General features: G+C 38.2%; 42 protein-coding genes, 1 tRNA gene and 1 pseudogene. 15 read left to right on the top strand and 29 right to left on the bottom strand.

What is annotated here, in order from left to right; genetic code table 11:
- Nucleotides 1-529 (top strand): IS3 family transposase (locus EYS08_RS22775; protein ID WP_165456541.1); only part of this gene is annotated, 529 nt, incomplete at its 5' end.
- Between the two features lie 71 nt (nt 530-600).
- Here EYS08_RS22775 and tsf read toward each other — a convergent pair.
- The 4 genes from tsf to rplM all read right to left on the bottom strand — a co-directional run bounded on the left by tsf (nt 601) and on the right by rplM (nt 3,287).
- Nucleotides 601-1,446 carry a translation elongation factor Ts gene (gene tsf, locus EYS08_RS22770; RefSeq protein WP_131032242.1) on the bottom strand — a complete coding sequence of 282 codons (846 nt, stop codon included), beginning with the start codon at nt 1,444-1,446 and terminating at the stop codon, nt 601-603.
- Between the two features lie 128 nt (nt 1,447-1,574).
- On the bottom strand, nt 1,575-2,435 hold the full coding sequence (rpsB, locus tag EYS08_RS22765) for a 30S ribosomal protein S2 (protein ID WP_029279074.1): 861 nt from the start codon (nt 2,433-2,435) through the stop codon (nt 1,575-1,577).
- Between the two features lie 18 nt (nt 2,436-2,453).
- The gene (rpsI, locus tag EYS08_RS22760; protein WP_029279076.1) at nt 2,454-2,840 is read right to left on the bottom strand and encodes a 30S ribosomal protein S9; all 387 of its coding nucleotides are present in this window, start codon (nt 2,838-2,840) and stop codon (nt 2,454-2,456) included.
- A 3-nt stretch (nt 2,841-2,843) separates the two neighbouring features.
- Nucleotides 2,844-3,287: a 50S ribosomal protein L13 gene (gene rplM / locus EYS08_RS22755; protein WP_010602007.1), complete on the bottom strand. Its 444-nt coding sequence runs from the start codon at nt 3,285-3,287 to the stop codon at nt 2,844-2,846.
- Nucleotides 3,288-3,671: 384 nt separating this feature from the next.
- Here rplM and EYS08_RS22750 point away from each other — a divergent pair, with 384 nt between their 5' ends.
- On the top strand, nt 3,672-4,151 hold the full coding sequence (locus EYS08_RS22750) for a hypothetical protein (protein ID WP_131032241.1): 480 nt from the start codon (nt 3,672-3,674) through the stop codon (nt 4,149-4,151).
- 27 nt (nt 4,152-4,178) lie between these two features.
- Here the strand turns inward: EYS08_RS22750 and EYS08_RS22745 are convergent, their stop codons facing one another.
- Both EYS08_RS22745 and pnuC read right to left on the bottom strand, forming a co-directional pair.
- Nucleotides 4,179-5,144: an AAA family ATPase gene (locus EYS08_RS22745; protein WP_131032240.1), complete on the bottom strand. Its 966-nt coding sequence runs from the start codon at nt 5,142-5,144 to the stop codon at nt 4,179-4,181.
- Nucleotides 5,141-5,803, bottom strand: a complete 663-nt coding sequence (pnuC, locus tag EYS08_RS22740) for a nicotinamide riboside transporter PnuC (protein ID WP_131032239.1) — start codon at nt 5,801-5,803, stop codon at nt 5,141-5,143. The genes EYS08_RS22745 and pnuC overlap by 4 nt, the downstream gene beginning before the upstream one ends.
- A 148-nt stretch (nt 5,804-5,951) precedes the next feature.
- Between pnuC and EYS08_RS22735 the strand changes: the two genes are divergently transcribed.
- On the top strand, nt 5,952-7,019 hold the full coding sequence (locus tag EYS08_RS22735; RefSeq protein WP_131032238.1) for a mechanosensitive ion channel family protein: 1,068 nt from the start codon (nt 5,952-5,954) through the stop codon (nt 7,017-7,019).
- Nucleotides 7,020-7,094: 75 nt separating this feature from the next.
- Here EYS08_RS22735 and EYS08_RS22730 read toward each other — a convergent pair whose 3' ends face one another.
- The 12 genes from EYS08_RS22730 to EYS08_RS22675 form a co-directional block, all read right to left on the bottom strand.
- Nucleotides 7,095-9,386 carry a Tex family protein gene (locus tag EYS08_RS22730; protein ID WP_131032237.1) on the bottom strand — a complete coding sequence of 764 codons (2,292 nt, stop codon included), beginning with the start codon at nt 9,384-9,386 and terminating at the stop codon, nt 7,095-7,097.
- A gap of 122 nt (nt 9,387-9,508) precedes the next feature.
- The gene (locus EYS08_RS22725) at nt 9,509-10,849 is read right to left on the bottom strand and encodes a DUF4419 domain-containing protein (protein WP_131032236.1); all 1,341 of its coding nucleotides are present in this window, start codon (nt 10,847-10,849) and stop codon (nt 9,509-9,511) included.
- A 100-nt stretch (nt 10,850-10,949) separates the two neighbouring features.
- Entirely contained in the window at nt 10,950-11,324 is a 375-nt protein-coding gene (locus EYS08_RS22720) for an iron chaperone (protein ID WP_131032235.1), read from the bottom strand.
- A gap of 44 nt (nt 11,325-11,368) precedes the next feature.
- Nucleotides 11,369-11,941 carry a pentapeptide repeat-containing protein gene (locus EYS08_RS22715; RefSeq protein WP_131032234.1) on the bottom strand — a complete coding sequence of 191 codons (573 nt, stop codon included), beginning with the start codon at nt 11,939-11,941 and terminating at the stop codon, nt 11,369-11,371.
- Nucleotides 11,942-12,319: 378 nt separating this feature from the next.
- A complete protein-coding gene (locus EYS08_RS22710; protein ID WP_131032233.1) occupies nt 12,320-13,306 on the bottom strand; it encodes a pyruvate dehydrogenase complex E1 component subunit beta in 987 nt (328 codons plus the stop codon).
- A gap of 334 nt (nt 13,307-13,640) precedes the next feature.
- Nucleotides 13,641-14,198, bottom strand: coding sequence for a GNAT family N-acetyltransferase (locus tag EYS08_RS22705; RefSeq protein ID WP_131032232.1), 558 nt, complete (start codon nt 14,196-14,198; stop codon nt 13,641-13,643).
- A gap of 220 nt (nt 14,199-14,418) precedes the next feature.
- On the bottom strand, nt 14,419-17,274 hold the full coding sequence (locus EYS08_RS22700; RefSeq protein ID WP_131032231.1) for a PD-(D/E)XK nuclease family protein: 2,856 nt from the start codon (nt 17,272-17,274) through the stop codon (nt 14,419-14,421).
- Between the two features lie 10 nt (nt 17,275-17,284).
- Nucleotides 17,285-18,355: a PDDEXK nuclease domain-containing protein gene (locus EYS08_RS22695; RefSeq protein ID WP_131032230.1), complete on the bottom strand. Its 1,071-nt coding sequence runs from the start codon at nt 18,353-18,355 to the stop codon at nt 17,285-17,287.
- A 1-nt stretch (nt 18,356) separates the two neighbouring features.
- Nucleotides 18,357-21,575: a UvrD-helicase domain-containing protein gene (locus EYS08_RS22690; RefSeq protein ID WP_131032229.1), complete on the bottom strand. Its 3,219-nt coding sequence runs from the start codon at nt 21,573-21,575 to the stop codon at nt 18,357-18,359.
- A gap of 79 nt (nt 21,576-21,654) precedes the next feature.
- A complete protein-coding gene (locus tag EYS08_RS22685) occupies nt 21,655-22,449 on the bottom strand; it encodes a tRNA threonylcarbamoyladenosine dehydratase (RefSeq protein ID WP_131032228.1) in 795 nt (264 codons plus the stop codon).
- An 11-nt stretch (nt 22,450-22,460) separates the two neighbouring features.
- Nucleotides 22,461-23,459: a PDDEXK nuclease domain-containing protein gene (locus EYS08_RS22680; RefSeq protein ID WP_131032227.1), complete on the bottom strand. Its 999-nt coding sequence runs from the start codon at nt 23,457-23,459 to the stop codon at nt 22,461-22,463.
- Nucleotides 23,460-23,598: 139 nt separating this feature from the next.
- Nucleotides 23,599-24,318 carry a TatD family hydrolase gene (locus EYS08_RS22675; protein ID WP_244216026.1) on the bottom strand — a complete coding sequence of 240 codons (720 nt, stop codon included), beginning with the start codon at nt 24,316-24,318 and terminating at the stop codon, nt 23,599-23,601.
- Between the two features lie 135 nt (nt 24,319-24,453).
- On the opposite strand from EYS08_RS22675, the gene EYS08_RS22670 reads away from it, so the two are divergent.
- Entirely contained in the window at nt 24,454-24,981 is a 528-nt protein-coding gene (locus tag EYS08_RS22670; protein WP_131032226.1) for a thioredoxin family protein, read from the top strand.
- Nucleotides 24,982-25,060: 79 nt separating this feature from the next.
- On the opposite strand, the gene EYS08_RS22665 is transcribed toward EYS08_RS22670, so the two are convergent.
- From EYS08_RS22665 to EYS08_RS22635, 7 genes are all read right to left on the bottom strand, one after another.
- Nucleotides 25,061-25,264 carry a hypothetical protein gene (locus EYS08_RS22665; protein WP_131032225.1) on the bottom strand — a complete coding sequence of 68 codons (204 nt, stop codon included), beginning with the start codon at nt 25,262-25,264 and terminating at the stop codon, nt 25,061-25,063.
- 247 nt (nt 25,265-25,511) lie between these two features.
- Nucleotides 25,512-27,212, bottom strand: coding sequence for a glycoside hydrolase family 3 protein (locus EYS08_RS22660; RefSeq protein ID WP_131032224.1), 1,701 nt, complete (start codon nt 27,210-27,212; stop codon nt 25,512-25,514).
- A gap of 144 nt (nt 27,213-27,356) precedes the next feature.
- Nucleotides 27,357-27,929 carry a nicotinate (nicotinamide) nucleotide adenylyltransferase gene (nadD, locus tag EYS08_RS22655; protein ID WP_131032223.1) on the bottom strand — a complete coding sequence of 191 codons (573 nt, stop codon included), beginning with the start codon at nt 27,927-27,929 and terminating at the stop codon, nt 27,357-27,359.
- A gap of 53 nt (nt 27,930-27,982) precedes the next feature.
- Nucleotides 27,983-28,351, bottom strand: coding sequence for a four helix bundle protein (locus EYS08_RS22650; RefSeq protein ID WP_131032222.1), 369 nt, complete (start codon nt 28,349-28,351; stop codon nt 27,983-27,985).
- An 80-nt stretch (nt 28,352-28,431) separates the two neighbouring features.
- Nucleotides 28,432-28,998 carry a guanylate kinase gene (gmk, locus tag EYS08_RS22645; RefSeq protein ID WP_131032221.1) on the bottom strand — a complete coding sequence of 189 codons (567 nt, stop codon included), beginning with the start codon at nt 28,996-28,998 and terminating at the stop codon, nt 28,432-28,434.
- Nucleotides 28,999-29,056: 58 nt separating this feature from the next.
- Nucleotides 29,057-29,920, bottom strand: coding sequence for a YicC/YloC family endoribonuclease (locus EYS08_RS22640; protein WP_131032246.1), 864 nt, complete (start codon nt 29,918-29,920; stop codon nt 29,057-29,059).
- Nucleotides 29,921-30,164: 244 nt separating this feature from the next.
- On the bottom strand, nt 30,165-30,899 hold the full coding sequence (locus tag EYS08_RS22635; RefSeq protein ID WP_131032220.1) for a lysophospholipid acyltransferase family protein: 735 nt from the start codon (nt 30,897-30,899) through the stop codon (nt 30,165-30,167).
- Between the two features lie 70 nt (nt 30,900-30,969).
- Here EYS08_RS22635 and EYS08_RS22630 point away from each other — a divergent pair, with 70 nt between their 5' ends.
- Genes EYS08_RS22630 through EYS08_RS22620 form a run of 3 tightly spaced genes read left to right on the top strand, consistent with a single transcriptional unit; the run spans nt 30,970 to nt 33,109 of the window.
- Nucleotides 30,970-31,680, top strand: a complete 711-nt coding sequence (locus EYS08_RS22630) for a hypothetical protein (protein ID WP_131032219.1) — start codon at nt 30,970-30,972, stop codon at nt 31,678-31,680.
- Entirely contained in the window at nt 31,677-32,402 is a 726-nt protein-coding gene (locus EYS08_RS22625) for a hypothetical protein (RefSeq protein WP_131032218.1), read from the top strand. The genes EYS08_RS22630 and EYS08_RS22625 overlap by 4 nt, the downstream gene beginning before the upstream one ends.
- Nucleotides 32,399-33,109 carry a hypothetical protein gene (locus EYS08_RS22620; RefSeq protein ID WP_131032217.1) on the top strand — a complete coding sequence of 237 codons (711 nt, stop codon included), beginning with the start codon at nt 32,399-32,401 and terminating at the stop codon, nt 33,107-33,109. The genes EYS08_RS22625 and EYS08_RS22620 overlap by 4 nt, the downstream gene beginning before the upstream one ends.
- A gap of 226 nt (nt 33,110-33,335) precedes the next feature.
- On the opposite strand, the gene rnc is transcribed toward EYS08_RS22620, so the two are convergent.
- The 3 genes from rnc to EYS08_RS22605 form a co-directional block, all read right to left on the bottom strand.
- Complete coding sequence (gene rnc, locus EYS08_RS22615) at nt 33,336-34,064, bottom strand: ribonuclease III (protein ID WP_131032216.1); 729 nt, start codon at nt 34,062-34,064, stop codon at nt 33,336-33,338.
- Between the two features lie 95 nt (nt 34,065-34,159).
- Nucleotides 34,160-35,413: a beta-ketoacyl-ACP synthase II gene (fabF, locus tag EYS08_RS22610; protein ID WP_029274997.1), complete on the bottom strand. Its 1,254-nt coding sequence runs from the start codon at nt 35,411-35,413 to the stop codon at nt 34,160-34,162.
- Nucleotides 35,414-35,434: 21 nt separating this feature from the next.
- Nucleotides 35,435-35,671, bottom strand: coding sequence for an acyl carrier protein (locus EYS08_RS22605; protein ID WP_008508386.1), 237 nt, complete (start codon nt 35,669-35,671; stop codon nt 35,435-35,437).
- Nucleotides 35,672-35,829: 158 nt separating this feature from the next.
- On the opposite strand from EYS08_RS22605, the gene EYS08_RS22600 reads away from it, so the two are divergent.
- The 4 genes from EYS08_RS22600 to EYS08_RS22585 all read left to right on the top strand — a co-directional run bounded on the left by EYS08_RS22600 (nt 35,830) and on the right by EYS08_RS22585 (nt 38,343).
- On the top strand, nt 35,830-36,249 hold the full coding sequence (locus tag EYS08_RS22600; protein ID WP_029274996.1) for an IPExxxVDY family protein: 420 nt from the start codon (nt 35,830-35,832) through the stop codon (nt 36,247-36,249).
- A gap of 147 nt (nt 36,250-36,396) precedes the next feature.
- On the top strand, nt 36,397-37,827 hold the full coding sequence (gene pyk, locus EYS08_RS22595) for a pyruvate kinase (protein WP_057931851.1): 1,431 nt from the start codon (nt 36,397-36,399) through the stop codon (nt 37,825-37,827).
- A gap of 186 nt (nt 37,828-38,013) precedes the next feature.
- Nucleotides 38,014-38,256, top strand: a complete 243-nt coding sequence (locus EYS08_RS22590) for a GIY-YIG nuclease family protein (RefSeq protein WP_131032215.1) — start codon at nt 38,014-38,016, stop codon at nt 38,254-38,256.
- A 2-nt stretch (nt 38,257-38,258) separates the two neighbouring features.
- Nucleotides 38,259-38,343: transfer RNA gene (locus tag EYS08_RS22585), tRNA-Ser, on the top strand.
- A 19-nt stretch (nt 38,344-38,362) separates the two neighbouring features.
- On the opposite strand, the pseudogene EYS08_RS22580 reads toward EYS08_RS22585, so the two are convergent.
- Nucleotides 38,363-38,629: pseudogene (locus tag EYS08_RS22580) on the bottom strand (helix-turn-helix domain-containing protein); the annotation flags it as partial.
- A gap of 231 nt (nt 38,630-38,860) precedes the next feature.
- Between EYS08_RS22580 and ppsA the strand changes: the two are divergent.
- The 4 genes from ppsA to EYS08_RS22560 all read left to right on the top strand — a co-directional run bounded on the left by ppsA (nt 38,861) and on the right by EYS08_RS22560 (nt 49,549).
- The gene (ppsA, locus tag EYS08_RS22575) at nt 38,861-41,476 is read left to right on the top strand and encodes a phosphoenolpyruvate synthase (RefSeq protein WP_131032214.1); all 2,616 of its coding nucleotides are present in this window, start codon (nt 38,861-38,863) and stop codon (nt 41,474-41,476) included.
- Nucleotides 41,477-41,804: 328 nt separating this feature from the next.
- Nucleotides 41,805-43,940 carry a S9 family peptidase gene (locus EYS08_RS22570; protein WP_244216025.1) on the top strand — a complete coding sequence of 712 codons (2,136 nt, stop codon included), beginning with the start codon at nt 41,805-41,807 and terminating at the stop codon, nt 43,938-43,940.
- Nucleotides 43,941-44,998: 1,058 nt separating this feature from the next.
- A complete protein-coding gene (locus EYS08_RS22565; RefSeq protein ID WP_244216024.1) occupies nt 44,999-48,025 on the top strand; it encodes a SusC/RagA family TonB-linked outer membrane protein in 3,027 nt (1,008 codons plus the stop codon).
- Between the two features lie 18 nt (nt 48,026-48,043).
- Nucleotides 48,044-49,549 (top strand): RagB/SusD family nutrient uptake outer membrane protein, encoded by a 1,506-nt coding sequence (locus EYS08_RS22560; RefSeq protein WP_131032213.1) that lies wholly within the window; start codon nt 48,044-48,046, stop codon nt 49,547-49,549.
- Nucleotides 49,550-49,845 lie beyond the last annotated feature (296 nt).

Raw genomic sequence — 49,845 nt, 5'->3', positions numbered from 1 at the left:
AATTGCCCCTAATGAACTTGAAAGGGATTTTGAGGCAAGTTTGCCTAATCAGAAATGGGCTACGGATGTCACCCAGATGAACATTAAAGGCGAGAAGATTTACCTGTCTCCTATAATTGACATGTTCAATGGGGAAATCATTTCTTATAGTATTTCAAAAAGTCCAAATATGCAGATGATAGAAGAAATGTTATACGAGGCTTTTGATAAAGTGAAAGATACAAAGGGAMTTGTTTTTCATTCTGACCAAGGCTGGCAATATCAACATTACGGATATAGAAAGGCTCTGGAAAAAAATGRAATTATCCAAAGCATGTCCAGAAAAGGAAATTGCTTAGATAACGCCTTGGCCGAAAGCTTTTTTGGTATTATGAAGACAGAATTGCTGTACAGAGAGAGCTTTGAAACTGCAGAAGAATTTATCACTTCGTTAAAAGAATATATTCATTACTACAACAATAAAAGAATAAAAAACAGGTTAAATGGAAAGAGCCCGGTGGAATACCGAGCTCTCGTACAAAAAACTTAATTTTGAATCTGTCCAACTTTTTGGGGTCACACCATCCTCTGAACAGGAGCTTTTTACTATTTTATTAGTGCTTATGCACCTAATTGTACACGTTTGAAAGCAGATACTGTTAAACCTTTAGAAGTGTTATCTAAATATTTACGCACATCGATAGAACTATCTTTAACAAACTCCTGGTTTAATAAAGTACTGTCTTTGTAGAATTTATTCAATTTACCAGCAGCAATTTTCTCAACCATTTCTTCTGGTTTACCTTCTTGACGGATTACATCTTTAGCAATTTCGATTTCACGTTCGATAGTAGCAGGGTCAACACCGTCTTTATCAACAGCAACTGGGTTCATTGCAGCAATTTGCATAGCAACATCTTTACCAGCTTCAGAAATATCTACGCCATTAGCACCTTCAAATACCACTAATACACCCATTTTACCATTAGAATGGATATAAGAAACGATTTTTTCGCCAGATATATTTGCGTACTCTTGAATAACGATTTTCTCTCCGATTTTACCGGTTAGTTCAGTTATGGTTTCGGCAACTGTACGTCCATCTTCCAAAGTAATCGCTGATAATTCTTCAGTAGTAGCAGGATTGTTGGCAACTGCTGCAGCTAAAACAGCCTGAGCTAAATTACGGAAATCTTCAACTTTAGAAACTGGCTCAGTTTCACAAGCTAAAGCAACTAATTTACCATTTGTGCCATCAGCTGAAACATCGATAGATACCAGACCTTCAGAAGTAGCATTACCAGAACGAGCGGCAGATACTTTTTGACCTTTTTTACGCAATAAATCAACAGCAGCTTCGAAATCGCCATTAGCTTCTAATAATGCTTTTTTGCAATCCATCATACCAGCACCAGTTTGTTGGCGTAGTTTATTTACATCAGCGGCAGTAATTTGTACTGTAGACATTTTATTTCCTTTTTAAATTTTACAATCTTGTTATAACAATTACAGGTTACAAGTTACAAGCGCCAAGTTAAACTCATGTTAAGCCAACTTAAAACCTGAAACCAGTAACCTGCAATTAAAAAATATTACTATTCTTCTGTTTTAGTTTCTTCTGATGAAGGAGCTTCAACTTCTGCTTCAGCAGTTACCTTTTTAGTAGTTGGTCTTTTTTCACCAGCTGCTCTAGGCTCTTTTGATTCAGGTGCATCAGCTGCAACTTTCGCTGCTACTGCTTCTTTTTCAGCTTCATCATCTTTTTCGCGTTTACGCTCATCTAAACCTTCTTCAATAGCTTTGATAATTACATCAGTAATTAAAGAGATTGATTTTGTAGCATCATCATTCGCCGGGATAGGGAAATCGATGTTAGAAGGATCAGAGTTAGTATCAACCATCGCAAAAGTAGGGATGTTTAATTTTAACGCTTCAGTAACTGCGATGTGTTCTTTCTTAACATCAATTAAGAATAAAGCTGCAGGTAAACGGTTTAAATCAGCAATACCACCTAAAAGTGATTCTAATTTAATACGCTCACGTTGAATCATTAAACGCTCTTTTTTAGATAAGATCGAATAAGTACCGTCTTTAGTCATTTTATCGATGTTAGACATCTTTTTGATTGACTTGCGAACAGTAGCAAAGTTAGTTAACATACCACCTAACCAACGCTCGGTTACGAAAGGCATGTTTACTTTTTTAGCTTGTTCAGCTACGATTCCTTTTGCTTGTTTTTTTGTTGAAACAAATAATACTTTACGTCCTGATTTTACGATTTGTTTAATCGCAGCCGCAGCTTCTTCAGTTTTAGTTAAAGTTTTATTCAAATCTATAATGTGAATTCCATTACGCTCCATGAAAATGTAAGGAGCCATTTTTGGATTCCATTTACGGGTAAGGTGACCAAAGTGTACACCTGCATCCAATAAGTCTTGATAAGTTGTTCTTGCCATTGTCTTTGCCTCCTGTGATTAACGTTTACTGAATTGGAATTTCTTACGAGCTTTAGCACGTCCTGGTTTCTTACGCTCAACCATACGCATATCACGCGTCATTAGGCCTTTAGCACGTAATGCAGGTTTTTTCTCCGCATCTAGTTCAACAATCGCTTTAGCAATAGCTAAACGAACAGCTTCTGCTTGTCCTTTTACTCCACCACCCTGTACGTTTACAGTGATATCATAACGGCCTACAAGCTCAGAAACTTCTAAACTTTGGTTTACGATATATTGCAAAGGTAAAGTTGGGAAATATACTTTGTGATCTTTACCGTTAACGGTAATTGCGCCAGCACCATCTTTTAAGTAGATACGTGCAACAGCTGTTTTTCTTCTTCCTGAAGTGTTAGTAACTGACATTTCTTAAAGTTTAATGGTTTTTGGAGATTGAGCTGCATGAGGGTGAGTTTCACCAGCATACACAAAAAGATTGGTGTATAATTTTTTACCCAATTTAGTTTTCGGTAACATACCACGTACCGCTTTCTCGATTACACGTTGAGGGTGTTTCGCCATTAACTCCTTAGGAGAAATAAAACGTTGACCACCTGGATAACCAGTATAAGAAACATATTGCTTTTCGCTGAATTTGTTTCCTGTCAATTTAACCTTGTCTGCATTAATAACGATAACGTTATCTCCGCAATCTACGTGTGGGGTGTACTCAGGCTTGTTTTTACCACGGATGATCATAGCGATCTTCGATGACAAGCGCCCCAAAATCTCGCCTTGCGCATCAACAACAATCCACTGTTTGTTAACAGTTTTCGCATTGGCCGAGACAGTTTTGTAACTTAACGTATTCACTTGCTTGTATTTAATTTATTAAACAATTTATTATTCCCATTAAATTTGGGACTGCAAAGATAGATAGAATACTTTTATTATCAAATAGTTGAAGAGAAAAATTTTGATATAAAATTATCGTCATTGCGAAGAGCGCAGCGATGTGGCAATCTCAGTTGTGATTATTTAGAATGCAAAATCATTCGGTCTTGGTTGGTTTTAGTCGGGCCTTTTACTAAATTTTCTTTAACCAATAAAAGGATTGCATTTGTATTCTCCTTTAGGGAAATTGTGTGACAGAACTATTCTAGTCATTTATCAACAATTAAGCTTGCAATGATTTTTAAATATAATTTTACCAATTTTGGCATAATATAACATGCAGACACCTTAATTAAGCAGCCAATGTTCAATATATCGTTTTTATCTTCACTAGGCAAGAAAACTGAATTACAAAACATAAATGGGTGTGAGGTATTAAATTTTTGCAAAAGCATTGGCTGGCTGCAAGAGTGCAAAAATTATTATCATGCCTACCGAAGTGATGAACACATTGATTATGAGGATTACTGGTATTTAGACCTGTCGGATATCAGTAATGGGTTAAATTTAAACGTCTTTACAAATTATATTTATGAAGATAAATTGTATGAACAAAATTTAAGTTTCATAGTTACACTATCGTGGTATGAATTTGAAAAAACTGGCTGGTTCACAAAATTAATAACAGGAAAACATGAAAAAAAAGTTTGGGAAGCTAAACATGCCAACAATGTTAACGATAATGAATTAAAGGAAATTATTAAATGGTTTGTAGGTGGAGACTTGCTGAACCTTAATTCATTATTGACGATTAGTGGAGAATATCAGTTCGATGTAGATTAATTATCGGTTGGGCAAAAAATAGATTCTTTAAACCAAAATTGAATCTATAATCTTTTTGATCTTTTCTTCCCGCGCTCTATAATTACCACTGATTTGAATGTAGTTTATTCTACGTTTTTCTAGCTCTGCCTTAAAAAGCTTAAACATTTCCAGGCGCCTATCTCCAAAATCACGAAGGTGGTCGGCTACCCATTCTACATCAATATCTAGCAGGAAATATAAATCGTATTTGATTTCATTTTCAAGATCGTTTAGAATATCCGGAATCTCATTTAAATAATATCGCGAGTATATTTTTGTAGTAATTAAATCAGTATCGCAGAAAACAATCTTATTGGCACTATTGGTTTTTTCTTTTACCCTTTCGGTTTGTGCTGCCCCGATTTTGATAATGTCATCAACAGTAATATCGTTCGAGGTAATTAATTCGCGCGCAACTTCCGGAATGAAGGTAGTTTGATAATGCATAGCCATTTTTTCGGCCATTGTCGATTTTCCTGTGCTTTCTGGTCCGTAGAAACAAATCTTCTTTACAAAATATGGTCGGACTTCTTTTGGGATAAATTCCCAATATTGAAACGGATGGTTTCTGATCAGCGTTGCTGAAACGGGGATGGATTTTCTTGTCTGGTCAAATAAGATGTGTTCAGCTTGTAAATTGAAGGCAAATGGTTCTCCATAAAACTCGGAGCTAAAAAGAATATCAATTTTTGGATATACCTCCCGCATCCTGATTGCCCAAATATTTGTCCGATCATTTAAGGGGAGTGTTTCATCATCAAAATCATCAGCAATAATGGCCGGTTTGATGTTGGCTTGATCTTTAAAAATTTCCTTGATCCATTCAAAACGTAAAATTGGATCAATCTTGTCTGCAGGCGTAAAACTCATTGAAACAATCAATTCATCACAATGTGATGCCGCGAAATTAATCAATGCAATATGGCCGTTATGAATAGGCATAAACTTACCAATCACTAAACCTCTTTTCATGTCGTTTTAGCGTAGCTTCTGTATTCTTTTATCCAATGCCACAATGCAAGAGCAGCAATAATAGTGAAGATGAAATATTCTAATCCCATAAACTTAATGCCTTTTAAAAAGTACAGGTAAGTGGCTACAATATCGATAATCAGCCAGATAATCCAACATTCTACTCTTTTCTGGATCATCAGAAAAGTGGTGATTATACTCATTACAAAAATAAATGAATCCACAAAAGGATAAGCACTTGGCAGGTTGAAGAGTAGCGGAAGCCAATTATGGAGCTGACTGGCCAGGGTACCCATCAGCAATGTACCAACAATACCTATAGCCAGTAAGATTAAAAACTGCCTTACAGGCATAAAACTAATTTTAAGTTCTTTGTTTTTGTCTTCTTCTCCAGGTTTTGGATTTGTCCATCGCCACCAACCCAGAATGTTGGTTATAAAAAAGAAAGCCATCAAAAACATGTCGGGGTAGAGCTGGTTTTGGTAATATAAAAAGGCCGATAAGAATACATTAACTATGCCGGCGGGCCAGCTCCAGATACTGGCTTTTGCTGAAAGAATAACTGAAATAATCCCCGTAATCACCGCGAAGAATTCCAGATAACTCATTTTATATTCAAGAACCGTGAAAAATATACTTTTGGCATCGAAAAAATCCATCTTTTATTTTTTGAAGATCTGCAAAATGCTAATGTAAATAATTTATTTGCTGCTCTTGGTTTTCCTGTTGGCAAACAATCCAAAAATATAGCTGTTATAAGAATATCCATTGGCTGATCGCCGTATTTATTAACCACAAATTTCGTTTATGCAGTATCTCGACCAGATTTTCGGCTATCCAATCCCTTTGTTTTTTAAGAACCTAATCATTGGATTAGTAGCGATATCTCTTGGTATTTTAATCAAGTTTATCATTCACAAAACTTTCATCATGCTTTCGCGTTGGTGGGATTTTATCGTTATAAAATCGACAGTGAAGCATTTGAGGAGACCAGTTGCTATTTTTATTCCCCTATTGCTCCTTAATTTTTCGTTAACGTTGATGGAGATGGCGCCAACATATCGTATTCCAATAACAAAAATATTAGAAATTGCCCTGACGATTACTTTTGCGTTTATTTTGGTGAGGACAATCAATGTTTTGGAAGATTATTTCTATCTTAAATATGATTTAAACAAAGAAAATAACTTAAAAGAGCGAAAAATCAGAACCCAATTGCAGTTTGTCCGAAAATTTATTATTTCGCTCATTATTTTAATTGCTGTTGCTATCATTTTATTGAGTTTTGAAAGTATGCGTAAAATCGGAGCAGGGCTGCTTACCGGGGTTGGCATCGGCGGAATCATCATCGGTTTTGCCGCACAGAAGTCGCTCGGGAATTTATTGGCCGGTTTCCAGATCGCCTTTACCCAACCGATCAGGATTGATGATGTTTTAATTGTGGAAGGTGAATGGGGTAAGGTAGAGGAGATCACCTTAACCTATGTGGTGGTTAATATCTGGGATCAACGGCGGTTAATCTTGCCTATTACCTATTTTATCGAGAAGCCCTTCCAGAACTGGACCCGTGTTTCTGCTGATCTGCTTGGAACGGTTTTTTTGTATCTTGATTATACCATCCCGATTGAACCGATGCGGCAGGAATTAACCCGGCTATTGAATACTAATCCCCTTTGGGATAAACGCGTAAATGTGGTACAGGTTACCGATAGTACAAAAGATGGCGCCATCGAAGTCCGATTTCTGATGAGTGCTTCTAATTCTTCAAGGGCTTTTGATTTACGCTGCCATGTAAGGGAAGCTATGATTTCGTTCATTCAAACAAATTATCCTGAAAGCTTACCGAAGAAAAGGTTGGAGTTTGAGAAACAGTAATTTATACATGTCAGTCTGAGCCTGTCGAAGACTCCTTAAATACTTCGACAGGCTCAGTATGACAATCGATGGAAATTATTTAAACATCCCTTTCAGCTTTGCTAATTTTTCCTGCAGATCGCCGTCAGCGTCTTTGGGCTCATTACGTGGCTTGAAATTGGATTTACTGTTATTCTGTTTAAAATCTTGCTTCGGCTTCTGCTCCTTAGTCTCCCGACTCCGAACTTCCGCCTTCGAACTAACCTCAGTTTTCATCGATAGTGAGATTCTTTTGCGTGCTGCATCAACTTCCATTACCGTAACTTCTACCTTTTGGTGTACTTTAACCACATCATTCGGGTTAGCCACAAAACGGTTAGCCAGCTGACTGGTGTGAACCAAACCGTCCTGGTGTACGCCAATATCGACAAAGGCACCGAAATTGGTGATGTTGGTTACAATTCCAGGGAGCTTCATACCTACCCTTAAATCTGAAACTTCGTTCACACCATCGGTAAAGCTAAAAGCTTCAAATTGTTCACGTGGATCGCGGCCAGGTTTTGCCAGTTCTTTTAAAATATCTGTTAATGTTGGTAAGCCGATTTCATCGGTTACGTATTGCTGTGGTTTAATCTGTTTTTGCAGTTGCGTATCTTTCATTAGGGCAGAAACAGTAGTACCCAGATCTTTCGCCATTTTATCTACTACGGCATAACGTTCTGGGTGAACGCCGCTCGTATCCAAAACATTTTCTGCATTGCGGATACGTAAGAAACCTGCTGCCTGCTCGTAGGCTTTATCGCCCAAACGTGGTACTTTTTTCAAACTTTCACGGTTTTTAAAAGCACCATGCGCATTTCTATAGTCTACAATATTCTGTGCTAAAGTTGGACCCAAGCCAGAAACATAGGCTAAAATCTGCTTTGAGGCGGTGTTTAATTCAACACCTACAGCATTTACTGCACTGATTACGGTATCATCTAAACTTGCCTGTAATTTATTCTGATCAACATCATGTTGGTATTGACCAACGCCGATAGATTTCGGATCTATTTTTACCAATTCTGCCAATGGATCCATTAAACGGCGACCGATTGAAACCGCTCCACGCACGGTAATATCCTGCGTAGGGAATTCTTCTCTGGCTACTTCCGAGGCTGAATAAATAGAAGCACCGCTTTCGTTAACCATTACAATAGTGATGTGCGGTAAATTCAATGCACGAACAAAAGCTTCAGTTTCTCTTCCTGCAGTACCGTTACCAATGGCAATGGCTTCAACATTGTGTTTTTCACAAAGTTGTTGGATAGCAAATTCGGCATTTTTCACATTCCCTTGTCCGGTATGCGGATAAATGGCTGTATTCTCTAACAGTTGACCTTGTTTATCTAAACAAACAACTTTGCAGCCCGTACGGAAACCGGGATCGATAGCCAGTACATTTTTTTGTCCCATTGGGGCTGCCAATAACAATTGACGTGCATTTTCGGCAAAAACCCGGATGGCTTCTTCATCCGCTTTTTGTTTTGTGAAGACACGAAGCTCGGTTTCCATCGCTGGCTCCAACAAACGTTTATAGCCATCTTCTAAAGCCTGCTGAACCTGCTTTGAAGCGGCGTTATTGCCTAAAATAAACTGGTTCTCTAAAATGGCAATGGCATCTTCTGCTGGGGGAAGCGCATCTAATCTTAAAATCAGTTCCTTTTCGCCACGGCGCATAGCAAGAACACGGTGTGATGCAGCTGTTTTAACCGGCTCGCTCCATTCGAAGTAATCTTTATATTTAATACCTTCTTCTTCTTTTCCTTTGATCACTTCTGATTTAAAGACAGCCTTTTCCTGGAAATGTGTGCGCATTTTGGTCCGCGCCTCTACATTTTCAGAAATCATTTCGGCTATAATATCCCTTGCGCCAGCTAAAGCTTCTTCAAGTGAATTTACACCCTTCTCTGCATCAATAAATTTATCTGCTGATGCCTCTAAATCAAAAGCATTCTGCTCAAATATCTGCAAGGCCAAAGGCTCTAATCCTTTTTCTTTTGCTACCGATGCCCGGGTTTTACGCTTAGGTTTAAATGGCAGGTAAATGTCTTCTAAAAGTGAAATGGTTTCGGCTTCGTTGATTTTTTTTTCCAGTTCGGGGGTTAACTTGCCAAGCTCGGTCATCGATTTCAAAATCGCTTCCCGGCGCTTGTCTAAATCGCGCAACTGCAAAACCCGATCACGGATTGCGGCTACTTCAACCTCATCTAAACTGCCTGTGGCCTCTTTACGGTAACGCGAAATAAAGGGTACAGTTGCACCTTCATCTAACAGATTTATGGTTGCTGTTACTTGTTTTTCTGCAACTTTTAATTCGGCTGCAATTATTTTATGGTGGGTTAACATATCCTAAAGGTAAAAATTAAAGGAAGCAAAGCTAATCAGGATTTGCGGGATTTCAGGATTTTTAAAATGAAGTTTTCCACCGAAATTTGTGAGTAAGTTTTAAAAAATGGTAGATATATTTATCAACGATCGACTGATTTGCCATTTATGATCAGCCAACTGTTTGGAAAAAGTTTTAAAATCCGCTGTGTTTCCGCCTCAGTAATTTTCCCATCTAAATTCAAGCTTCTGATCTTGATTTTACTAAGTTCATCAGGGATAACGATGTTTTTAGTGAACTTGATCCTAAGTGAACCAATACTTTCCAACTTATACAAGGCTTTCGGAATTTCATTGATATTGCTCATTGAAAGATCATCGGCATGGGTTTTATTATCGAAAACAGAAGTTTCAGAAGGAGCACTGTTTTTATTAATGATCGCCCAGCTCATTTCTGGTTTCATAGTAAAGTCTTTATTGTTCTGAGAAAGGCCGATAAAGCCCGCCCAGATTTCCATATTGTTTGATGTATGGTGCTCATCATCTTTTAGAATAAATGGAACTTTTACAATTTCAGAAGCCAAATTGTTTACGCTCGTAATCGGCTTTAAACCTGTTTTATTTCCTTCTTTGGTATAAGGGAAAAACTTTACAATCCATCCATCGATTGTATTTACGGTTCCGTATTTCTTTTCGGTATGGTATTTTACCATGTTCATCCAGAAATCCTTATTTACTTTTCCTTTTTTAGCCGCTATGATTTCTTCGATAATCGGGATGAGCTCGTTTGTCCACCAGTCTAATTTATACTGAGAGAGATATTTTGTTTTCTCCAGTAATTTTTTCCAGTCCTGAGTGGTGCCTTCAATGGTTATTTTTGGGATGCCGCAGCCAATCATAATCACCTTAAATTCGAAATAAGATTTTACGGTTTCCATAATCGTAACCTGGCTCACAATCTTCGAAGTGGGAGTGGTGGTGCTGAAATCGGAGGTCAAAACACCCACCAGTTTTTTGCCGGTATAATCGTTAATCTGCTCATTAAATTGCGGAAAAATTGAAACCCAATCTGATTGAGGATTACCGAGCTGGATTTTATCTGAAATAATAGTCAAGGTTTTTCTATCCTCAAAGTTTACCATCTGCGACCTGAGTTCTTCTGCATTTTGAGTGATATGCCGGGCAAAACCCTGACTGATCAATAACCATAAAATATCGGGAGAGATCACAAACGGCCTGTGATCTATATATGAATTTAAAATGCCCGTTAGGAAAGGGTGCTCACCATAATAAACCAAACTGTCGGGTAGATTTTCAACATTTCTTTCTACATCTGCTTTCAATACTTTGAGTATTTCCGAAGTAGAAACAACAGGAATAAGTTTTGCTGGTTTCGAAAGTGTTTCAATCTCTACAGCTGTTGCTTTCTGGCAAAATGATTTGGTAGAGATAAAGAGGACTAAGAGTAAAAGTATTTTTTTCATCTGGTTGGCGTCGATTTAGTAAGGTTTTACTAAACTGATGCTTTTTTGAACTGTTTTCCATAATTATACCTCCATTTTCCCAGATAGGAAACCAGAACTATTATGATTTCTTCTTTTTCACTTTCTCTAAATCTCTTTCTGCTTTAAACTTGGTGATTCTAGTAATCAGACCTAAAGGTAAAGGTTTGTCTAAAGGAAACTGAACAGCTCCTTTGCTCCATTTATACTGGGTAAATTCTTCTTTAAATGCTTCAATTCCTGAACCAGTTGGATAAAAGCCAATGTGTTTAGCATAGCCGGCAAAATAAACGAGCACCGTGTTTTGTTTAAAGGCGGGCATCCCATAACTGATTACTTCTTTGGCTTCTGGTACGGCTTTGTGTATAGTTTCACGGATTTGCTGCAATAGCTTTTGCATTTCTATTGGGAAATTAGCAATGTATTGATCAATGTTTTCTGGTTTGGGTTGTTCCATGGTCGGTGGTTTTGTAAGCTGAATTTACAAAATTTCTTAAAAACCTATTCGCTGATCTGAATATCGTATTTCTGTAAAAGGCCTGCGATGCCCGATTTCGAGAATCTTGCTTTTTTAATCCTATTGTTATCCGGATCGATGGAATAGTTGTATGCGGTCCTAAAATCTGCTTTTTCGATAATGGTCCTATCAAAAGTTGCGTTTAATAAATCGCAGTTATCGAGTATTGCGCTGGTTAAGTCGCATTCGGAAAAATCTACCTCGTGCAATTGTGAATTTTTGAAGTTCGTTTTCTTAAGCTTCAGTTTGTAGAAAGAGGAATGGCCTAGTTTACAATTACCGAAAGAGAATGCCAGCCCAAAATCATTGCAGTTTTCGAACCTTAATCCGAGCATTTTACAGTCTTGAAAGTTTATATCAATAAATGAGGTTTTGGTAAGGTTTACCAGACTTAAGTTACAGGAGATAAATTCGCAGTCTAAAAGCTTAACGCCGCTTAAATCTGAACTGGAGAAATCACAATTGATGAATTTACAGTTTTCGTATTCTGCTTTTGGGAGTGCCCGTAAGGTAAAATCGGCTTTTTCGAAGGTTTGATCGGCTATGTATTCGGACATGGAAGGAGTTTCTTTGTGCGACGAATATAAAAATTATCACGGATTTTTTTTGCTTTGAGCAGGAAACGGAATTGTGTTTCTTATACAGGCCATGGTTCACTAAACCTGAAAGAAATGGAAATACTTTTTGGTATGTCCTACAGGAAAGATTGCTTCGTCGTTCCTCCTCGCAGTGAAGATAAATGGATTAGGTAACCGGCCAAAAAGATTGCAATGAATGGCGGGGCTGATGAAACCGAAGGATTACTGAACATAAATTTTCGAATATTTGCCAGGGAAACACAGAGGACACGGAAAAGGGGAAGTAAAAAAATCCCCCAAATTGCTTTGGAGGATTTATATCTTTTATCTTCGACTAAGCTCAGACTACATTTGTAATTACTTTTTAACGTACATTACTTCTTTTACCGCTTTAACTACACGCTCAGCATTTGGTAAGCTTGCTGCGATTAAAGTTGGGGAGTATGGAAGTGGAACGTCGGCACAGGTGATACGTAAAACCGGTGCATCTAAATAATCGAATGCATGTTTTTGTACCATGAAAGCAATCTCTCCAGAAAGAGATGCCAAAGGCCATGCCTCTTCTACAACAACCAAACGGTTTGTTTTCTTAACAGAAGCGATGATGGTATCGTAATCGATAGGACGTACAGTACGTAAATCGATCACTTCAACATTGATTCCTTCTTTAGTTAATTCTTCTACAGCTGGGTTTACAACGCGAGTTAGCATTTTGCCGAAGGTTACGATGGTTACATCAGTACCTTGTTTGGTTATGTTTGCTTTTCCTAATTCGATATAGTACTCTTCTGCAGGAACATCGCCTTTATCGCCGTACATTACTTCAGACTCCATAAAAATAACTGGATCCTGATCTATAATTGATTGTTTTAATAATCCTTTTGCATCGTAAGGAGTAGCTGGAACTACCACTTTTAATCCTGGTGTATTTGCAAACCAGTTTTCGAAGTTTTGAGAGTGTTGCGCACCTAATTGACCTGCGTTACCTGTTGGGCCGCGGAAAACCATAGGGCATGAGAACTGACCACCGCTCATTGATAAAATTTTAGCAGCTCCGTTGATAATCTGGTCAATAGCTACTAATGAGAAGTTAAAAGTCATAAATTCCACAATTGGAATAAGGCCTGCTGTTGCTGCACCAGTTGCAATACCTGCGAAACCTAGTTCGGCAATCGGGGTATCGATAATGCGTTTCGCACCAAACTCGTCAAGCATACCCTGACTTACTTTGTACGCACCGTTATATTCTGCTACTTCTTCACCTAATAAAAAAACGCGGTCATCTTTACGCATTTCTTCGCTCATGGCTTCGCGTAGTGCTTCTCTAAATTGGATTTCTCTCATTGTAAATTTTAATAACGGTGGCAAATATAATTATTAATCGCTTTGAAACCAAAGGCTAAAATGCCTATGTTTTGTAATAATTATAGGCAATCTGCCTAATTATTCAGGCTTTTTGATGCTGTATTTTTTGTTTATCTGTTAAAAGAAGAAATAATATTGGGCAATTGTGTTTTTGATTAGCTTAATGTATCAAAGCTTGTGCTTTTTCCGAAATATCGTCTTTAAAATGAAATATTGCTGCTATTGTTTAAGATAGAAAACTAGCACATAATGGATCTCTCCACTACGGAGATGATGACCATTTTTTTTAAAGCCTGTCATTTTTTGCCATGATTTAATGATTTGGGTTTAATAAGCCATAAATCTCACTATCGAGAAACTGGCCTCTAAAATAATAATCTTGTTTAAAATGTGCTTCTTTTACAAATCCGTGTTTGATCAGCATTTGTCTTGAAGCATCGTTTTCTACATTAATGTTGGCACTGATGGTGTGTAGATTAACCTCTTCAAAGCCAAATGCAATTGATCTCTTTAATGCTTCGGAAATAATTCCTTTTCTCCAATAATCGGGATGAAGCATGTAACCAATTTCAGCCCTGTGGTTAGCAAAATCTGTCCGCCAATAACCTACAGATCCGATCATTTGCTCAGGATTTTCTTTTAATGCGATTACCCAGGCCAGGTTATCGCCATTTTCGTAACCATTTCTAAAACGTGAGATAAAATCTTTGATCTCAAAAATATCTTTGGGTCTTTCCCTATCAATGTATTTCATTACCGTTTCATTGGTACGCATGGCAAAAAGAGCTTCGGCATCAGCAAGATCGTGTTCGCGGAGAATTAAACGTTCAGTTTCGAGTATGGGAAATTTTGTGAAATTTAAGGTTAGCATTTTTAAATTTAAGAGATTAACCGCAAGCACGCAAAGTTTTTCGCAAAGCACACAAAGTTTTGTTTTACCACAGCGCATACGGAGATTTTCACGGAGGACACGAAGTCGATATTTTTCAATCCTCCTCTGAGTACTCTGTGGCTTACTTTGTGTGCTCTGTGGTTATTTTACTGAGCACTTGGCGCTCTTTGCGATTTACTTTATTTCTTTGCGGTTGAAACTATTTTCCAAATAAAGTTTTATAAATAGAATATTTGTAATTATCCTCAACTGTACTGGCGACAAAATAGGGGGCTTCGAAAAGTTCGGTTAACTTTTTCCTTAATTCGGCAAGAAATTCCGGTTTAATTTCTTCTAAATAAGCTCCCGATAGATTTTGCCTGCCTGACTTAAACCAAACGCCATCTACACTCATTGTTTTTACTACATACAGGTTGGGCTCTACAAAACTTCTGCCCGAGAATTGTTCATAAGCATACGTATACAATAAAGTTTGGATTAATGCTTTGTTGATATGTTTGCCATCAGAATTGAACAACTCTGGGATATCTTTAAAAGTTAATTTATCACTTCCTGTTTTGTAATCAATAATTTTAGTTACCCCATCTTTTAAATCAACACGGTCTATAAAACCAAATATTTTAACGCTTGCATCTCTTCCTTTAAGCGGGAAACTGATTTCGGCTTCTACTTTTTGTTCGAGACTAATAATATTGAATGGCGTTTGGGCTTCGTCCTGATTTAAAATGATGTTTACATAAGCATCAACGATTGATAAAATTACCTTTTGCATTCCCTTGTATTCCATCACAGTATCGGGATTTTTAAACATCACGGCATTAAAACCTTTTTGTATCAAAGTGGGAATCTGTTTCCGTTTCTCTTTAATCCGCTCTGCAGTAATTTCAGCCGACCTTAAATCCTCGTAAAAATACTCCATCACTTTGTGTAAAATCGAGCCGATTTCGTTGGCTTCTACCACTGCACTGATCTCTTTAGGCTCTTTAATGCCCGCAATGTAATTGAAAAAGAAATCTATCGGGTTGGATATATATTGGGTAAGTGCCGATGGCGAAAGCACCTTCTTTTTGTCGAGGTATTTCTGAAGTGTTTCCTGGATAAAGGAATTATTGGTTTTCTCGATCTTTACTCCCTTAAAAGGCTCGGTTTTTACCTCCAGATTAAGCTCATTATAGGTAAAATCGAAACCGCTTTCGTACTCAAGTTGCTTTAAAATTCTGCTGGCTTCGCCTGAAGTAGACTCGTCTGTTAAGCTATTATAGACAAAATTGATATTCTTTGCTCTCTGTAATAGACGGTATACCATGTAAGAGGAAATCGCGTCAAGATTTTCAAGAACCGGAAGACCGTAAACACGACGTATAGAATCAGGAATAAAACTATTGCCAATTGATGATTTTGGAATAATACCTTCGTTGAAACCCAAAATTACCACTTTATCGAAATTTAAGTTTCGCGTTTCGAGTAATCCCATTACCTGTATCCCATTTAACGGATCGCCTGAAAGCGGTACGGCAATGGCCTGCAGTGATTTTTGAACGAGGTAAATTACAAAAGGGATTTCCTCTTTACCGATGTGGTTGCTAAAAGTATCGTGTAATCTATTTAACTCCTGAATGGTTTTTACGAATAGTTCTGCATCGATTTTTTTTAATGTTTTCGCATTCGATAATCTTGTTAACACATAATCCAATACATCGAGTAAATTGGTTACTACATACTGCGGATCATCTATTTTTTTATAAAAAGTTTCAAACAGCCCACTTTGGCGTAATAATCGTTTATGATCGATCTCCACCTGGTTTTCTTCCAGCAATGCGGTTAAAATTTTATCACGCATTTTTTGGGTAAGGCCTGTTAAGGGATGGGTTAAAAAAGCTTCTACATTTTTGTAGCTTACTTTATCCCGCTGTAAAATCTCCAATTGGCTGCCCAACCATAAATCAACCAAACCAAAAATACTTGAGGTTGACAGCGCAAAACCCATGGTTACATTAAGATCGATTTCTTTTCCGTTAAATGTGGTTGGAATCGTCTGTAAAGTTGGGATCAACAGACTCTCATCTGCTAAAACCACCACTGTTTTTCCAACGGTTGCTGCATCTGTATAATCTTCTTCTAAAATGTTATTCAGAATTTTGGCCTGTGCCGATTGCCCCTGAACCTTGAAAACCTCCACATGGTGTTCTGCAGATTTCATTAAACTTTCCTGCTCAGCAAATACGTTTTTTAAGCCTAACTGATTAATGTTTTTGCGTAAAAACAAACCGGCTTCCTGCGATATATCATCTAAATAATAGGTATCGGCATCAAAATAAAACAATGCTTTATCAGCTTCTTGTAGCTGGGTAAATATTTTGGCTTCGGCGCTGCTCAAAGCATTAAAACCTACAAAAATGATCTTGCCCTTGTCAAAATTCGAAATAAATTCCTGGTGATTGGTAATGTCATCGGCCAGGTGGCGATAAACAGAGCCGTTGGTTAAATATCCCTGTTCTTTAAGCGTTGAGTGGAATTTATGGTAAAGCTTGGGCATCCTGCGCCACATCTTGATGAACAATTCCTGTTGTTTTTTGTGTTTTCCTTCAGAATAGGATGTCCAGAAATGGGAAAGAAATTCGTATTGCTCGGGACTTAAATAATCGAAATCTTTATTTATGACTGAAATATCTTCCAAATCACGGTATAGTTTCTCTGCATCAACAAGGTCGGCATCAATCTGGTTAAAATCGCTTAAGATGATCTTGGCCAATGGGAAAAATTTATGGCTCGAAATGCTTTCCAGTTGCTCTTCGGCAAGCTGTTGGTTATAAATACGGTGTAAAGTAAAAAACTGGAGATAAAAATCAGCTATTTTATAACTGGTAGAACTGGCGAAAAATTCTTGGATGGTAAAAAATGAGGGACTGAAAAAAGGCTTGCCAATAATATCGGCAAAGTGTTTCTGCAAATAGGCCGATGGGCGTTTATTGTTAAAAACAATGGCACAGTTTTCCAGCTGATTTCCAAGCCTGATAACTAAATCTTCTGCAACTTCCTGTAAAAATGGTTTCATGTATCGCGTTTTAATCGTTGTCTCGGTTTTTTAATTGCAATTCGATAATTGCTTTATCGTTTTTAATCCAATCTGCTAACTGTTTCTCAGTCGGCAAATACATTTGATACTTTGACGCGAACAATTGTTTACTATCCTTCAACATTGAATATTTAACAACCGTTTCTTCCTTATCCGTGCAAAGGATGATGCCAATGGTTGGATTATCACTTTCTTGTTTCTTCAGATCATCGAACATTTTAATATACATATCCATTTGGCCAACATCTTGATGGGTAAGTTTACTGGTTTTTAAATCAAATAAGACGAAGCATTTAAGGATATAGTTGTAGAATACCAGATCAATATAAAAATGACTGGTTTCTGTGCTTATTCTAAATTGTCTGCCTACAAAAGAAAAACCTTTGCCTAGCTCTAATAAAAATTGCTGTAGATGGTTGATTATCCTGGTTTCTATTTCTTTCTCATTTAATGTTGACGGTTGTTCAATATTCAAAAATTCTAAAACATAAGGATCTTTAATGAAATTTTCTGAAGCCTGTTTTGCATGACCTGCTAGGCTTATTTCTTTATGATTTGACAGAAGCCTTTGAAAGTAAGATGAATTAATGTTCCTCTCCAATTCCCTTGAGCTCCACTGTTGGTTTTCCGCTTCACTTAAATAATATGTTCTTGCCTGCATATCATCAACTCTCATTATTAATCTGTGATGTGTCCAGCTCAAATTGCTACGCAGTGCGTACGATATTTCATTGGGTTGATTATCAGTGTTTTGAGAAATGCTACGCACTGCGTAGCAGATTTGGTCATTTGGATAAGTGAGATAAAACTGGCGAAAATTTCTCAAGTTGGAATAAGAAAAACCCTTGCCAAAATCAGCGGTTAATTTTTTGGATAATGATTGTAAAATTTCATCTCCGTATGATGCTTTTACACTCCCTCCTTGTTCGTTTTCAACGATTTCTTTGCCGATTTGCCAATATGAGATTACCATTGCTGTATTAATTGCTTTATAAGCATCAGCTCTATATCTTTTCAGTATATTTAATATGTTACCATATAAAGCATTTATTCCTTCCATATTATACTAATTTCAACTTGCCTTTAATCGCGTAAAAAAGATAGGTTTTAATGTTTTGATAGCCCATTTCTGAAAGCAGTACCCTGTAATTATTTACCTGCTCGATGTGTTTGTCGCTTTCTTCCAAAGTAAATTTATAATCCAGAATAATTACCTCATCGGCATTGATCAATACCCTGTCTGGACGATGAAGCTTACCGTGGGCATCAATAATATTTTTTTCTACGATACTTTCGCTCGCTTTACCCAAAATGGCCTTAAGTTCGGGATTATTTAATACTTCAAGTGCCGAATCTATTAATTTCTGCTTTTCTTCTACCTTGATAATGCCTTGCAAAACCAGATTGCCTGTATAATCATTTACCTCTTTTGAAGTACTGGCACTGGCCAGGATATCATGTAACAACGAACCTTTTCTTCCTGATTTTTCAATATTGACCAAATGCTTTAAATGTTTGTCTTCTGAAGGGATATATAACTCTGATAAGCGGCTTGTGGTAGGGTAACTTTTTAAATCGATAAAATTCAAATCCTCTGATTTGCTTTCAACGGATACATAATCAACAATTTCGTACACGCCGTTTTCATCAAACTGCTCATCGAAAGTGAAATTAATTACATCGCCCATATTGGACAATTTTAGCTCTTTTTTTGCCATCGTGGCGATGTACAAATAATCTTTTGAACGTGTGGTAGCCACATAAAGCATGTTCAATGCATCCATATTATTATAAAGTAACTCTTCATAATATGCCTTTGCAATGGCTGAATCGGCCAGGGCTTCATTATATTTTAATGGAATGCCTTTTAGTTCCTTGTAAACCGTTTCTTCAGAAGAGACCCAAAAAGTGCCGTTCGGTTTACCTTTAATTTCCCAGTTGCAAAACGGTACAAAAACAGCCCGAAAGGCCAGTCCTTTAGATTTATGTATGGTGATGATCTGTATGGCATCTGCGCCTTCTGGCGAGGGTAGTGATTTTTTAATGCCGTCTTCTTCCCACCACGTTAAAAAGGAAATGATACCTTTTTCGCCAAGCTTGCCAGCAGAAGCGGTGAGATCTCTAAAAGCCAACAAATAGGGCAAATTGGCGGTCAGGTTTTTTAACCCATAGCTTTCAATTAAAATCTCAACCAATTCAGGCAGGGGAAGCTGTAACCAGCTTTGCCAGTTCTCGCACAAAGCCACAGGTAAAACTTCGGTGAGTGTATTTAAAGGCTTATTGTTAAGATTTAAATAATAATTGGCGTCGATCTCTTTCTCGTGCAGGGAATGATATAGTGCTATGCAATTGGCTTTATATAATGCTGTTTGCGATTCTAGACCAATGAGCACTTTCAAGGTATTAATGATGAGCTGTATAGCCGAGTTGTTCGAAATCAATAAAGCATCGCCCGATAAAACCGGTAAGTTATGCCCCATTAATTTTTTAACCGTCAGTAAGGCTTCACTATTCGAACGCACCAAAATGGCAATATCCTTTAGGGCATACTGTTGATGGTTTTTGAGATGATTTATTTCTTCAACAATATCGTCTAAAGCAATGTCCCTGAAAACGGTTTCGGTAAAACGCGCTTCATTAGGTGCATGATCTTTGCCGAACTTTTTAATTTTGATGGTTCCGCCTTTTAAGGTATTGGTGGCAAAGTTCTGCGTTGAGCCACTATAAATATCGGTAATAATCTGTTGGTAATGCTGTTCCTGCCACCATTTAGAGATGCTTTCAGGTTTGCTTGCCAGGTTTTCGTTCAGTTCGTTCTGCAGCGTTAAAGGGATAGCTTTGTAAAGAAAATTGTTAAAAGTGATGATGTTCTCGGCACTTCTATAATTTTCTTCCAAACTTTCTTCCAATACATTCTCTGCACCAACATCTAACTTGGCGTGTTTATGCAGGATGTTCCAGTCACCATTGCGCCAGCGGTAAATAGATTGTTTGGTGTCGCCAACAATCAGGTGATCGATCAGATCCTGACTAGGCGTGGCCATCGCATTTGTTAAGAGCGATTTAAAACTTCCCCATTGGCTGGTAGAGGTATCCTGAAATTCATCGAATAAAAAATTACGGTAGCGGTTGCCCACTTTTTCCCAGATAAAAGAAGGGTTATCGCCTGCATCTTCGGTAATTCCGGAAATCAGTTTTTGTGCATCGCTAATGAGCAAATTGTCATTTTCAGCCCGGTATTCTTTCAATAGTACGGCAATTTCCTGCATCAACCTTAAATAGTAAAGATTTTTATTAAAAGCGATGGCCAGACTGTAATTTGGTAAATGCACTAAATAATGCGTTTTTAATTTCTGGAGGATCGGATTTACCGTATCGTAAGCCTCCGGAAAATTTGCATTTTTTTGAAACCACTCATTGGGTTCGTCGATTAAATTGAAAAGTGGCTCAATTTTAGAAAAATCGCCCCTGGCTACCAAGATAATTTTGGCAAGCGGGCTACGCGATTTTCCTTTGAGGTACTCGGTTTCTACACCGATTACATTTAGGGCTTCACTCGCTTCGGTTGCCAGAGAAACCAGTTCATCTTCGAAGTTTTTGATTTCATCTTTGGTTACGCTAATGTATTTTTTAAATAATTCGTCGATGTTTTGCAAACCAAGGGTGCTTACCGCATCTTCGAAAATCTGGAAACGTTCGGAAAATATTTCTCCAATTAAGTTATATAGTTCAAATTTATAGTTCCAGCTTTTATTATCGCTGATGCGTTCGATAGCCAGATCGATGATCCATTGTAAGAGCTGTTTATTATGGTCTAAAGCTTCGTCTAGTTTATTTACAAGATCATCCTTTACCTTGTCATAATTCATTTCTAAATTATAATCGGCATTTAGCCCCAATTCGAAAGCAAAACCACGGATTACTTTTTGCACAAAACCATCAATGGTGCTCACAGAAAAGCGGCTGTAATCGTGCAAAATTTTCCGGTAAATCTTATCTGCTTTAAACTGTAATTCCTGTGGACTTAATATCGGATAGGCGAGTAAAATAAGTTTCCGATAGTCTTCGATTTTTTTCGATGGATTGCCTTTTGCCAATCCTAACAATACCTCCAGAATCCTGGTTTTCATTTCTTCGGTTGCCTTATTGGTAAAGGTTACCGCTAAAATTTCGCGGTATTTGTTCTCTCCGCTAAAAAGCAGCGTAAGGTAATGTGCGGTAAGACTGAATGTTTTACCTGAACCTGCGGAGGCCTGAAGAATTTTGAGGGGTTGGGGCATAATATGATTTCTCTCGAATTTTAAACTTACAACAATTTAAAATTTTCTCGAAATCATGATATCAACAATTCTATCTCTATTAGGATTTTTTACTTTTCCTTTTATTCAGTGTTTTATGGCTGATCCTTGCAGGGCGTTCGGCCATTTCGATTGGCAGACCAAGCAGATCGCGGATTACAACCGAGGCGCAGGCACCGCCAAATGCTGCAGGCAGGTAAGAAACTGTGCCATAAGCGGAGCGCTTAAAATTACTTCCATCAGTCATGATCATCGAGTTTTTATCCATTTCTTCTGTTGAGAAGACAGCCTTTATTTTGCTGGCATTTGCAAGTTTGTTCAACCTTTTACGCACATAACTGGCAAAAACGCATTGATAAGTATCAGGAAGCAATGTAATCCTTATTCTGGTAGGGTCCATTTTGCCACCGGCACCCATTGAGCTAACAATAGGGATATTCTTTTCAAGAGCAGTTCCCAATAAAGTGATTTTTGGCATTACACTGTCGATGCAATCCATAATGTAATCAAAGCCAGATTCTAAAATTTCCCTGCATTTCTCCGGACTAAGAAAAGTATTTACCACATGGAGTTTTAATTCAGGATTAATGGCCAATAAACGCTCTTGCATTATTTCGGCCTTGCTCACACCATGATTGGTCGCCAAGGCAGGCAGCTGCCTGTTCCGATTGGTCGGGTCAACTACATCACCATCAACAATGGTCATTTCGCCAACGCCAGAACGGCATATAAATTCGGCAGCAAAAGAACCTACACCGCCCAAACCGATCACTAAAACATGTTTCGATTGAAGTTTATCTATTCCATCATTCCCAACAAGGAGGGCAGAGCGCGAAAGCCAGCTAACATCAGACATATTATGTTTTATTAACTTCTTAGTTTTTCAATTTCTTTTTTCATCTCAGCCATTAATTGCTGCTCTGTCGGCAGGTAGAGATGGTATTTACTCGCTATAATTGTTTTATTATTTTCGGGCAAAGATATTTTTACTACAGCATCGTTTTTATCGGTGCATAGTAAAATACCAATAGTTGGGTTTTCGAAATTTTGTTTTTCAAAACGGTCGTAGTAGTTTACATACATCTGCAACTGTCCCATATCTTGGTGACTAAGTTTAGTTGTTTTAATTTCTATTATTACAAAGCATTGTAATAACCGATTGTAAAAAACGAGGTCTATAAAAAAGTCATCACCATCAATATGTATCCGTTTCTGCCTTGCGACAAAAGAGAAACCGTTACCGATTTCTAATAAAAAATCTTGCAGGTGGGTAATGATTGCCGTTTCTAAATCCTTTTCATAATACGCTGCTTCCCTTTTTAAGCCCAAAAATTCTAATATCATTGGGTCCTTAATAATCTGTGTTGGTTCTGTTGGATGTTTTTCTGCTTTGGCTATAGCTAAAACAGATTCAATATCGTTGCTTAACAATAGGCGTTCAAATAATTGGCTATTTACTTGCCGCTCTAACTGTCTTGCTGACCAATTATTTTTTTCAGTCTCGGCAATGTAGAAATCTTTTTTATCTTGATTATCAATGCTCATCAAGATTTTGTAATGTGTCCAACTGAATTGCGTCCGCAGTGCAGACGCAATTGGAAAAGCACGATAAAATTGCCTATTACGCTCTAATTGGCGAATCGAAAATCCTGTCCCTAATTTTGGTTGAAATTCATTGGACATAGATTTAATAAGGTATTCCCCATAATCAGCCCTATCTTTGCCTTTTTGTTCTTCTTCAAAAATAACTTTACCAATTTGCCAATACATAAGCATTCTTTCAGTCTCAACAGAACGTATTGCTCGTTCTTTTGCAGAGGCTATGATAGATTGTATTTGCGTTAAAAGCTCTTTTTTTAATTGCATTTAGTTTAGAGAAATTATAGTGGTCTTTTTGTTACTAAAAACTTAAGCAATGAAACCAATAAATATAATATTTTTTAGAGTTGAGATATTTAATGCTAATTTACTAAAAACATTAGTTTTGTGGCCGGTTTGTTAAAATTTATATTAAAATCAATTTATTCCAGTCTGCAAAAATACGAGCTTTAAGCTCATCAATGCTACATTTTTTTAAATTGGCCACGGCCTGGTAAATTTCTTCAATTGAGATATCCGAAGCATCAGTTTCCAGGAAAAATTGATCGGTACTTTGAATCAGCTTAGCTGCACCCGAATTTTCTTTTAAAGCAGTTATTCCAAAGGAAAGAAGGAAACCTTTGTCCAGTAGCTGTCGGCCGAGCTGCTCATTTTTGTTAAAACCATGAATAATCATCGGTACTTTAACTTTTAATCGTTCTTTAATTGCAATTAACTCTGAAAAGCATTTAACACAATGTAAAATCAATGGTTTATTAGTTTTTTCTGCCAATTCGATTTGTTTTTCTAAGATTATGGTCTGATTTTCCAGGTTTTCACCTCTCAGCCGATCTAAACCACACTCTCCAATCTGTTTCACATTTGTTTGATTGGCCACAACACTTAGATATTTCATCTGTAGTTCGAGTTGATCAATTTTAGCAAACCAGGGATGCAGCCCAACAGAAATTGGCTTGGTTTTAGGCATCGCTAAAAAAAAATCGCTGGTTAACGACAAACTTTGAATGCTGATTACCCCAGGTTGGGTGGCAACTTTGTGGGTATGTATGTCTAAAAAATCCATTGGAAAACAAAGATAGGTAAAAATGGAAGATGGAGAATTGGGATGGATAATGTAAAAATTCATATTTGATTAAACCTTCGTTCTTAATCCCTTTCCATTCTACGGACTACGGACTGTTTCCGCTCTGTAAAGAATTCGCGAATAATCCATTGTAACCCTAGACTTTATTACATTTGCTATTATTATTCATCGAAAATCATGAAAAAATTAATCATTTTATTAACTGCTGTGTTGATTTCGACAGCGGCGTTTAGTCAGGCGAAAAAAGAAGGCGTTCATATCTATAACCCACAAGCGGATGCCAAAGCCGAAATTGCTGCGGCGGTTGCAAAAGCTGCCAAAGAAAATAAACATGTTTTGTTGCAGGTTGGTGGTAATTGGTGCAGTTGGTGTATAGCCTTTCATAATTTAGTTGATAGCACAGCAACGCTGAAAAAATACATTAACGATAATTTTGAAACTGTTCTGGTTAATTACAGCCCTGAAAATAAAAACGAACCTGTTTTAGCCAGCTTAGGCTATCCTCAACGTTTTGGTTTTCCGGTATTTTTAATTCTGGATGGGAAAGGCAAAGTATTGCACATCGAAAATTCTTCTTACTTAGAAACCGAAGAAATTGGCGCTAATGGTAAAAAGAAAGTTGGACATGATGTAAAGAAAATCACTTCCTTTTTAAAAGGATGGACAACAACAGCTGTTAATCCTGAAACTTACAAAGCGAAATAGGAGTTTAAAGGTTAGTGGGTAGGGTTTGTCAAAACTTAGATAAAAAAGCCGTTCAGATTTCATCGGAACGGCTTTCTTTTTAATCGTCTAAATCGTCTTCCTTATCATCGAGGTTTAGCTCATAAGATGCTCTTGATGCCTCGTCGGCCTGCTTGAGCAGATCTTTATCATGTTCAATACTGGTGTCGTCGCCATTAATTTCGTTGATATTTTCAACATCATCCTCTCTGCGTAAAGCATCATTCGGATCGTTTGAATAATTGTCATCTTCTGGATCTATCATAACATTAAGGTTTATATTAGATAATCGTTTTGAGAGTGAAATTGTTTTAAGGAAAGCTAAAAGACAAAAGTTGAAAGACCAAAGATAAAACTATTAATAGAGACCCTGAAATAAATTCAGGGTGACGATTGGTGAGGCTAATGCGGAATATTAATCCACTTCTCTGTGGCAAAAGATTCTTCGCTGCGCTCAGAATGACAAAATATTCTCACCTGATATTAATTCTTTGTGTCTTAGGGGTAAAAATCTATAATCCGTCGCCGAATTTATAGAATGGCGCCACGCCTACAGGCAATTTTCCTGTTGGTGCCAATCTGTTATTAATTACAGCTGCAGCTGAAATCTGCATATAATCTTCTTTTTGATATGCAACAACCAAACCTTTACTGTTTTCCAATCCTGATAAACCGGCCAGATTATATGGGTTTGCGAAGAGCGCAAAAACAGCATTCTTGGCCGATAATTCTTTAATAAAATTCTTTACGCCTGCATTTAGCGGGATATTATTGGCTGGTCTTGCACGACTATCGTGAATACCCACAATCACCTGATCAAATGCGCCGATTTCGCGGGCGATGTTGGAAATCTGAGTAGCATTGGCATCTTTATCCAGCACATAATAAACAGAATTATAATAACCTTTTGAAACCTCTTTTTGGAAAGTGGTAACCGAAGGTACACCGATGCTGATAATGGCCGTTCTTCTGATCGGGATGAGGCGCTTGATATAATCTTTACCTTTTAGTAGGGTTACTGATGCATTGGCAAGTTCCTGCACCAAAGCATTGCTCGACTTGCGGTTTACACCCGCAACAACACCTTGGGTTACAACCGTATCGCGCTTAGCCAGGCCTGCCCAGTATTTTGCGGTCAATATTTTACGCACACTCTGGTCTATTTCGGCCATGCTTACACGATCTTGTCTTACGGCCTTACGCACTAATTTAATGGCTCTGTCGCTGTTTTCAGATAATTCAATAATATCGTTTCCGGCAATAATACCCATTAAATCAGCTTCACCATTTTTGAAATATTTTACCACGCCTTTCATATCCATTGCATCAGAGATAATCAAACCTTTAAAGCCTAATTTCTGTTTCAAAATGCCTGTGACAATCGGTTTAGACAGGGTAGAAGGTAAGTTTGGTGTAGCATCTAACGATGGGATGTTCATGTGGGCAATCATCACACCCGATGCGGCCTGTTTAATCAGCTCTTTAAAAGGATATATCTCCAACGTATCTAAACGTGTAGCAGAGAAAGTAAGCTGTGGTAAATCGTAGTGCGAATCTACATCAGTATCGCCATGACCAGGGAAATGTTTCAACGTAGTTAATAAACCGCCATCCTGCATACCTTTCATATAAGAGGCAACCTTACTGGTTACGTTATATTTATTTTCGCCGAAAGAACGGTAATTGATTACGGGGTTTTTAGGGTTGTTATTGATATCGGCATCAGGAGCTAAATTCATCTGCATCCCCATGCGCTTGTAATCTTTGGCCACTTCAAGACCCATTTTATACAATAATTCTTTGTTTTGGATGGCACCCAAAGTCATTTGATAAGGATAAGAAATGGTACTATCCAAACGCATGCCCAGGCCCCATTCACCATCATTTGCCACAATTAACGGTACCCTGCTTAATTTTTGATAGGCATTGGTGGCTAAAACCTGCCGGCCAGGGCCTCCCTGAAAAAAGATAACCCCACCCAATTGTTCTTTTTTTATTACCTGACCAACCGAATCGGTATATTTTTTACCCAGATTGGTATGCGCTCTAACAAAGAACATCTGCGCAATACGCTCTCTGCGGTTAAGTTTGTTAAAAACCGAATCTACCCATTTAGGTTGATTGGCCAATAATTCTAAATAGGTTTTCTGTTGTGCGCTTGCCGAAAATGCAGCGCCAAAAAGGGCAATGAGTATAAATAAGTTTTTTTTCACGTGTTTTGTTGTATCTGCTGCCGCTAAATTAGTAATCAAAAGGCGAATTAAACAAAAACCAATCCAAGTAATCGATTTAATACAATATGTTGTAAGCCTGTTGCTTTTTTTAGGTGCTGTATAGGTTACAAATATTGATCGCTGCTATTTATACATTCCCTTGCCTTCAATGAAATCGATGACTTTATCGGGCAGGAAAAACTGAACATTCTTTTTCTCTTTAATGGCTTTGCGTATAAAAGTTGACGAAATTTCCATTAAAGGGGTTTTGGTAAAAGTAATGGAAGGATGATTTTCCCACTCGCTTACATTCGCCTCAGGGCGCGGATAAACATAAATCTGATAGTTTTTTAAAAGCACCTCGTAGTTTTTCCATTTTTTGAATGATACCAGATTATCGGCACCCATAATGAGTACAAATTGCTTTTCAGGATATTTTTCATGAAGATAGGTTAAGGTATCAATGGTGTAAGATGGCTGAGGCAATGCAAATTCGATATCGCTCACACGGATATGTTCTGCATTTTCGGTAGCCAACTTGGCCATTTCCAAACGGTCGTACATATTGGTTAAGCCACTTTTATCTTTTAAGGGATTATGTGGCGACACAACCAGCCATACTTCATCAAGCTCGGTATGGTTAGCCATGTAATTGGCGATAATTAAATGCCCGGTATGGATGGGGTTATATGAACCAAAGAAAAGACCAGTTTTCATGTGCACAGTTTTCAGTTGGCAGTTGACAATTTTCAGTTGGATAATATTAACAGTTAAATAACGCCATATTTTTCTGGATTATTCATCATGTGATTTAGCAGTTTTCCAATTTCATCGCTTTGTAGCGTTAATTTCGTATATCGTTCTTCAGCAAGGTACTTACATTCTAATGCAAATTTTAACCAGCCTTTTGTTTCGCTATTTTCCATATCACTGTCTGACAATTTGCTGATAAAATGGGCTCTGTATCTACGTTTTCTATAAGCTTCAACAAGGCAGATATTGGTAGATCTCGAAGATCTCCTGATCTGATCGGTTAATGAATACATTTCTTCTTTTGGGAAAGACTTGCTGACCTCAAAAATATTCATAGCCAACTCAAATGACCTCTTATCAGCTAGTAAATCAGAAAAATCGCCCATAAAGTGATTCTATTTAGAACTATGATATTATTTAGGTATTTTTTATAAGCCCAAAACTGAAAATTGGAAACTATAAACTGCTAACTTTTTAAGAAATCGCCCACCAATTGCTCTGCTTCTGCACAAGCTGTAGCCAGGTCGTAATTTTTTAAAATCACATCAAATTTATCGGCATAAAGCAATTCTTTTTCAGCTTTGATAAAACGTTCCTGTAATTTTTCTGGGCTATCTGTACCACGGCCACTTAAACGTTCCTTTAAAACATCTAATGATGGTGGCTGAACAAAAATGGCCAAAGCATCTTCTTCATATTTTCTTTTTAATCGGATACCACCTTCTACATCAATATCGAAAATAACGTGCTTGCCTTCATTCCAGATGCGCTCTATTTCTGAGCGTAAAGTGCCATAAAAAGTTCCGTTATAAACTTCTTCAAATTCCACAAATTCCTGGCGGGCTACTTTGTGCAAAAACTCTTCTTTACTAATAAAATAGTAATCGTTTTCATGTGTTTCAGCGCCTCTCAATTCGCGGGTAGTTGCAGAAATAGAAAAGCTCAGCTCAGGAAATTTCGTTAATAAATGGTGTACTATAGTGGTTTTACCTGCTCCTGATGGTGCCGAAAATATGATTAATTTGCCTTGCATTTTTAAAAATTTTGCGATTGGCGTCTGGCGTTAAGCACTTATCGCTTTCCGCCTAACGCTACAACACATTCAATAACTGTTCTTTTATCTTTTCTAACTCTTCTTTCATACCTACAACAAATTGTTGCATTTGGGCATCATTTGCTTTAGCACCCATGGTATTAATTTCTCTTCCAATTTCCTGAGAAATGAAACCCATTTTCTTTCCATTTGCTTCTTTGCTTGCTAAAGTCTGCAAGAAATAATCGCAATGGCTTTTTAAACGTGTTTTTTCCTCAGTTATATCGATTTTATCGATATAATAAATCAATTCCTGTTCAAAACGGTTCTGATCAATATTCACTTTACCTACCGCATCATCAAGAAATTGGGTGAATTTATCGCGGATTGCAGTAATTCTTTTAGGCTCTAATTCCTCAACCGATTTGAAATAAGAAAGAATGTTTTTAATTCTCAGTTCTAAATCAGCCTTTAAAACAGCACCTTCATCTTCTCTGAATTTATTGAAATTGGCCAAGGCCGAGGTGAAAATTTGAAACAAATGGTTCCATTCATCCTCACTTACGCTTTCTTCCTTGTAACTGATTACATCAGGAAAAGTTAACGCTGTTTGCAATAAGTTACTGCTATCAGCACCTAATTCGTTGTTAACGGCAATAAGTTGTTTATAGTAGTGGCTTAATAAGGCTGTATTGATGGTAGCACCCGTAACTTCACCGTTGGTGCGTTCTACATTGATGCTTAAACTTACTTTTCCTCTTTCGATGTCTTTACTGCAGATGTTGCGTAAGATCAGCTCTTTATCAGAAAAAGCTTTAGGATATTTTAAATTTAGCTCCAGGAATTTACTGTTGAGCGATTTGATTTCGACACTATACTTCGCATTTGCATAATCGGCTGTTGCTAAGCCGTATCCTGTCATGGATTTTATCATGCGCAAAGATAGGGTTTTAAGCCGAAAGGAGAAATAATAATGGCCAAGGCGTGAACTGTGTAGAATAACAATTAAGAGCAATGTTATAAATATTTAGAAAATCAGCGTTCAATATTCTTTGGTAATTGCAGCCCCGCTTTTCATTATTCCGATCCTTCATCGGGATAAAACTGACAGCAGGACTGATTTAGCCAAAAGTGCCGGAGCCTTTATTTCCTAACAAAATGCAATGTTATGCTACTTTTTCCAACAAGCTTAAAATGGCATTAAATGTTTTTCGCTTCAGTTCTTGCAGATCTTCTGCAACCAATCCTTTCATCTCTATAGCTTCCCCAAATACAGTTTTAATCACCCCTGGGTTGAGTAAAAGTGGATTTATTCTGGGTAGGTGAGCTTTACTATTCAATATGGCAAAAGGTAAAATCGGTGTTTGGGTTTCTATCGCAAGGCGAAACGCGCCATCATAAAATGGATTTAAAGGCTTGTCTGATTTATTCATGGTTCCTTCGGGGAAAATCAGGATCGATTGTCCATCGGCCAGGTTTTTTCTCAGTTCAGCTACAGAATGGTCGCGGCTTTCTCTACTACTTCGATCAATCATCACTACTAAACGTTTATAAATCCAGCCAAATACCGGGATTTTAAGCATTTCGATCTTTCCCAGTGGGCTGAAGGCCTGCGGAATGCAGATTACAATGGCGACAGCATCTAAAAATGAACTGTGGTTGCCTACATAGATATACGATTTGGAAGTATCGATTTTTGCGTTATTCGCGGAAAACCATAGGCAGGTAAACAGGCTAAAACCCCATGCCCAGAATTTTAGAAAATAGAAAGCGATTTTCCTCCCGGTTTTCTCCCTAAAAATGCTTGTACTGATGACAATAAAGGGGCAAACGATTACCATGAGTATGAAAAATACAATTGCCGAATACATTAAGTAAAATCCGCCCAATAGCTTTCTCATGGTTATTAACGTTTCTTTAACAGTTTGCAAGGGTAACAAATGTTAATTTTACAAAAAATATCTTATAGATATGAAAGCATTTTTGATTACGCTATCACTTTCATTCCTATTGTTCATTTTGCCTAAAAAAACGCTCCCCCAAATTACTTTGGCCAAAGGCGTCATTTTAGAGAAGGGAACACAGATCCGCATTGCATTGGCTGTAGTAACCAATATCAGTAACAAACAAGCGGTTGGCAGTAATGATATGGGGTTCTTTCAGATCAAGGCCAAAATTGGTGATACCCTGGTCATCAATAAAAGGCACTTTGATAATGTTACTGTTGTGGTAATCAATGATCAGGATTTGGTTGTAAAACTTCTTAGGGCCGACATACTGTTGGAAGATGTAACAATTAAGGCAGAGAACAAACAACAAAACTTATCTGCTGTTAGGTTAGAACACCGTAAGAAAACTTATTTTTATGGTAAGAAAAGAAATCCGCTTTATTATGCACGTTACCCGCTGGCAGCCATTATGGAATTGTTTAGTGCCGAACGGAAAAATGCCAGACGGTTTGATCGCTATTATGATAAAGAAAAAGAAGAATTAGAGATAGATCGGTTTTTTAACATTAGGATTGTTAAAAATAATACAACATTAACAGCAAAGCAAATGGATAAGTTTATGTTGGATTACAGGCCGAAATATAAACAGATTAAAGATTGGAATACTTATGATGCCGCTGGATACATTAAGAAATCAGCAAAACAATATTTAGATACTTTAAGTACACCATGAATCATTTAAAACTCTTTCTTTTACTGATCATCTTAACACAAGGCTTAAAAATCAAGGCGCAGGATTTTGTGCTGAAAGGTGTAGTGATCGAAAAAGGATCGAATGTGCGGATTGCCTTGGCTGGGATTACCAATATCCGCAGTAAAATGGGGGCAACGAGTAACGATATCGGAATTTTTCAGTTAAATGCTCGCATTGGCGATACGCTGTTAATTCAAAAAAGAAATCTAACCGATCGAAAAGTAGTCATTAAAACAGACGATGATCTGGTTGTTTATCTGGTTAGAGCGAGTACAATGCTTGAGGAAGTAACCGTTAAAGGCCAAAACAAAAAGCAGGAAATGGAAGGTATAAAAAGAGACTTTAAACGGAATGGTTCGTTTTTTGAAGGTAAACCACCGTTGGTATTGCTCAGTCCTTTTGGCGGTAGCCCCTTAACATTTTTTTACGAGCTTTTTGGCAAAACACCAGCCAGAGCCCGTAACTTTAATCGGTATTACAAAAAGGAATTAAGTCTAATCGAAGTGGATAAGTTTTTTAATAAAAGCCTCGTTTCGAAAAATACAACATTAACAGGGAAAGACCTCGATAATTTTTTGCTCGATTATTACCCAACACGCAGCACTACCATTAACTGGAGCAATTACGATGCTGTTAAATACATCAAAGAATCGGCAAAGAAATATACCGATACCTTGAGAAACACAAATAACACACAATGAAAAATTTAAAATTTGCCATTATACTTTTCGTCTTTACCTCAGTCGGCTTCATTACAAAGGCACAGGATTTTATTGTGAAAGGTGTGGTTATAGAAAAAGGTTCAAATATCAGGATTGCCTTATCAGAAATTACCAACCTGCGCACCGGAATCGGTGTGGGCAGTAATGACATCGGTATGTTCCAGCTAAAGGCCAGAATTGGTGATACACTACTGGTAATTAAAAGGGATCTGATCGATCAGCGTGTGGTGGTAAACAGTGAAAAAGACCTGGTAGTTTATCTGGTTAGAGGAAGTACTACGCTAGCCGATGTTACCATTAGGGGAAATACCAAAAAAGAGGATCTGGACGAAATTAAGCGCGAGTTTAAAAATAAGGGGGTGTACAATGGTGGTAAAACAACCGTTTTGTCTGCTATATTCAGTCCTTTAAATGCACTATATAACTTATTTGGCACTGACCCTAAAAATGCACGGAGATTTGGCAGGTATGCCGATAATGAAATCAAACAATCGCAAATTGACGTATACTTCAACCAGAGCATTATTAAAAACAATACCGAATTAAGAGGCGATACTTTAGAGAAATACATGTTAAACTGTCGCCCGGAATTTGATAAAGCTCAATACTGGAACAGCTACGATTACATTAAATACATTAAAGAATCTTCGAAGAAATTTACGGATACGTTAGGGAAGGGGAAGTAGGTTTTAGTCGGGAGTCTTAAGTCCGTAGTCATGAGTCAGTTTGAAGAGGGGTGTTTGGCGTTGTGCATGTATAAAATTAAGTCTGAAGCCCTGTGACGGAGATCAGAAGTGGTTTGTTTGTTAGGTTAACATATGGCATTTAGCGGCAAGTTCTAACAGGCTTGCACAATTAACCGATTTATACAGTTAACCCAATAAACTAATGACTACTGAACCAATAAACCTTCTAAATACTCAACGCTTCACAAGCTTTTTCGGCCGCTAATTTTTCTGCGTTTTTCTTATTGTAATCTCTTCCGGTACCCACTTTTTCGCCTTCTACTACTGCACTAATGGTAAATAATTTAGCGCTTTCGCCTTCCCCATTTTCTGCCAGTTCGAACATTACATCCTTACTATGGCGTTGACACCATTCGATCAGTTTACTTTTGAAATTGGTTTCTGTAAGTTCTAAGGTGTGGATATCGATATGAGGTTTTACGATCCTGCGCAATAAAAATTCTTTGGTAAAGTTGTAGCCCTTATCCATGTAGATAGCACCCACTATGGCTTCAAAAGCATCGCCCAGCATTGAATTGTGCTTGGTTTGTATGCTCACTGAACGTTGATCGAACTGAATAAGCTTATCAAAACCAATTTTCTTTGCCAGCTGATTTAAATTAGCCCGGTTTACAATCTTCGAACGCATTTCGGTTAAAAAACCTTCTTCTTTGTAGGGGTAATGTTTAAAAAGCAGCTCTGCAATCACCGAACCTAAAACAGCATCGCCTAAAAATTCTAAGCGCTCGTTGCTGCTCCTGCTTCCATTTTTTAAAACTTTTGCTACAGAACGATGCCTGAACGCCATTTTATAAAGCGTAACATTGCCTGGAACAAAGCCTAAAATGTTTTTCAGCTTTTTAACAAACTCCTTTTCAGGAGAGAGGTAAAGTTTATATAATTTTAATATCGGCATTAAATAAATAACACAATTAACGGCTAATTAGCATATTTAACTAAGTTATCTATTTTTAACTAGCATACAAAATTATATAGCAGGGCTGTTTTAAATTAATCTTCGTATTTCTTAAAAATAACAGAAGCGTTATGGCCGCCAAAACCGAAGGTATTACTTAGAGCAGCTCTAACGGTACGTTTTTGCGCTTTGTTAAAAGTAAAATTCAATTTAGGGTCAAATGCAGGATCATCTGTAAAGTGATTGATTGTTGGAGGAACAATGTCATTTTTAACAGAAAGAATTGCTGCAATAGCCTCAATAGCTCCAGCTGCACCCAAAAGGTGGCCAGTCATCGATTTGGTTGAGCTGATGTTTAAACGATAAGCATCCTCACCAAATAATGTACCAATGGCTTTGGTTTCACTAATATCACCAAGAGGTGTAGAAGTACCGTGTACATTGATATAATCTATATCCGCAGTTGTTAAACCAGCATCTTTTAGTGCATTGGTCATTACCATTCTAGCGCCCAAACCTTCAGGATGTGGTGCAGTGATGTGATTAGCATCAGCACTCATTCCACCGCCAACAAGTTCTGCATAAATTTTTGCACCTCTTGCTTTTGCGTGTTCAAGTTCTTCTAAAATAATAGTCCCTGCACCTTCACCGGCTACGAAACCATCACGGTCTTTATCAAAAGGACGTGATGCCGTTGCGGGATCTTCGTTACGTGTTGATAATGCATGCATGGCGTTAAAACCACCCATACCCGCTTCGTTAATGATCGCTTCAGAACCGCCACTGATAATTACATCAGCCATACCCAAGCGGATATAGTTAAATGCATCAATCATTGCGTTTGTTGAAGAAGCACATGCCGAAACAGTTGCAAAATTTGGCCCACGTAAGCCGTATTTGATCGAGATATGCCCTGGAGCAATATCAATAATCATTTTAGGGATAAAAAATGGATTGTATCTTGGCGTACCATCTCCCTTGGCAAAATTCGAAATTTCATCCAGGAAAGTTTTCAACCCACCTATGCCTGCGCCCCAGATTACTCCGATCCGGTTGGTATCTAATTTTTCAAAATCAAAACCACCATCCTTCACAGCCTCATCTGTTGCTACAAGAGCATATTGTACAAACGGATCTAGCTTGCGGGCTTCTTTTTTCTCCAAAAAATCTTCCGGATTAAAATTTTTAACCTCGCATGCGAATTTGGTTTTGAACTTTTCAGTATCAAAACCCTTAATAGGAGCAGCGCCACTCACCCCGTTAGTCAATCCTTCCCAAAAATCGGGAACATTATTGCCTATAGGAGTGAGCGCACCCAACCCTGTTACTACTACTCTTTTTAATTCCATTTATACTGAAAAAGCGTAATTCTATTTAACGTTTTTTTCCAAATAAGCAATCGCTTGACCAACTGTACCGATGGTTTCAGCCTGATCATCAGGAATAGCTACATTGAATTCTTTTTCAAATTCCATAATCAATTCTACGGTATCTAAAGAATCTGCACCTAAATCGTTGGTGAATGAAGCCTCTGGCGTAACTTCGCTTTCGTCAACACCTAGTTTTTCTACGATAATAGCCTTAACTCTTGAAGCAATATCAGACATAATTTTATAATTTAATGGTTAAATAATTCTGTGCAAAGAAAAATAAATTCTTACAATTTTCAAATGTTTTTATTTCGATACGTAATTTTGGTATCTCAATAACACAGCGAATATAGAATTAGTTTTTTAATTTCGTTCTGTAAATAATTTATTTCGCTTTGAATAAGACTTACCTAAAACTTACCTTAGACCTTGATTTTATACTAATTGCGATCACAGCACCCTTAAAAGACTATGTGCTTTGCCACAAAATTAATACCCGGTTAAATACTCAATTTGAAAAAATAGAAGACCATGAAATATTTTTTAATATCGACGAACCAGCCTGGTCTTTCTCGAAATATTACTTTTTTGTAGAGCAAGGTGAGGTAGAGTACTATTTAATCTGCAATAAAAGCAGTGATGGTTTTCTAATTCCGGAGATGAACAAAGTAGATTTTTTTATTATTATTAAAGAATTTATTGATAAGGAAGATTTGGATTATTTAATCAATGGTTTAAATAAACTACCTGATATACAGGTGGCTGCAAAGATAGATCCGGCCAAGTTAAAGAGCCGTGAGAATTTGGTAATATAAAAATTATATACTTGGTGTATTAAATACACTATATTTGACGGTTACAAACAAAGAACAAAAGAACAAAATATATAAAATTTGATGCAGTTTGATTATTTTAGATAATAATTAATGCTTTAAACTGCATTGCTAAAATCAATTAATTAAATGAAACCTTTTCATTCGAGAACTAAAATTGTTGCCACGCTTGGGCCTGCATCAGCAAAACCAGATGTATTATATAGTATGTTTAACGCAGGTTTAGATGTTTGCCGCTTAAACTTTTCGCACGGATCACAAGCAGATCACCAAGCGGTTTTGGATACCATCCGCGATTTAAACAAAAAATACGATTATAATGTAGGTATACTTGCCGATTTACAAGGCCCTAAAATCCGTATCGGTTTAGTAAAAGAAGGTGGCATTAACCTGATCAATGGTAAAACTACCGTAATTACTACTAACGAATGTATTGGTAACGAAGAACGTATTTACATTACTTACCAAAACTTCCCTCAGGATGTTCAGGCGGGCGAAATTATCCTTTTGGATGATGGAAAGCTTCAAATGAAAGTGATTTCTACCAACTTAAAGGATGAAGTAGTTTGTGAGATTGTTCACGGTGGTATTTTAACTTCAAGAAAAGGTGTAAACCTTCCAAATACTAAAGTTTCTATTCCTTCATTAACACCAGAAGACCGCGAAAACTTAGAATTTGTTTTAGAAAATGATGTAGAGTGGATCGGTTTATCTTTCGTGCGTAAGGCAGAAGATATCATCGAACTTAAAAAAATTATTGCAGAGCGCGGTAAAACTGCCCGTGTAATTGCTAAAATCGAAAAACCAGAAGCCATTGCCAATATCGATGAAATTATTGCAGTAACAGATGGTATTATGGTTGCCCGTGGCGATTTAGGTGTTGAATGTCCGATGGAAGAAGTTCCATTATTACAAAAAATGATCGTTGCTAAATGTAGAGCAGCTTCTAAACCTGTAATTGTGGCTACACAAATGTTAGAGAGCATGATCACTACACCTCGTCCAACACGTGCAGAGGTGAATGATGTGGCAAATTCTGTTTTAGACGGTGCTGATGCAGTGATGTTAAGCGGCGAAACTTCAGTTGGAGAATTTCCACTGATTGTGATCGAAACCATGCAAAAAATTATCCAGAACATTGAGCAGAACAACTACCCTTTCAATCCTGACAAGTTTTTAAAACCAAAATCGCCATCTTTCTTAAGCGATGCCATTTGCGATTCAGCTTGTTTCTTAGCGAAACAAACTAACGCAGTAGGTATTGTATCGATGACTTTAAGCGGTTATACTGCTTTCGAAATCTCAAGTCACCGTCCGGAAGCTTTAACCTTTATTTTTACCAGTAACAGGGCTTTATTAAACGCAGTAAGTTTACTTTGGGGTGTAAGAGGTTTCTATTACGATAAGTGGGAAAGTACCGATAACACCATTATCGAGGTGAACGAATTCTTGAAAAGCAAGAAATTGGTTAAACAAGGTGATATCATCATCAATACTGCCGCTATCCCAATGGAAGCAAAAGGTAAAACCAACATGTTAAAAATTACGGTTATAGATTAATTTCTAATATCATATTATAAAATGCTCCTGATTTTAATCGGGAGCATTTTTTTTATCAATAAAAAATATACTTTTGCAATCCAGCACGGAGAGGTGTCAGTCCGAAGGACCCTATGGGGAGTGTCGATCGAGCACGCTTGGAAAGTAGGGACTAATAAATTAATCTTTGTGCAATAAAAGATAATTATGTTTTATAGTTATATTTTGAAAAGCGAGAAAGATGGGAAGTACTATTATGGGAGTGCTGAAAACCTGGAAATAAGATTAATCAAACATAATAGGGGAGATGTAAAATCGACGAAAGCTAGGCGCCCTTTCATCATTCACTTTTTTGAAGAATTTAATTCAAGAAGTGAAGCCTTTAGAAGAGAACAATATTATAAGTCTGTAAATGGCTACATTTATTTGAAACAAAATAACATCATATAACCGGAGAGGTGTCAGAGTGGTCGATCGAGCACGCTTGGAAAGCGTGTGTACTGCAAGGTACCGCGGGTTCGAATCCCGCCCTCTCCGCTTTAGATCTATCCCAGTTCTAATTAAAAGAATGCCTAAACTCCAAAGGCGATAAATGTGCTTTTGTTTTAAAGAACTTACTGAATGACTGTGGATGCTCAAAACCCAGCCGATAGGCAATTTCACTTACTGATAACTCAGTCGTCGAAAGTTTTTCTTTTGCTTTTTCAACTAATTTTTCATGAAAGAGCTGTTGAGTATTTTGCCCTGTTAAGGCCTTGAGCATATCCCTTAAATAACGTGGCGAAAGGTTTGTTTATGCGGCTAGATATTCGACCGTTGGCAAGGTAACTTTTGAAGCTAAAGCGAGTTGTTTGAGAGAAAATCCAGAATAATTTTACCGTAATTATTACCGCTTTGTTGTAAGGATAACGCCAATACTTCTACCATTATTGCGCTTGGAAAATTATAGTTAAAAAACGTTGTTTTATAGTGTTATAGCCTATATTTTTGGATTTGTTCCTTAAAAATGTAATTAAAAAGGAATGAATTTCTACCAAATTAAAACAGGAAAAATATGGGTAAATATGTAATTGGTTTTCCCGAAATCGACAGGTCAGATCTTTTAAAAGTTGGTGGCAAAGGCAATAATCTGGGCGAACTAACGAAAATTGAAGGTATTGCCGTACCCAATGGTTTTTGCATCACCACAGATGCCTATAAAAAGATCATAGAAAACAGTCAGGAAATTAAAACCTTATTGGAAGAATTGTCTGATCTTAAAGCTAAAGACCGGATACATATTGCTGAAATCAGCAAAAGAATCCGGGCTACCATTGAAAATGTACACATTCCTGAAGATATTATTGGAGAAACTGAGGCTTATCTTAGCCGTTTCAAGCCTGATGAAGCTTTTGCTGTACGATCAAGCGCTACAGCAGAAGATTTGCCTACAGCATCATTTGCAGGTCAGCAGGATACTTATTTGAATATTATTGGTAAGCAGGCTGTTTTTAAGCATATCAGCAAGTGCTGGGCCTCTTTATTTACCGATCGGGCTATCATTTACCGCATCCAAAACGGTTTTGATCACTATAAAGTTCAACTTTCAGTCGTAATACAGAAAATGGTTTCCGCTGAAGCAGCAGGAATTATATTTACGGCAGATCCCGTTACCGGTAACCGTAAAGTACTATCCATTGATGCCAGTTTCGGCTTAGGTGAAGCCATGGTTTCAGGTGTGGTAAATGCAGATAACTATCGGGTTTGTGACAGCAAGATCGTTGATAGGAAAATATCGGCTAAGAAGCTGGCTATTTATGCCTTAAAGGATGGCGGTACAAAATCTGAAACACTTTCTGCGGGAGAGCAAAATAGTCAAGTGCTTACAGATGAACAGATTTTACAGCTTGAGCAGTTGGGTAGAAAGATTGAGGAACACTTTGGTTATCCGCAAGACATCGAATGGTGTTTGGTTAATGGTAGGTTTTATATTGTGCAGAGTAGGCCAATTACCACTTTATATCCCATTCCAGAAACAAACGACGCTGAAAATCATGTGTATATATCTGTAGGCCATCAACAAATGATGACTGACCCTATGAAACCACTGGGATTAAGTTTATGGCAATTAAGGGCAGCAAGACCAATGTTTAAAGCCGGAGGAAGATTGTTTGTTGATATAACGGATAGTCTGGCCACCTCAACCGGCAAAAGAAATCTATTAGATGCGATGGGACAACATGATCCGCTCATTAAAGACGCATTGATAACCATCACAGAAAGAGGCGACTTTATAGAACAACTATCAGATGATGGAAAAGGACCAGTGCTGGTCAAGAGTACTAAAGGCCTCTCGGCTGCCGATATTTTAGCGCAAATAGGAAACGACCCTGCCACCGTTGCTGGTCTGATCAAAACTAATGAGGCATCAGTAGAAGCACTAAAACAAAATATCCAAACGAAATCAGGGCCAGATCTTTTTGATTTTATCATGGAAGACATCGAGCAATCAAAGAAGATGATATTTGATTCGCAACATATGGGGGTGATCATAGCCGCGATGAATGCTTCATCCTGGCTCAATGAAAAGATGGAAGAATGGTTGGGTGAAAAGAATCCCGCAGATACACTGTCTCAGTCGGCACCCAACAATATCACTTCAGAAATGGGCTTGGCACTACTGGATGTTGCAGATGTAATCCGTCCTTATCCAGAGATCATTAATTATTTACAAGAGACAAAGAAGGGTAATTTTTTAGATGATCTGATTCAATTTGATGGTGGAAAGGAAACGCGGAATGCAATCTACGCATATCTCGAAAAATACGGAATGCGGTGTGCGGGAGAAATTGATATTACGAACACACGCTGGAGTGAAAAACCATCGATATTAATTCCCTTAATCCTTAGCAATATCAAAAACTTTGAGCACAATAGTGGTAAGCGAAAATTTGAGCAAGGGAAACAGGAAGCTTTAAAAAAGGAAAATGAATTATTGGGTAGATTGGCCCATTTACCAGATGGTGAACAAAAAGCCCTGGAAACAAAACAAATGATCAGTCTGCTCCGAAATTTTGCCGGTTATCGTGAATATCCAAAATACGGCATTGTTAACCGCTTTTTCGTTTATAAACAGGCTTTACTAAAAGAGGTGGAAAAACTCGTAGATGCTCATGTTTTTCATGAAAAGGAAGATAGCTATTACCTCACTTTTGAAGAACTTCGAGAAGTGGTGCGTACGCATCACTTTGATTACCAGTTTATTGTTGAACGAAAAGAAGAGTACAGCAAATACGAGAAACTTACGCCGCCGCGGGTAATTACCTCTGATGGCGAAGTTATTACGGGTAAATACAATCGCGAGAACCTTCCGGCAGAGGCCATCGTAGGTTTAGCGGTTTCTTCAGGAATGATTGAAGGACGGGCACGCGTAATCCTAAATATGGAAGATGCTGTTCTGGAAGATGGAGATATACTGGTTACCCCATTTACAGATCCCAGCTGGACCCCATTATTCGTCTCAATAAAAGGCCTGGTTACCGAAGTTGGTGGATTAATGACACATGGTGCCGTGATTGCAAGAGAATACGGCCTGCCGGCGGTGGTTGGCGTAGAAAATGCCGCCAAACTGATCAAAGACGGGCAGCGAATCAGGTTGAACGGAACGGATGGGTATGTGGAGATTTTATAATTAAGTACGGAGTCTTTAGTCCGGATTCATGAGCCAATTTATCCTGAGGGTTTGGGGTGGATTAACAGATCAATTAGTTCGAAGTCTATCGATCGCAACCAATTAACTCGCGATTTGTCATCCTGAACGCAGTGAAGGATCTTAAAACGATGGATGTTGATGTTAGTACGAAGTGTGAAGCGGATTATGCAAAAAAAGAAAAATCGAACTTTGCGGCATTTGCTTTTCCTCTTGGCGGTTAAACAGATCATACACCCAAAAATTTGTATCATGATTAATACCAATCATTTCCTAAAACAGTCTTATTTTTATCGCAAGATTAACTAACATGATGAATAAATATTGGCTTACCGTAACGGCTTGTACTTTGGCCATTACAGCAAATGCTCAGCAGAAGGCCTTAACCGTTAAAGATTACGAAAGGGCGGAAAGTTTTATGGGCTATAATACCGCAAAGTATATCGACAATTCCAGCGTACAACCTAACTGGCTGAATGGCGATAAATTCTGGTACACGACTAAAACGAATGGCACTGAACAGACTTTTTTGGTAGATCCGATAAAGAAAACAAAAACTTTAACTACCGATTATAAAGGCAGTGCGACCTCATCTCGACGTGGGGCTAGCCGGAATGAAATTCTATCTCCCGATGGGAAAAAAGCCATTTTAATTAAAGATTATAACCTTTTTGTTAAAGATGTAGCCACCGGAAAGTTAACACAATTGACTACTGATGGCATTAAAGATTATGGTTATGCTACCGATAATGCAGGATGGAAACATAGCGATGCACCAATTTTGCGCTGGTCGCCTGATTCGAAAAAGATAGCCACTTTCCAACAAGACCAAAGAAATTCGAAAGATATGTACCTGGTAACCACAAATGTGGGCGCGCCGGTATTAAAAGCCTGGAAATATCCTTTACCTGGCGATAAGCAGATTGCAACCATTAGAAGAGTAGTGATTGATGTAGAAAACGCGAAGATGGTTTCGCTAAAAATCCCTGCAGATCAACACCGTGCTACCCTAAGCGATGATATTTCGAGCAGTGGTACTTTTGATGATATCGATTGGAAAGCCGATGGTACTGAAGTGGCGTTTGTGTCTACCTCTCGCGATCATAAAAATGAAAAATTCCGTATTGCCAATGCCACAACTGGTGCCGTTCGCGAAGTTTTCGAAGAAACGGTAAAAACGCAGTACGAATCTGGCCAGGGAGCCATCAACTGGCGTTATCTTCCAGAGGCCAAAGAGATTATCTGGTATTCGGAAAGAGATAACTGGGGGCATTTATATTTATACGATTCTACCAACGGAAAGCTGAAAAACCAGATTACCAAAGGCGATTTCGTGGTAACACGTTTAGTTAAAGTAGATGAAAAAACACGCACACTTTACTTCATGGCCAACGGCCGGGAAAAAGGCAATCCTTATTTCAGTCATTTATACAAAATCGGTTTCGACGGAAAAAATCTAGCATTGTTAACGCCTGAAGAAGGTAACCATCAAGTGGTATTTTCTCCATCGTTCGAATATTTTGTAGATACTTATTCGCAACCAGATGTACCGGCAGTTACGGTTTTAAGAAGTATTGGCGGAAAATTGATCAACACCTTAGAGAAGACAGATGTATCTAGATTAACCGCCACTGGCTGGAAAGCACCTATCCCAGTTGCTGTTAAAGCCAAAGATGGTAAAACAGATATCTACGGATTGGTTTTCACACCAACAAAAATGGATGCCGACCAGAAATATCCGGTTATTGATTATATTTATCCAGGTCCTCAGGGTGGTAGTGTAGGTAGTTGGTCTTTCGCTGCCTCACGTGGCGATAATCAGGCTTTGGCCGAACTGGGCTTTATTGTTGTGGTAATAGAAGGAACCAGTAATCCAGACCGCTCTAAAAGTTTTCATGATATGAGCTATGGCAATATGGCTGAAAATACTCTGCCTGATCAGATTGCCGCCATCAGACAGCTTTCTGCAAAGTATCCTATCGATACAACAAAAGTAGGTATCTGGGGGCACTCGGGCGGAGGTTTTGCCACTGCTGCAGCCATGTTCCGTTATCCGGATTTCTTTAAAGTAGGAATCTCAGAATCAGGTAATCACGACAACAGAAACTATGAGGACGATTGGGGCGAACGTTACAATGGTTTGGTAGAAAATGCCGATTACGAAGCACAGGCCAACCAGAACTATGCTAAAAACCTGAAAGGAAAACTGATGTTGGTACATGGTATGATGGATGATAATGTACCGCCTTACAACACATTATTAGTTGTGGAGGCATTAGAAAAAGCAAATAAATCTTTCGATCTGGTTATTTTTCCAAATAGTGCGCATGGTTATGGTGAATACTCACCTTATATGACGCGTCGCCGTTGGGATTACTTTGTACAGCATCTCTTAGGAGCAGAACCACCTAAAGATTATCAAATGAAGGGTCCTTCAGCAAGATAATTTTTTTTGAGGCTGTATGTATAACTACATATAGCCTCAATGTTTTACATTGCCCAGACCCGCTCTCCATTAAATTAAATAGATTCTTCAGTTATGTTTTGTGAAACAGAATTTTCTGAAATATATCCACCACCTTTTAAAGACCCATTTATAATTTAATACACGATTAAAGAGGTTAACCAAATCTCCTCGATCAGGTCAATTGGCCAATCTCTCCTTTCTCAGCCATTGACTAAGCTTTTTGATCAGATATTTCTTGAGTTATAGTTTTTGTAGGTTTCAATAGTTCTATCTGTATCATTTAACTGGTTATTCTCGGCTAAAATAGGTGTCATGTTGCAATCCTTATATCAGTTTGTTTCGGTCCTTAAGAGATACATTAAGCAATTATAGCTAGAAATAATTTCAATTTTTATGGTTTTATATGATTTATAAGGTTATATTCATGCTATAAAGTTAATATTGCGCGTAGATTTAACTATTTGCTGTTGACGATTAATCATTACATTAACCAAATACTAAACTAAATCACAATAGCTCGGGTTCCTATTCGTAGGGATTCGATTTATTGTACCGAAAATTATGAGACAATTCAAACTGTTTATCATTTTATCCCTCCTGCTTTCTTTCATTACCGGCCAGCTGCGGTCCATAGTCAAAAATTTAATATATACAAAAAAGAAAATACCAGCTTGGCAGAAAGATGCCGTAGTTTATTGCCTTAACAAGATTAGTTTTAAAGGCCATCGAAATCGTGTTGATGATTATCAGAATATACTCGCTAAGTCCTATTTGCCAATAAACAGGGATAGATATGAGTTAAAAAACAGCTTATTATTTTGTTTTCATAAATATCGGGAACGATCCCATAGATTTTGAATTGCCCAATCCAGAGCGGGCATTTACCAATGGCTAGCTATTCATTGGCACCAGTCATCAATTGCAGTATAATCAATTAAATATCAACATAAAATCGAAAACCATGAAAATACTCCACCCTAAATTCCAGCATTAAAATCTCTTAAAAACCTATTTTCTAACCAATTATATAAATCACTATGAACATCACTTTACGAGGCAATTGGTCTGTTTTGTCTTTAAAACAGAAATTGTATTCACTAAACAAACTCATCAGTTTAAGTTTCTTAATACTTTTATCCAGTACGGCAGCCTTTGCCCAGATCACTGTAAAAGGTATTATATACGATACCGATAAAATGCCTTTAGCCGGCGCAACCTTGCAGATAACGGGTACAAACACCAAAACACAAAGCGATGCAGAGGGTAAGTACCAGATCACTGCCCCAAACGGAACAAGCCGGCTAACGGTAAGCTTTGTAGGTTACGAGTCGCAAACGGTAAGTATCAACAATCAAACCTTGCTTAACATTACCCTAAGTTCGCTCAATAACCTCGAAGCTGTTGTGGTTGTCGGTTATGCATCCGTTAGAAAAAATGATTTAACGGGTGCCGCAACAACCGTATCGGCCAAAGATTTTAATAAAGGCCCGTTAAATGCACCCGATCAATTGATACAGGGTAAAGTTGCAGGTGTACAGATGATTAATAACAGTGGGCAACCGGGTGGTGCCTCTACCGTTCGGATAAGGGGTAATTCTGCCATTACCGGAACAGGGCAGCCCCTTTATGTAGTAGATGGGGTAGCACTTGACGGACGATCGGCCAGGCCATCAACCAGTGCAGGTATCGGTACCGCGCCCGATGGCAATCCTTTAAACTTTATCAATCCGGCCGATATCGAGTCGATGGAGATATTAAAAGATGCATCGGCTACAGCAATTTATGGTTCGCGTGCTGCTTATGGTGTTGTTTTGATTACCACTAAAAGAGGCAAATCGGGAGAAACCAAAATTGATGTAAGCGCCTCGGCAGGTATAAGCAATATTGCTAAAAAAGTTGATGTTTTAACGGGCGATGAGTACCGGGCAGCATTATCGAAATATAACCTTAACACAGGTAACTTCGGTACCAGTGTTGATGCATTGGATGCGATTACCAGAACTGCATATAACCAAAATTACTCAGTTGGCATAAGCGGTGGCACCAACGGCAATACCTTCCGCGCTTCACTCGGTTATCAGGACCAGCAGGGGATTATCAAAACAACCGATTTTAAGAAATACAGTGCAGCCTTTAACGGTAATTTCAAATTTTTGGAAAGTAAAAAGCTGGGACTGGACATCAACATGATCAGCAACCAGTACCTGGAAAGTGTAGCGCCAATTACTACTGATGCAGGTTTTACAGGAAGTTTAATTTCTCAGGCACTATCGTGGAACCCTACGCAGTCTTTTTATAATCCTGATGGAAGTTTATTTATCGATTACGGTTCTACCACCATCAACCCTTTGGCAGCCTTAGCCGCGAATAACGATAAATCGAAAGTTTCGACGATTTTAGGGAGTGTTTCACCATATTATAAAATCACACCCTGGTTAGAATACCGCATGCTGGCCAGCGTTAATTATAGTACCGGTATCAGAAGAGCTTCTACCAGAAGTACGTTAAATCTGCAGGGTATCCAACCATCGGGAACTTTTCTGGGCGGATATGCCAGTTACTCCAATAACGAGCTGATTACCCAGCAGTTTACCAATACCTTAAATTTCAACAAAGAGATTGTTTCTAAGTTAAATCTAAACGCAATCTTGGGTTATGAATATTCGAATTTTATCAACAAAGGGGCAACCAATACCGCAACGGGTTTTGGCGATATAGCAGCTGATTATACAGATGCTTTTCAAACAACATCGCCCGCTAACCGTACGTTTTCTACTTTCAACAACCCTACAACGGAATTACAGTCATATTTTGCAAGAGCAATTTTTAATTACGACAACAGGTATATTTTAACGGCTACCTTCAGGGCAGATGGTTCAACTAAATTTGGTAAATCGAACCGTTATGGTTACTTCCCTTCTTTTGCAGCCGCCTGGGATATTAAGAAAGAAAATTTCATGGCCAATACTGCATGGCTGGATCAGTTAAAATTACGGGTTGGTTATGGTAAAACTGGCAACCAGGATTTTCCATCCGGTTCTGCACAACTCCGTTACGATTTTGGGAATGCAAATGGCTCACCAATCCTAACCCCAATCAACAATGAAAATGCTGATTTAAAATGGCAATCGGATAAACAGACCAATATTGGGATTGACTTTGGATTGTTTAAAAGCAGGCTAACGGGATCAATAGATTATTTTAATAAAACAACCAACGATTTACTGTTTCCACAGATCTCATTCTCTCCTGCAGTTGGAGGCAATGTGCCTACCTGGGTAAATTTACCGGGCCAGATTATCAATAAAGGCTTAGAATTAACCTTAAACGGCATACTGATCGATAAAGACAACTTTACATGGAGCTTAGGCGGTAATGCTACTTTTATCAACAATAAAGTGCAGAACATCACTAGCATTATTAAAACGGGTTCGTTGAACGGACAAGGTTTGAGTGGTGTAACTACTGAGGTGATCCAAAACGGTTTGCCTTTGTTTGCAATGGTTACCCGCCAATATAATGGCTTAGATGCAAACGGATTTTCGATTTATACCGATGATGGTTTTACCACTTATTATGTAGGTAACCCCAATCCGAAAGTGATTTTGGGACTGAGTACAAACCTGAGGTATAAAAAATTCTCACTAACAGCAAACTTTAACGGTTCATTTGGTCAGGATATTTATAACAATACCGCAAACTCAGTATTGGCGATATCTAATTTGGGCGCGCAAAGAAATATTTCTGCTGCCTTGGTTGACCAACCGATTACCGAATCGCTTGCCAATCCAATTGCGGCTTCGTCGAGATATATCGAAAAGGGCGATTACCTAAAACTGGCCAATGCAACCATCAATTACAACATTGGCAATATTGGTAAAACAATCAAATCGCTAAATATTTATGTTAACGGACAAAATCTATTCGTGATTACCAAATACACAGGTTTTGATCCCGAAGTGAATGTGAACAAAGGTATAAGCGGGGTTCCTTCGGCAGGTATAGATTACACGGCTTATCCAACGGCCAGGACTTTCAATTTTGGTGTTAACTTTTCTCTTTAAGCTTTTAATTATAACAACATGAAAAATAAATATATTCTCGCTTTTGCGATGGCTGCCATGAGTTTTTCTGGCTGTACCAAGTTAGATGAGGGCCTGAATGGCCAGGTTGGCAGTGGAGCAGTATCATCCGGCAATGTTGCCGGCGTACTGGGTGCTACTTATGCTGCAATGATAGGCCCTTACCAGGCCCCATGGAACTGGTCTGCTTTACAGGAAGTAACCTCAGATGAAATTATTGTGCCTACACGTGCAGGCGATTGGGACGATAACGGCGCCTGGCGTTCATTACATTTGCATAAATGGGCTCCGGATCATAGCCGGATATCGGATGTGTTTAGGGATTTAAATAGTATCTCTTATGTAGCAACAAGTGTTTTAAATGCGGGTCCAACTGCTGATCAAGCCGCACAGGCCCGTTTTTTACGTGCATTTTCTCAATTTTCTGTTTTGGATGGCTGGGGGCAGGTTCCGTACCGCGATCCGGGTGAAGGTGTTACCAAACCCTCGCGCGTGAGGAATGCAGCTGATGAAATTGCATACCTCATTAGTGAGCTAAATACAATTATTCCGAATTTACCAGACGGTCCGGCAAACGTTGCCAATAAGAATGCAGCCAGAACGCTTTTAATGAAAATTTATCTCAATAAAGGCGCTTTCTTAAATCGCAACGCGCCAACTTTTGATGCTGCAGACATGGCTAAAGTAATTTCTCTTGCCGATGAAATAGGCTCAGGAGGTTATGTATTAACGCCAAACTATTTTGATAATTTTTCCCCAACGAACCATCTTTCGAAAGAGAATATTTTTACCGCTCAAAATATAGGTGGTGTAAATGGCAGCGACTTAGATGGTCAGTGGAAATGTACCACACATTATAACCAGGATCCAAGTGGTTATAACGGTTTTTGTACCTTATCCAACTTCTATTCAAAATTTGAAGCAACTGACAAAAGAAGAGGCGGGACTTATGCCGGCCAGACTGAAGTTGCTGGTGTTCGGGTGGGGTTTTTGGTCGGTCAACAAGTAAATGGGAAAGGAGAGCCTTTAAAAGATAGAAAAGGTAATCCTTTAGCCTTTACACCCGAGGTAAGCATTGTAGAAAGAGACCCGAACCATTTGGAAGTGGCGGGTATCCGGGTGATCAAATATCCGATTGATTATGCCAATTCAGGATCAAAAAAGCCTGATAATGATTGGGTTTATTTCCGCTATGCGGATGTGTTATTAATGAAAGCCGAAGCACAGTTAAGAACCGCGCAATCTGCTGCTGCATTGACTATTGTGAATTCGATCAGAACGGTAAGGGGGGCTTCCATTCTGCCTAGCTTAACATTGGATATTTTATTGGATGAACGTGGCCGTGAACTGTACTGGGAAAGTTTTAGAAGACAGGATTTAATCCGTTTTGGGAAATTCCTAGCCGCTTGGGAGGAGAAACCTGCTAGTGAGGCAAAATACCTGCTTTTCCCGATTCCAGAAAATCAAATCGGTAATCCAAATCTAACACAAAACCCAGGATATTAGGCGACACGAACAAGCAGAGAGTTCGTGAGAACTCGAAGCTTGATGCTTTGCAGAAGATGATGGTAGGTCCATCGGTATCGACGTACAGGCGTTGGTATCAAACTACCGCTAAGTTGCTGTGGTGAACGAACCATGGTGAGGAGCGTTAGCGGAAAAGGCATCCGAAGAGGTGTCAGGTAAGTTGTAAGAAGATGAATGTAAATGAACCACCGATGAGGTGTCGAAAGGATGAGATGATGTCAAAACTAAGTACAGTATCGACTTGGGATAAGCCAGAGAATAACCTGTTTATGCTC

The organism is Pedobacter kyonggii, from assembly GCF_004310665.1.
In the GTDB taxonomy this organism is placed as follows: domain Bacteria; phylum Bacteroidota; class Bacteroidia; order Sphingobacteriales; family Sphingobacteriaceae; genus Pedobacter; species Pedobacter kyonggii.
Note: the sequence above shows the minus strand (reverse complement) of the source record. Positions and strands in the feature narration are given on the sequence as shown.

Bases quoted from the DNA above. Each gene is read 5' to 3' on its own strand.
- tsf (WP_131032242.1), bottom strand. From the start codon at position 1,446: ATGTCTACAGTACAAATTACTGCCGCTGATGTAAATAAACTACGCCAA.
- rpsB (WP_029279074.1), bottom strand. From the start codon at position 2,435: ATGGCAAGAACAACTTATCAAGACTTATTGGATGCAGGTGTACACTTT.
- rpsI (WP_029279076.1), bottom strand. From the start codon at position 2,840: ATGTCAGTTACTAACACTTCAGGAAGAAGAAAAACAGCTGTTGCACGT.
- EYS08_RS22750 (WP_131032241.1), top strand. From the start codon at position 3,672: ATGTTCAATATATCGTTTTTATCTTCACTAGGCAAGAAAACTGAATTA.
- EYS08_RS22745 (WP_131032240.1), bottom strand. From the start codon at position 5,144: ATGAAAAGAGGTTTAGTGATTGGTAAGTTTATGCCTATTCATAACGGC.
- pnuC (WP_131032239.1), bottom strand. From the start codon at position 5,803: ATGGATTTTTTCGATGCCAAAAGTATATTTTTCACGGTTCTTGAATAT.
- EYS08_RS22735 (WP_131032238.1), top strand. From the start codon at position 5,952: ATGCAGTATCTCGACCAGATTTTCGGCTATCCAATCCCTTTGTTTTTT.
- EYS08_RS22730 (WP_131032237.1), bottom strand. From the start codon at position 9,386: ATGTTAACCCACCATAAAATAATTGCAGCCGAATTAAAAGTTGCAGAA.
- EYS08_RS22725 (WP_131032236.1), bottom strand. From the start codon at position 10,849: ATGAAAAAAATACTTTTACTCTTAGTCCTCTTTATCTCTACCAAATCA.
- EYS08_RS22720 (WP_131032235.1), bottom strand. From the start codon at position 11,324: ATGGAACAACCCAAACCAGAAAACATTGATCAATACATTGCTAATTTC.
- EYS08_RS22715 (WP_131032234.1), bottom strand. From the start codon at position 11,941: ATGTCCGAATACATAGCCGATCAAACCTTCGAAAAAGCCGATTTTACC.
- EYS08_RS22710 (WP_131032233.1), bottom strand. From the start codon at position 13,306: ATGAGAGAAATCCAATTTAGAGAAGCACTACGCGAAGCCATGAGCGAA.
- EYS08_RS22705 (WP_131032232.1), bottom strand. From the start codon at position 14,198: ATGCTAACCTTAAATTTCACAAAATTTCCCATACTCGAAACTGAACGT.
- EYS08_RS22700 (WP_131032231.1), bottom strand. From the start codon at position 17,274: ATGAAACCATTTTTACAGGAAGTTGCAGAAGATTTAGTTATCAGGCTT.
- EYS08_RS22695 (WP_131032230.1), bottom strand. From the start codon at position 18,355: ATGGAAGGAATAAATGCTTTATATGGTAACATATTAAATATACTGAAA.
- EYS08_RS22690 (WP_131032229.1), bottom strand. From the start codon at position 21,575: ATGCCCCAACCCCTCAAAATTCTTCAGGCCTCCGCAGGTTCAGGTAAA.
- EYS08_RS22685 (WP_131032228.1), bottom strand. From the start codon at position 22,449: ATGTCTGATGTTAGCTGGCTTTCGCGCTCTGCCCTCCTTGTTGGGAAT.
- EYS08_RS22680 (WP_131032227.1), bottom strand. From the start codon at position 23,459: ATGCAATTAAAAAAAGAGCTTTTAACGCAAATACAATCTATCATAGCC.
- EYS08_RS22675 (WP_244216026.1), bottom strand. From the start codon at position 24,318: ATGAATTTTTACATTATCCATCCCAATTCTCCATCTTCCATTTTTACC.
- EYS08_RS22670 (WP_131032226.1), top strand. From the start codon at position 24,454: ATGAAAAAATTAATCATTTTATTAACTGCTGTGTTGATTTCGACAGCG.
- EYS08_RS22665 (WP_131032225.1), bottom strand. From the start codon at position 25,264: ATGATAGATCCAGAAGATGACAATTATTCAAACGATCCGAATGATGCT.
- nadD (WP_131032223.1), bottom strand. From the start codon at position 27,929: ATGAAAACTGGTCTTTTCTTTGGTTCATATAACCCCATCCATACCGGG.
- EYS08_RS22650 (WP_131032222.1), bottom strand. From the start codon at position 28,351: ATGGGCGATTTTTCTGATTTACTAGCTGATAAGAGGTCATTTGAGTTG.
- gmk (WP_131032221.1), bottom strand. From the start codon at position 28,998: ATGCAAGGCAAATTAATCATATTTTCGGCACCATCAGGAGCAGGTAAA.
- EYS08_RS22640 (WP_131032246.1), bottom strand. From the start codon at position 29,920: ATGACAGGATACGGCTTAGCAACAGCCGATTATGCAAATGCGAAGTAT.
- EYS08_RS22635 (WP_131032220.1), bottom strand. From the start codon at position 30,899: ATGAGAAAGCTATTGGGCGGATTTTACTTAATGTATTCGGCAATTGTA.
- EYS08_RS22630 (WP_131032219.1), top strand. From the start codon at position 30,970: ATGAAAGCATTTTTGATTACGCTATCACTTTCATTCCTATTGTTCATT.
- EYS08_RS22625 (WP_131032218.1), top strand. From the start codon at position 31,677: ATGAATCATTTAAAACTCTTTCTTTTACTGATCATCTTAACACAAGGC.
- EYS08_RS22620 (WP_131032217.1), top strand. From the start codon at position 32,399: ATGAAAAATTTAAAATTTGCCATTATACTTTTCGTCTTTACCTCAGTC.
- rnc (WP_131032216.1), bottom strand. From the start codon at position 34,064: ATGCCGATATTAAAATTATATAAACTTTACCTCTCTCCTGAAAAGGAG.
- fabF (WP_029274997.1), bottom strand. From the start codon at position 35,413: ATGGAATTAAAAAGAGTAGTAGTAACAGGGTTGGGTGCGCTCACTCCT.
- EYS08_RS22605 (WP_008508386.1), bottom strand. From the start codon at position 35,671: ATGTCTGATATTGCTTCAAGAGTTAAGGCTATTATCGTAGAAAAACTA.
- pyk (WP_057931851.1), top strand. From the start codon at position 36,397: ATGAAACCTTTTCATTCGAGAACTAAAATTGTTGCCACGCTTGGGCCT.
- EYS08_RS22590 (WP_131032215.1), top strand. From the start codon at position 38,014: ATGTTTTATAGTTATATTTTGAAAAGCGAGAAAGATGGGAAGTACTAT.
- ppsA (WP_131032214.1), top strand. From the start codon at position 38,861: ATGGGTAAATATGTAATTGGTTTTCCCGAAATCGACAGGTCAGATCTT.
- EYS08_RS22570 (WP_244216025.1), top strand. From the start codon at position 41,805: ATGATGAATAAATATTGGCTTACCGTAACGGCTTGTACTTTGGCCATT.
- EYS08_RS22565 (WP_244216024.1), top strand. From the start codon at position 44,999: ATGAACATCACTTTACGAGGCAATTGGTCTGTTTTGTCTTTAAAACAG.
- EYS08_RS22560 (WP_131032213.1), top strand. From the start codon at position 48,044: ATGAAAAATAAATATATTCTCGCTTTTGCGATGGCTGCCATGAGTTTT.